Genomic DNA, 55,392 nt, shown 5'->3' with positions numbered 1-55,392 from the left:
TCGAGATCGCCCATGCCGTCGTCGTAGACCGGGCCGTCGGAGGGCGCGCTGGCGCCGGCCGCCTTCGGCGCCGGCGGCTCCTCGCCCTTGGCGAGGGCGACGAGGCCCTTCAGCTCGTCGATCAGGCCGGCATTGCGCTCGGCGTCGGCCGAGCCGCCGTCACGGGCGACCGTGACGAGGTCGGCCAGCGCGTCGGCCGAGCGCAGCATGATCTTGAGGACTTTTTCCGAGGAATCGAGACGGCCCGAGCGCATTTCGTCGAGGGTCGTCTCGAAGACGTGGGCGAAGTGGACGAGATCGTCCAGGCTGAACGCGCCGGCACCGCCCTTGATCGAGTGAACGGCGCGGAAGACGGCGTTGACGGTGTCGGAATCCGCTTCCCCGTTCTCGATCGCCAGAAGTCCCGCCTCGAGGTCCGCCAACTGCTCGGCGCATTCCTCGAAGAAGGTTGCCCGGATTTCGGCCATTGCGTCCATGGTCTGTCTCTTTCCACCCTCGGTCCGGCCTCAGCGCGCCGGTGAAATGCCTTGCAGTTGCGGCCGAATGCGGCGCCGCCTCAGGCGGCGACCCTGTTGATCGCGTCGACCAGCTTGGTCGGGTCGAAGGGCTTGACGATCCAGCCCGTGGCGCCGGCGAGCCGGGCGCGCTGCTTCTTCTCCGCGTCGCTCTCGGTCGTCAGGACGAGGATCGGGATGGCGCGGCGCGCGGAATTGGCCCGGACCGCCTCGATGAACTGGAAGCCATCCTTCCTCGGCATGTTGATGTCGGTGATGATCACGTCGGGCTCGATGTCCATGCTCTCGAGGACCTCGATGCCGTGCTGGCCATCCTCCGCCTGGACGACCGTGAAGCCCGAAGAGGCCAGCGTGACCTTGAGCATCTCGCGCATGGTGCGCGAGTCGTCGATGGTGAGAATGGTGCGTTTCATTGTGCGACTTCCTTTTCGAGAATGGCCTGAGGCGTGAGACCGAGGACCTGAAGGCCGGAGGTGAAAGAATCGGACGGCTCCGCGATGCTGAAGGCCGCCATGTCGTCCTTCCAGGTGGCGGCGGCGGCGATCAGGATCTGGACGCACTGGGTGCCGAGGCGCTCGACCTTCGAGGCATCGAGGACGATGTTCTGGCCGCGCAGCGACATCAGCTTCTCGGTCAACGGCGTCGCGGCCTTGAGATCGAGGATCTCGGGCAGCGTGTAGACCGCGCCTTCGACGGCGGTCGTCTTGGGTGACTTGCGGGGCATCAGAGCTTCTCCGGGATTGCGACGGAAACGGCACCGCGGCGGCGCGGGGCGGGGCGCGACGCGTCTCTCGGCGCGCGGCGGAAGGCGGCACGCGCCGCGCGCCTCGCCAGCGCCTCGGGAGCCCCGCGGGACGCCGCGGACGAGGAGGCCTTCGCGGTGCATGATTTCGTATTCTTCACGGCCATCGACTGCGACTCGAGCATTGCGCGCCCAGGAAGGGAAACTTTCGTCGGAAACTAGCCGCAACCTCCTAAGCAATTCTTTATCGGACCTGCAGCTGTCCGACCGGAACCGCCGCCGCGTGCCCGATCTGCGACGACATCACCTGTACTTACGAAACATTCCCCAAGTGTAGCCATGTTGTTTTCTAAAGCCCGCCGCACCGGCAAAGATCACCGTCCGGCGCGGCCGTCCCTTCCCGACGCACCCTTTCCACACAATGCCCGCCGGCCTGTGCGAGGCTTGTGCCGCGCCTCTTGAGGCAGGCCCGCGAATGGTGGAGAAGGGTCCGATGCGGGTGGCGACGGGAGGCGCGAGGCAGCGATGTCACAGACGGCAGCAAAACGGCCGGTGGTCTTCGTCTTCGGCTCGGTCAACGTCGATCTCGTCTGCCGCGTCGCGACCATCCCGCGGCCGGGAGAGACCGTGCTCTCCGCCCGCTACGAACAGCTCTTCGGCGGCAAGGGCGCCAACCAGGCCGTCGCGGCGGCGCGGGCCGGCGGCGCGGCGGTGTGCCTTGCCGGCGCGGTCGGCGACGACGAACTCGGCGAACGGTCGCGGGCCGCCCTTTCCGGCGAGGGCATCGACGTCGGCAGCCTCGCCACCACCGGCGAGCGCACAGGCTGCGCCTTCATCACCATCGACGCCGACGGCGAGAACGCCATCACCGTGGCGAGCGGCGCCAATCTCGAAGCGCGCGCCGATGCCGCCGATCCGGCACTGTTTCGCGAAGACGCCGTCCTCGTCCTGCAGATGGAGGTTCCGCTCGCCGAGAGCCTCGCGGCCGCCGAAAGGATGCGGGCGGCGGGCGGCCGGGTCGTGGTCAACCTCGCCCCCGTGCCCGCCGGGCTGCGCCGCGAGGATCTGCGGCGGCTTCTCGCCGCCTGCAGCGTGCTCGTCGTCAACGAGACCGAACTTGCCGCCGCAGCGGCGCTGGCCGGGCTCTCCGGCGAGACGCCGGCGGCCCTCGCCGGTGCGCTCGGCGCGGGATACGCGCTGGCGGTGATCGCGACGCTCGGCGGCGACGGCGTCCTTCTCGCCGACGCGCCGGGCACGATCGAGACGTTGCCGGCGCTCGCCGTCGACGTGGTGGACACGACGGGGGCCGGCGACACCTTCGTCGGCGTCTTCGCCAGCGGTCTCGCCGCCGGGCTCGCGCTGCCGCAGGCGGCGCGGCGGGCGGTGGCCGCGGCGTCCCTCGCCTGCCGCAAGGTCGGCGCGCAGACCGCCATGCCCTTCGCCGCCGAGATCGACGCGGCGCTCTCCGCGCCGTGACGGACGGTCCGCCGCGGGCGATCGCCCATCTCCGCCTCGCGCTCAGCCCGGACTGGAGCATCGGCCCCGGCAAGGCCCGGCTGCTCGAGGCGATCGAGGCGACCGGCTCCATCGCCGCCGCCGGGCGCCGCCTGAAGATGAGCTACAAGCGCGCCTGGAACCTCGTCGAGGAGCTGAATGCCGGCTTTCGCGAACCGCTGGTCACCTCGACGCGGGGCGGCAGCACCGGCGGCGGCGCCGGCCTGACGCCTGCCGGCCGCAGCGTGCTCGACGGTTACCGGCGGATCGAGGCGCAGGCCGAGGCCGCCGTCGCCGCGGAGGTCGCGGCGCTGCGGGCGCTGCTCGCGCCGAAGAACGGGGGGCCGGCCGGCCAGTCCGTCGCCGATGAAGGCGAAAGCGATGGCGAAGGCCGCGGGAGCGACGAAGTCTGACGGCGGCGCCTTGACTCTCGCGCCATGGCGATATGTTCTGCGAAACATATCGGAGATCATCAATGACACGCCTTCTATCCGCCGCGCTTTTCGCCACCACCGTCCTCGCCGCCTCGCAGGCGGCCGCCGCCGAGACGACCGTCGTCGCCGTCGCGGCGAACTTCACCGAACCCGCCAAGGAGATCGCCACGGCGTTCCACGAGGCGACCGGCGACACGGCCAAGCTCAGCTTCGGCTCGACCGGGGCGCTCTACACCCAGATCGGCCAGGGCGCGCCGTTCGAAGTGTTCCTGGCGGCCGACGACGAGCGGCCGCGCCGGGCGGTCGACGAGGGTCTCGCGGTGAAGGGCAGCGGCTTCACCTACGCCGTCGGGACGCTCGTCCTCTACAGCACCGATCCGAAGCTCGTCGGCGGGCCCGACGCGCTGAAGACCGGCGACTTCGACAAGATCGCCATCGCCAATCCGAAGACCGCGCCCTACGGCACGGCGGCCGTCGAGACGATGAAGAAGCTCGGCGTCTACGACGATCTCGCCGACAAGATCGTCCAGGGCAACAGCATCGCCCAGACATTCCAGTTCGTCTCGACCGGCAATGCCGAGCTCGGCTTCGTGGCGCTTTCCCAGGTGGTGGGCGACGAGGCGGGTTCGCGCTGGGTCGTCCCGGCCGCCGACCACACGGCGATCCGCCAGGACGCGGTGCTCCTGAAGACCGGCGCGTCGAACGAAGCGGCGAAGGAATTTCTCGACTTCCTGAAGGGGCCGCAGGCAAAGAAGATCATCGAGAAATACGGCTACGGCATCGGCCAGTGACCGCGAGGCGCCGGACTTGATCGACACGCGCGACATCTTCGGCGCCCTGGCGCTGACGCTGGAACTGGCGAGCGTCACGACCCTCCTTCTGCTCCTGCTCGGCACGCCGCTCGCCTGGTGGCTGGCGCGCTCGCGCTCGTGGCGTTCCGACGTCGTCGGAACGCTCGTCGCCCTGCCGCTGGTGATGCCGCCGACGGTCCTCGGCTTCTATCTTCTGATCGCCCTCGGCCCCTCCGGGCTCGGCGGCCTGTTCGGGCTGCGCTCCCTCGCCTTTTCCTTCCCGGGCCTGGTGATCGGCTCCGTCATCTACTCCATGCCTTTCGTGGTCCAGCCGGTGCGCAGCGCCTTCGAGGCGGTGGGCGACCGCCCGCTGGAGGTGGCGGCGACGCTGCGGGCCGGCCCGCTCGACCGGTTCTTCACCGTCGCCGTACCGCTCGCGCGCTCCGGCTTCCTCACCGGCGCCGTGCTCGGCTTCGCCCACACCGTCGGAGAGTTCGGCGTCGTGCTGATGATCGGCGGCAACGTTCCGGGCAAGACCCGGGTCCTGTCCATCGCGATCTTCGACTATGTCGAACAGCTGCGCTTCGCCGACGCCCACATCGTCGCCGGCGGCATGCTGGTCTTCTCGTTTCTGGTCATTCTGGCGATGTCGCGGATCGGCCGGCGGCTCGGCGAGATCGCCCCGTGAGCCGGCGGGAAGCGCCACCCGGCGCGGAGGCGCCGGGGCTCGACGTCCGGCTGGCGGGACGGCGCGGCGGCTTTGCCCTCGACGCCGCGTTCACCGCACCGGCCCGCGGCGTCACCGCGCTGTTCGGCCCCTCCGGTTCGGGCAAGACTTCGCTGCTTCGATCGATCGCCGGGCTGGTGCGGCTCGCCGGCCGCGTCGTCGCGGGCGGCGAGGTTTGGCAGGAGGGCGAGCGCTTCGTCCCGCCGCATCGGCGGGCGGTCGGCTACGTCTTCCAGGAAGCCAGCCTGTTTGCGCATCTTACCGTCGAGGCCAATCTGGTCTACGGCGCGCGGCGGACCGAAGGCGGCGTCGACGCCGGGCTGCGGCGGGAGGTGGTCGCGCTCCTGTCGCTGGCGCCGCTGCTCTCGCGCTCGACCGCAGATCTCTCCGGCGGCGAAAGACAGCGTGTCGCGATCGGCCGGGCGATCCTGTCGCGCCCGCGGCTGATGCTGATGGACGAGCCGCTGTCCGGCCTCGACCATCTGGCGAAAAACGAGATCCTGCCGTTTCTCGAGCGGCTCGGCTCCTCCCTCGACCTGCCAATCCTCTATGTCAGCCACGATCTCGCCGAGATCGAGCGCCTCGCCGACCGCATCGTCGTCGTCGAGGACGGCCGCATCCGGGCCGCGGGCGGGCTCAACGCGGCGCTCACCGACGTCGGGCTCGGCTTCGTGCGCGATCCGCGCGCCGCCGCCGTCCTGCCCGCGCGGGTTACGGCCTATGCCGCGGAGGACGGCCTGTCGGAGCTCGACCTCTGCGGCCAGAGCCTGTTCGTCGAGGGCATCGGCGCCGCCGAGATCGGCATCGAGCGGCGGGTCCGCATCGCCGCGAGCGACGTCAGCCTCGCCCGCGCGCCGCTCGGCCCGTCGACGATCCTCAATGCGCTGCGGGTCGAGATCGTCGCCATCGAGCCGGGCACCGGCGCCGCCGATCTCGCCATCCTGCTCGCCCTCGAAGGCGCGGCGGACTTCACCTTCGTCGCCAAGGTCACCCGCCGCTCGGCCGGGCGGCTGGAGCTTGCCGTCGGCGATCGGCTGTTCGCCCAGATCAAGTCGGTGTCGCTCGCAACCTCGCCGATGCCGCGATCACGATGAGGACATCGAGGCTTCATTGAAGCCGCAAAGCCGGATATCCGGGAGGGCACCAGACGCCACGCCGAAAGGTCTGCCATGACGGCCCTCGACGCCCGCCCCTTGCCGCAGGTCGTCCGCCATCGCCCGGCGCTGCGGGCGCTGCACTGGCTGGTCGCGCTGCTCGTTCTTCTCGTCTGGCCCGTCGGCTTCGTCATCGGCTTCGTCAAGGACGAGGCGAAGACCGGCTTCTACTTCGTCCATGAATCCTTCGGCTTTCTCATCCTCTGGGTGATGCTGGCGCGCCTCGCGCTGCGGCTGGTCTTCCCGCCGCCGGCGGAGCCGGCGATGCCGCTCTGGCAGAAGCGGCTGGCGGCATCGGTGCACTGGCTGCTCTATGCCGCGCTGATCCTGCAGCCGGTCTTCGGCTTCCTCGCGACCAACGCCTTCGGCTTTCCGCTCGACTGGTTCGGCCTCGTCACCGTCTGGAGCCCGCTCGGCAAGTCCGACGTCGCGCCGGTCCTGATGCGCGTCCACGTCTTCCTCGGCTGGTCGATCGTCGTCCTGTTCTGCCTGCATCTCGCCGGCGTCCTCCACCACCATCTGCTGCGGCGCGACGACACGCTCTACCGGATGCTCTGATACGGTTTCCGGCAGATCACTTCGTGATGCCGGAAACAAAGACGCTCATTCGCCGCGCGGGCTCGATACGAGCCCGATCGGAGCCGCCGGGTCGCGCCGGGCGCCGCCCGGTCCTCAGGATGCGCCGGCGCCGCTTCCAGCCGGCAATGCCAGAAGGTCGAGATGGCCGACGACGGTCTCGGCCGCGCCCGCGGCTTCGAGCCGGAACCGTCGCCAGGCCTCGATCCCGGCCGGGTCGAGGACCCCGAGTTCATCGACCGCCGAAGCCATGCCCGCGACATGGGCGGCCGAAAGCTGCGCGTCGCCGGGGCCGAGCCGCCAGGGGCTGTCGGCGAGTTCGACCGCATGGCCCCTCGCTGTCATCGCCGCGCCGAGCCGGCGTGCCGCGGCGGGCCCGAGCGAGGCGCCGCGCCCGAGCCCCTTCGGCCGCAACTGGTGCCGGTTGAAGCCGGCGACGACGATCCCGTCGAGCGGATGGCTCGGCGAAAAGGAGGTCGACCCGTCATAGCTCAGCGCGGCATAGAGCCCCGCCCCAAAGGCCGCCACCCTCTCCGCCAGGGCCTCGACGAAGTCGGCCGAGGCGAGGTCGAACAGCGCCGAGGCGGTGACGAGCCGGGAGCCGTCGAGCGGCACCGCGGCGAGATCGGACAGATCGGCCCGCACCGTTTCCGCCAGAAGGCCGAGATCCTCCGCCCGCGCCGCCGCAACAGCGAGCAGCGCCGGATCGGCGTCGACGAGACGCCAGCGACAGGCCTTCGCCACGTCCGGCAGTGCCGCCGCAAAGGCCGCGAGCGTCGCCCCCGTTCCGCAGCCGAGATCGACGGCGACGACCTTCCCCTCCCCGGCAGGTTCGGCCAGGAAGCCGGCCGCCCGCCGCAGCAGGCCGGCGTCGCGCGCCCGCTTGTCGGCCGGCGCCCGCAGGTCGAGCCAGGAGGCGGCAAATCCGCTCATCGGCCGAGCCCCCCGAGCGCCGCGGCGACGCGGCGGCCGGTCTCGTCCCAGCCCGGCAGGGCCTGCCCCGCGGCGAATGCCGCCTCGCCGGCGCGTCGGCGGGCATCTTCGTCGACGAGCAGCGTCCGAAGACCATCGGCGAGCGCTGCGGCGTCACCCGGCGAAAAGCGTCGGCCGGCCGCTTCCGGCACGAGGTCGCGCGGCGCGCCATCGGCACAGAAGACCACCGGCAGGCCGTGGGCCAGCGCCTCGGCGAAGACCATGCCGTAGCCTTCGTAGCGGCTGGCGAGCACGAAGACGTCAGCCGCCGGATATTCGCCGGCGACGTCCGCAAGCGCTCCGACGAGTTCGACGCGGCCGGAAAGGCCGCATGCCGCAACCTGGCGCTCGAGCGCCGCAGCGGTCTGCGGATCGGCGGTCTTCGAGCCGACGATGCGGCAGCGCCAGTCGAGATCGGCGATCGTCGCGAGCGCCGCGACGAGCGTCGCGTGGTCCTTGCGGGGGATGAGGGTTCCGATCGAAAGGAGCAGCGGCACGCCGGCAGACCCCTTGGGACCGGCAGGCCATTCTTTCGGCATCGCCGGCTTGTCGGTGCCGGGCGGCGCGACCGTCAGGCGGTCGGCCGGAACGCCGAAGCGTTGCCGCAGCGTTTCGCCCGTGGCGGCACTGGTGACGACGACCGAGGCGGCGCATCGGAGCGCGGCGCGCTCGGAGGCTTCGAGCGCGGCGGCGAGCGTCGCGGACAGGCCGGTCTCGAGGCAGAGCGGATGATGGACGAGCGCCGCAAGGCGCAGGCGGCCGTGCTCTTCTTCGGCGATTTCGGGTATCGCGCCGAAGGCGAGCCCATCGACGAGCACGTGGCTGCCGTCTGCCAATGCGGCAAAGGCCGCCGCCGTCTCGGCCCGCTCCGCCGGGCTCGGCCGCGGAAAGCCGGCGGGCAGCCTCAGATGGTCGACCGTCAGGCCGAGCCGCCTCAGCTCGCCCATCAGCCGCCTGTCGTAGCCATAGCCGCCGCTCGGCGTCTCGATGTCGCCGGGGATGGCGAAGACGAGCCGGCCTCGGCTCACAGATCGCCCTCGTACCAGGCGCGCGCGACGTGCGATTCCTCCAGCGTCACCCGCATGCGCCGGACCCGTTGGCCGCCCTCGCCGAGCGCCCCTTCGGCGATGCGGTCCGCCAGCCGGTCGAACAGGTGGCGCGCCAGGAACTCGGTGGTCGTGATTTTGCCGGAGAACGCCTCCATCGCGTCGAGATTGCCGTAGTTCAGCGGCTCGAGCACCTCCTTCAGGAGCGTGGCCGCGCGGCCGATGTCGACGGCGAGCCCGTCGGCGTCGAGCGCCTCGACGAAGAACGCCGCATCGACGACGAAGGTCGCGCCGTGCATGCCCTGGGCCGGGCCGAAGACCGGTCTCGGCAGGCTGTGGGCGATCATCATGTGGTCCCGGACCTCGACGGCATACATCGGCGCCGCTCCTTCTTCATCGCGTCTCGCGGCCGGCTTTCTCGTCCGGCCGTCAGTCGTAGCGGATGCGGTGGCACAGCGTCGCCGGATCCGCCAGAATGTCGACATAGCGCGCCGAAAGGTCCGCAAAGGCCGTCTCGCCGGAAAACAAGACGTCGAGCCGCGGATCGGCGAGAAGCCGCAGCGCCGCCTCCAGCCGGCGGCGGTTGCTCCAGCGCGTCGCCCGGCCGGGCGGAACGCTGCCGACCTGCGAGCCGACGATCGACAGGCGCTGGCTGTGGAAGGCGCCGCCGAGCGGGATCGTCGGCAGCGCCGCCCCGTACCAGCTCGCCTCGACGATCCGCGCCTCGAAGCCGGCCGCGGCGATGGCGCTCGCCAGCCCCTCCTCGCTCGCCGAGGTATGGACGACGACGTCGCAGTCGGCGGGGAGGTCCGTCGGCGCCGCGAACTGCGCGCCCAGCGCCGCGACGATCCCGCCGCGGGAGGGATTGACGTCGACGACGAAGGTCTCCGTCCCCGGGATCGCGGCGGCGATATAGGCGACGAGCAGCCCCACCACCCCGCCGCCGACGACGGCGACGCGGTCGCCGGGCAGGATGCCGGCGTCCCAGACGACGTTGAGCGCCGTCTCCATGTTGGCGGCGAGCACCGCGCGATGTTTCGCGACCCCCTCCGGGATCGGCACCGCCGCGTCGGCCGGCACGACGAAAAGGTCCTGGTGGGGATGCAGGCAGAACACCCACCGGCCCCGACTGTCGTCGGCGCCGGACTCCGCGCCGCCGCCCCTGCCCCCTTCCACGATCTCGCCGACCGTGCCGTAGCCGTACTTCACCGGAAACGGGAACGCCCCTTCCTGGAAGGGCGCCCGCATTCTCTGCCACTCGCTCTCCGGCACCGAGCCCGACGCGACGAGCGATTCCGTGCCGCGACTGATCGCACCGTGGCGCGCCCGTACGAGGACCTCGCCGGCACCCGGCTCCGGCAGGCGTTCCTCGCGAAGCGCCGCGCGCCCCTCCCCGACGAGCCAGAGCGCCCGCCCGGCCTTATCCGGCTCATCATCCGTCAAGACGTCTCTCGCTGCCATTCGCGCCGCCCGTTGCAAGGATCGCCGCGGCACGCCGCCCCGGCGTTCCGCGCCGACACCACAGCTAGATCAGCAACCGGTTCTGTCATGGCGCGCCTTCCGCCAAAGAGACGGCGCAGCGCGCCTGGATCGCCTTTCGCGACGCCGAATGCGACCGGCTCTGCAACCCGCACCATCGACGGCCGTACCATCGACGGCACCATGCGCTTTGGTATTCGCCGTCTGCCGGAACCGGCCGACCGCCGAGCGCGTGATCGCGCCGCGGGACGACGCCGGGGGAGAGGGCGAGGACGAGGGCAACTGAGCCGGCCGGTCCGGGCCGGGCGAGAAGCGGCCGCAGCTCAGCCGAACAGCGGGCTCTGCCAGACATAGACGGCGAGAACCGGCAGCGCGACGATCGGGATCGCCATCTGCAGCGGCCGGAGCGAGGCGAAGAACAGCGGCGCCTCGCCGTTCTTCGCGGCCAGCGGGTCGAGGATCGCGAGGCTGACATAGCCGGTCAATTCCAGAGCCGCCGCCGTCAGCGTATAGGCCCAGACCGTCTCGACGACCGCGGCAAAGCCGAGGAAGAAGATCCACAGCATGGTGGCGAGCTGGCCGGGCGTCGGCCCGCCCGGCTGGCGGAAGCTGACGCCCCGCCGCACCCCGGCGAGGAAGGTGAGGATCGCCGCGGCCCAGAGCAGCGTGAGATTGACGGTCAGGAAGGCCTGCGCCTCGCTGCCGATCCACAGATAGACGGCACCGGCCGCGATCGGCAGCATCGCGGCGAAGGCGAAGAGCGCCCCGATCGGCGGCGGCGCGGCCGCCTCGGTGGCGGTGATCGTCCGCCCGTCTGTGTCACTGGCCATGCCTCGTCCCTTCCCTCCTGCGCCGGTCGGACGGCAGCCCGCCGCTTCGAAGCCTGTTTCGCACCCGCGGGCGCCCGCGTTTCACCTTGGAAGGCCGCAAGCGGCCACCGACGGGCCGTCGGCCGCCGCCTGCCTCAGCGTTCGAGATATGGGCCGAGGATCGCCCGCGTCTGCCTCTCGGCGCGCTGAAGCAGTTCGTAGGCTTCGAACTTCGCCGCGTGATAGGCGGCGAGCGCCCCGCCCGCCGGCGCCACGACCTCGCCCGACCGGCACATGGCGGCGGCTGCGGCGCGAAGGTCCGGATGCGCCTTCGCCGCCACCGCCCCGACCATCGCGCTGCCGAGGAGCACCGGTTCGCGGGTCTCGGGCCGTGCCACCGACAGCCCGGTCGCGTCGGCGAGGAGGCGCCGCAGCAGCGGCGAGCGGGCGGCGCCGCCGGAAGCGACGATCGCGCCGAGGCTCAGCCCCTTCGCCCGGTTGGCCTCGACGATCTGGCGGGTGCCGTAGCAAAGGCCGCAGAGCGTCGCGACGAAGAGCCTGACGAGGTTCTCCTCGCTGGAGGCGAGCGTCAGGCCGGCGACGGCGCCGCGGGCGTGCGGGTCGGCCTCCGGCGAGCGGTTGCCGAGGAATTCCGGCACGACGGTGAGTTCCGCCCCGAGGAAGGCGGCCGCCTCCGGCGATCCGGCCATCGCCAGGGCTCGAGCCTCGAGATGGTCGGGAACCGACAGGCCGGCCGCTTCGGCGGCGCGCGCGGCGGCCGGATAGGCCGGATGGAGGGCGATCAGATAGTCGAGGGCCGCGCCATAGGCCGACTGGCCGCCTTCCAGCAGCCAGAGGCCGGGGATCATCGCCCCGTAATAGGGGCCCCAGACGCCGTCGACGAATGAGGGCTCCGGCGTCAGCGTCATGGTGCAGGAGGAGGTGCCCATGATGAAGGCGAGTTCGCGGGTCGGATCGCCGGCGCCGCCGCCGGGAAGATCGCCGCCGACGGTGCCGACGCCGCCGGCATGGGCGTCGATCAGCGAGGCCCCGACCGGCGTTCCCGGCGACAGGCCGAGTTCCTCGGCCGCGGCCTCGGTGAGCCCCGCCCCGAGCGGCACGCCGATGTCGACCACATCGGTGCCGATCCGCGCGAAGCCCTCGTCCGCGAGCTCCTCAAGGCCGATCTGACGGAAATAATCGGCGTCGAAGCGGCGCTCATGGGCGAGATAGGTCCATTTGCAGGTCAGCGTGCAGACCGACCGGGCGAGACTTCCGGTGGCGCGGAAGGACAGGAAGTCGGCGAGGTCGAAGAAGTGCCCGGCGCGCCGGAAGGTGTCCGGCAGCCGCTCCTTCAGCCACATCAGCTTCGGCGTCTCCATCTCGGGCGAGATCCGCCCGCCGACATAGCGCAGCACCTTGTGGCCGGTGGCGTTGATCCGCGCGGTCTGGTCGAGGGCCCGGTGGTCCATCCAGACGATGACGTTGCGGGCGTCGTCGCCGCTGCGGCTGACGGTCAGCGGCCGGGCGTCGCGATCGACCACCACCATCGAGCAGGTGGCGTCGAAGCCGAGCCCCTTGACGTCGCTCCCGGCAAGGCCCGCCGCGGCGACGGCTTCGCGCACGCTGTCGCAGATCGCCCGCCAGATGTCGTCGGAGGACTGTTCGAAGACGTTCGGATCCTCGCGCCACAGGCGGATCGGGCGCTTGGCGGCGGAAAGCAGCCGTCCGGAGCGGTCGAACAGCCCGGCGCGCGCGCTGCCCGTCCCGACGTCGATGCCGAGATATGCCTCCGCCATGCCGCCTCCCGTCTCGTCTCCGGGTGCGACCTAGCCGGATTCTTCGCCTGATGGAAAGAGCCCCGGCTGCGGCGAGACGGCAAAGCACGGCAGACGGCGCCGGGGCGTCCGCCGCTTTTCAGGCCGACGGGGCGCCACGAGAGGCTGCCGCCGAATTCTCAAAGGCGCGTGATGTAGAACGTCGCGACCGTCGCGTCGGACGGGGTGTAGCTGTCGCAGGCGACGCGGTTTCCGGCGACGTCGAGCGTCACGGCGCCCTGGCCGAAACAGTGGTCGGCGAAGGACCGCGGGATGCCGAAGGCGGTCAGGACGTCGTAGAGCCGGCTGCGATAGGCCGGGCCGCTGTCGTCGCGATCGGCGATCTCGGCCCGGATCGCGAGTTCCCGGTTCATCGGGTCGAAGCGGGCGCGGATCGAATTGCGGTCCGAGCCGGGGGTCTCGGCGATGCGGCAGGAGGCGTCCCCGCCGTCGAGCCGACACGCCGCTTCGCCGGGCATCACGTCCTTCAGATAGGCCAGCCGCTCCGCGGCGCCTGCCGCGCCGTCCGCACCCTCCCAGGGAAAATCGCCGCGGCGATGCGCCGCCTCGCTCGGGGCGCGCGTGACGACGCACTCCCTGATGGTCCTGTCGATCGCCCCGTCCTCGTCGCGAATGTCGATCTTCGGCTCGCCCCAGCCGCGCAGCGCGAGCGTCGATCCGTCACCGATGTCGCCGAGAAGACCGCCGTCCATCGGCCAGAAGACGACGCGCTTTTCCCGCAGATACTCGCCGTCGTCGACCGAAAGCGACGTCGCCGCCCCGTCGATGGCGATGTCGAAGCGCCGCTGCTTGCGCATCTCGTCCGCATCGAGGGGCGAGAACTGCGGCGTCCAGATGCCGAAGCGCGGCCCCTCGCCGCGCTGGCAGGACACCGCGACGCAGGTTTCCCCGCCCGCGGCGCAGGCATAGGCGGCGCGCCAGTCGCCCTCTTCCGTTTCGCGCCATTCGGCATTGGCGGGCTGGAGGGAAAGCAGCGCCAAGAACAGGCCAAAGGCGGAAGCTGTCGAAAATCGCATGGCGCTCGGCCCCAGTTGGTGGTTGCCCACAGGTAACCGGAAACTCTTGAGCCGGGCTTGCATTGCAGAAGATTTGTGACGCTCGCAGTGAGTATTGGTTCTGTAACTTCCGTTTCGACGCCATGTCTTGGACGAGCCGAAAAATCGAGCCGACCGGCTTTATCGCGGGAAGCCCCCGACGCCGCCTCGCGTGCCACCATTCGGGCCGACGACCCGATAGCCACCGACACAGCCGCGGGGGCCGCACGCGCGGGCGCCGCGAACCGTGCCGCCGTTGGGTCCCGTCACGGTGCCGGCGCCGCCACATGCGCGCGGACCGCAGCCCCTGGTTCCCGCGGCGCTGCCGCCATAGGCGCCGCTGACCGTGCCGCTACAGCCATGGAGACCACAGTTCCGGTTCACGCTGGCTCCTGGCGGCGGAGCGTAATATGCGGGGCCGCGGTAATACCAGGGATAGCTCGTATAGTACCGGTTCCAGTAGGCCGTATTGAAGGACACGACCGGCAACCCCACCCGCGGCCCGACGACCACCGTCGTGCCGGCGACGATGGTGGTCAGATAGTGCGCAGAAACCCAGCCGCGGGCGCCCAGATAACCCGTATCGCACCAGGAATAGTCGGCAAGGCAGCCATAGGTGACGACGCGTCCGCCAGCCGGCACGACCCGGACCGCCGGATAGCCTGTGCCAGGGCCGGCGCGCATGTTGACGTCGGCCGTGGCAACGGCCGAGCTGGCAGCAAGGGCGCCGCCCGGCGCCAGAACGGCCGCGAAAAGCAGAACCGCAGCGCGCAACATTTTCCGCATGAAAACTCTCCCGAACTGGTCGAAGGCCCGGATCGCCAAGCACGGGCACCGGCGGGCGCCGTTGGCCTCGACCTCCGCACGGCCACAGGTTTAACCGGCCTCTGTCGTCGGGATTTGGCTACGCGGTCTCCAAACGTCGGGATTCGTCACTGCGTGTAACGCGGCCGCCAAGGTCCGCGGGCTTCGGCGAGCCGCCTAACGACACGCATCGCGGCGCGCCCTCAAGACTTGCCGAGATAGACCCGCAACGTCTCCGCCGTGCCCTTCTCGGCCAGCATCGCCAGCCATCTGGCGAAAGGCTCAGCGAAGCGCGGCTCGTCCTTCAGCGAGCCGTAGACGTCGGTCATCGCCAGCCAGGCGGAGGGGTCGGTCTCGGCGGCCTTCGCCCGCTCGACGAGCTTGTCCCAGTTCGGATCGTTCGGCTCGATCGCAGTGCCGCCGTCGCTCGTGCCGCGGCAGTAGCGGCACCAGAGCGCCGATTCCAGCGCGAGACCCTCCGGCGCGCGGCCGGCTTTCAGATTGTCGAGGATCGAGGGGACGATGAACTTCGGCTGGCGGTTCGAGCCGTCGAGGCAGAGCCGGCGCACCGTGTCGCCGATCTTCGGATTGGCGAAGCGGCGCTTGATCAGGGAGAAATAGTCGCCGAGGTCGGTATCCGGGACGGGCGGCACGACGGGGATGATCTCGTCGCGCTCGACCTTGTCGAGGAATCGCGCGACGAGGTCGGTCTCCATCGCCTCGTGGACGAAGTGGACGTCCATCAGCCCGGCCGGATAGGCGATGATCGCATGGCCGCCGTTGAGGATGCGGATCTTCATCGCCTCGTAGGGGGAAACATCGGGAACGAACTGGACGCCCACCTTCTCCAGCGCCGGGCGGCCGGCCGGGAAGTCGTCCTCGAGCACCCACTGCTTGAATTCCTCGCAATAGACCGGCCAGGCGTCCTCGATGCCGAAGGTCTCGCGGCAGTGGTCGATCTCCCGCTGGCTGGTCGCCGGGGTGATGCGGTCGACCATGCCGTTCGGAAAGGCGACGTTCGCGTCGATCCAGTCGGCGAAGGCCGGGTCGGAGAGCCGCATCGTGCCGACGACCGCCGACCGGCAGACCTTGCCGTTGTGCGGGATGTTGTCGCAGGACATGACGGTGAAGGGCGCGAGGCCCCGCTCGGACCGGCGCCTCAGCCCGGCACCGATCAGACCGAAGACGGTCTTCGGCTGGTCGGGGCTGGCGCCGTCGGCGGCGATCGCCGGATGCGAGGGATCGAAGACGCCGTCGGAATCGACGAAATAGCCGCCCTCGGTCACCGTCAGCGAGACGATCCTGATCGCCGGATCGGCGAGCCTCTCGATGATCGCCTCGGCGTCGCCGACGGCCAGCATGTCGACCATCGGCCCGGTGACGCGGGCCGAGGTGCGGGCGTTGTCCTGCTCGACGACGGTGGTCAGGTAGTCCTGGGAGGCGAGCTTGTCACGCATCGCCTGGTCGGAGGGCATGACGCCGGCCCCGACGATGGCGAAGTCGTGTCCCTCGCCGGTCTCGAACAGGTCGTCGAGATAGACCGCCTGGTGGGCGCGGTGGAAGTTGCCGACGCCGAAATGCAGGATGCCCGCGGCAAGCCGCGACCGGTCGTAGCGAGGCACCGCCGCCGTCGCCGCGATCTCGGAAAGGGTCCGTTCGGAAAGCCTCACGCTCATGGCAGGTCTCCTGAAGCTCATCAAATCATCGCGCGCCGGCCCGGGCCGTCGCGTGTCTCTCCCGGCCGCGGACGTCGCTCCGGCGCCGCCGGCGCGGCGGGACGCAGACCGCACGCGCCGCGAGCCGCCGCGTCGCCGGACCGTCGCGGCTCACCGCAAGGCGAGCCCCTTGCCGTCGAAGCGGTGGATCTTGTCTTCCTGCGGCGTCAGATAGACCGTGTCGCCGGAATGCACCGGGAACTCGCCGTCGGCGCGCACCGTCACCGGCTCCTCGTGGACCGGCGATTCGACGTGGAGGAAGGTGTCGGAGCCGAGATGTTCGGACACCTTCACCGTCCCCGTCCAGCGCCCTTCCGAAGTCGAGAGCCGCAGATGCTCGGGCCGGATGCCGATCGTGTCGGCCTTGTACTTGCCCGCCTCGGCCCCGTTGATCAGGTTCATCCGCGGCGAGCCGATGAAGCCGGCGACGAAGAGGTTGCGCGGGCTGGAATAGAGCTCCAGCGGCGAGCCGACCTGCTCGATGTTGCCGGCCCTGAGGACGACGATCTTGTCGGCCATGGTCATCGCCTCGACCTGGTCGTGGGTGACGTAGATCATCGTTGTCTTCAGCCGCTGGTGCAGCTCGGAGATCTCGAGCCGCATGCCGACGCGCAAGGCGGCGTCGAGGTTCGACAAGGGCTCGTCGAAGAGGAAGGCCTTCGGTTCGCGGACGATCGCCCGGCCGATGGCGACGCGCTGGCGCTGGCCGCCGGAGAGCTGCCCCGGCCGCCGGTCGATATAGGCGTCGAGATTGAGCGTCTTCGCCGCATAGTCGACGCGCCGGTCGATCTCGGCCTTGTCCATGTTCGCCATCTTCAGCGGGAAGGCGATGTTCTTCCTGACGCTCATATGCGGATAGAGCGCGTAGGACTGGAACACCATGGCGAGGCCGCGCTTGGCCGGCGGCAGCTCGGTCGCATCGGTGCCGTCGATGGTGATCTTGCCGGAGGTGACGTCCTCCAGCCCGGCGATCAGCCGAAGCAGCGTGGACTTGCCGCAGCCCGACGGGCCGACGAAGACGACGAACTCGCCGTCCTCGATCTGCAGGTCCAGTTCGGGGATGATGACGACGTCGCCGAAGGCCTTGCGGACCTTTTCGAGGTGGATCTGACCCATGGATGAGGCTCCTACTTGACGGCGCCGAAGGTGAGGCCGCGCACCAGCTGCTTCTGCGAGAACCAGCCGACGATCAGGATCGGCGCGATGGCGAGCATCGAAGCGGCCGAGAGCTTGGCGTAGAAATTGCCCTGCGGGCTCGAGAAGGACGCGATGAACTGCGTCAGCGGCGCCGCGTTCGAGGTCGTCAGGTTCAGCGACCAGAAGGCCTCGTTCCAGGAAAGGATCACGTTGAGGAGGATCGTCGAGGCGATGCCCGGCACCGCCATCGGCGCCAGCACCTGGGTGATCTCCTTGCCGAGGCTCGCCCCGTCCATGCGCGCCGCCTCGAGGATCTCGCCGGGGATCTCCTTGAAGTAGGTGTAGAGCATCCAGACGATGATCGGCAGGTTGATGAGGAACAGGACGACGATCAGCCCGAGCCGCGAATCCAGAAGGCCGAAGCGCACGAACAGGAGGTAGATCGGGATGTAGACGCCGACCGCCGGAAGCATCTTGGTCGACAGCATCCACAACAGCACGTCCTTGGTCCGCTTGGTCGGCGAGAACGCCATCGCCCAGGCCGCCGGGATCGCGACGATCAGCCCGAGCGCCGTCGATCCGAGCGACAGATAGATCGAATTCAGCATGAAGTGGAAGTAGTTCGACTGGCTCTGGATCGTCTCGTAGTTCTCCAGCGTCCAGTCGAAGTTCAGGAACACCGGCGGGATCGAGATCGCCTGCAGCTCGGTCTTGAAGGATGTAAGAAAGGTCCAGAGGATCGGGAAGAAGATCAGGAGCCCGACGAACCAGGCGAGGATCGTCGTGACGATCTTCTTCTGCGTGGTGACGCGACGTGCCATGTGAAAGCCTCCTCAGGCGTCCAGGTTCTTGCCGATCAGGCGAACGAGGAAGATCGCGACGATGTTGGCGAGGATGACCGCGACGATGCCGCCGGCCGAGGCCGCGCCGATGTCGCCGTAGGAGGTCGCCTGCTGGGCGACGAGATAGGTGATGTTGGTCGACTGGGAGCCCGGCCCGCCCTGGGTGGTCACCAGGATCTCGGCGTAGATCGACAGAAGGAAGATCGTCTGGATCAGGATCACCACGGTGATCGCCCGGCTCATATGCGGCAGGGTGATGTACCAGAAGATCGACAGCGCCCCTGCCCCGTCCATCTCCGCCGCCTCCTTCTGGTCCTCCGACAGCGACTGCAGCGCGGTCAGCAGGATGAGCGTGGCGAAGGGCAGCCACTGCCAGGCGACGATGATGATGATCGACAAAAGCGGGACGTTGGTCATCCAGTCGACCGGCGGGATGCCGACCGAGGACAGGAGCTGGCCGATGACGCCGTAGACCGGGTTCATCATCATGTTCTTCCAGACCAGCGCCGCGACCGTCGGCATGACGAAGAACGGCGCGATGACGAGAAGCCGGACGATGTTGACGCCGTAGAAGTCCTGGTCGAGCAGCAGCGCCACCAGGATGCCGCCGATGACGGTGATCGCAAGGACGCCGATCACCAGGATCAGCGTGTTGGCGAGGGCGGCGAGAAAGGTCGGATCGTTGAGGAAGTAGGTGTAGTTTCCGAAGCCGATGAAGGGCGTCGAGATCGGATTGTAGAGCGTGTAGTTCAGCGTCGAGAAATACAGCGTCATCGCAAGAGGCACCGCCATCCAGACGAGGAGGACGATCACCGCCGGCGCCATCATCGCGCGCGCCGCGCTCTTGGTATGCAAGGTCGCCATGACACTGCCCGTTCTGCCGCCGCCCGGCGGCATCAAGAGGTCGCGAAAGAGCGGCCGATCGCAAGGAACGGCCCTGTCTCGATGGTCTTCGCTTCGAGGACCCTTGCCTCGATCCCGGCCGGTACCGGCCGGCAGTCGCGACCGGAACCGGATGCCGGTCGTCGCGGCGGGTCTGGGAGGATGGCGATGTCGGGAACGAATTCGGGGGCCGCCGGCCGGCGGGCATCTCGAAAATTCGGCCTTCCTCCCTCGGCCCTTCTCGGCCGGGCGGCTCGTTGATCGGCCGCCCGTACCGGATCTTAAGCGCGCGCCGGGCGCGTCACCCTCACTTATTCGGGTAGCCGGCGCGGCTCATCTCGCGCTCGGCGATCGCCTGGCTCTGCTTCAGCGCCTGGTCGACCGTCGCCGAACCGGAGAGCGCCGCCGCCATCTGCTGGCCGACCGCCGTGCCGATGCCCTGGAACTCGGGGATCGCCGCGAACTGCAGGCCGTAATAGGGCTTGTCGTCCGTCGGCGACGGATCGGCATGCTTGATGGCGTTCAGCGTCGCGTCGGCAAAGGGCGCCGCCTCGGTGTATTTCGAGTTCTCGTAGAGCGAGGTGCGGGTGCCGGGAGGCACGTTCGCCCAGCCTTCCTTGTCGGCCACGAGTTCGAGATACTTCTTCGACGTCGCCCAGGAGATGAAGGTCTGGGCAGCTTCCGCCTTCTGCGAGGAAGACGGGATCGCCAGCGACCACGCCCACAGCCAGTTGAAGCCGTCGTTCGGGCAGTTCTCGATGCCGCAGGGCGCCGGCGCGAAGCCGACCTTGTCCGGCACCTGGCTCTGCTTCGGGTCGGTCACGAAGGATGCGGCGACGGAAGCGTCCATCCACATGCCGCACTTGCCCTGGCCGAACAGCGAGAGATTCTCGTTGAAGCCGTTGGAGGCGGCGCCCGGAGGGCCGTATTTCTGCATCAGGTCGACATAGAGGGAGACGGCCTTCTTCCAGCCCTCGCTCTCGAACTGCGGCTTCCAGTCGGCGTCGAAGTAGTTGGCGCCGAACTCGCGGGCCATGTTGCCGAGGAAGGCCATGTTCTCGCCCCAGCCCGGCTTGCCGCGCAGGCAGATGCCGTAGACCCCGGCGTCCTTGTCGGTGATCTTTTCAGCCGCCTCGGCGATGAAGTCCCAGGTCGGCTTCTCGGGCATCGTCAGCCCGGCCTTCTCGAACAGGTCCTTGCGGTAGAGCGTCAAAACGCTCTCGGCGTAGAACGGCGCCGCGTAGAGCTTGTCGTCGTTGGACAGCGCCGAGCGGATCGCCGGGATGAGGTCGTCGATGGCGTAGTCGTCGCCGAGATTGTCGAGCGGCTTCAGCCAGTCCTGCTTCGCCCAGATCGGAACCTCGTAGGTGCCGATCGTCATGATGTCGAACTGGCCGCCGCCGGTGGCGATGTCGGTGGTGACGCGCTGGCGCAGGATGTTCTCCTCCAGCGTCACCCAGTTGATCTTGATGTCCGGATGGTCCTTCTCGAACTCGGGCGTCAGGCCCTGCATGCGGATCATGTCGGAGTTGTTGACGGTGCCGATCGTCAGCGTCGTCTGCGCGTGAGCGGACGTCGCCCCGACAGCGAGGAGCGCCGCGGCGCCCGCCGTCAGCATCGAGAATCTCATGTGAAGCCTCCCAGCTCGGTATGAGCAAATATTCATTTGCGGGGCAAAAATTCACCGTCGCGGCCGCGATGTCAACTGAATTCAATCCCGCAGTGCAGCACCCTGCCTCCCGATCGAACGCGCTCCCGAGCATTCGCCGGGCAGAGCCAAGGACGATACTAGCGCACGGCGAGGCCGCATGCAGCCCCCGCTGCAACTCGCGCCGCCCGCCGCAGGCTGGGCGCGGCAAGCCGTCGCGCCCCAAAGCCGGAGGGACGGTTCACCCGGACGGTGCGGCTATTTGACGGGCAGCGCGGACCGCCGACTTCGCGAAGGACGGACGAGCCGGCGCGGCACGTGCCGTCTCAGCTTTCGAGCAGCCGGTCGGCCGTCGCCTCGTCGGTGATCAGCCCGCTGACCAGCCGGCCGGCGGCGGCGGCGCGAATCGCCGGCGTCTTCACCGGTCCCATGGCGACGGCGATCACCTCGCCGTTTTTCGTCGAGGGGATCGGCGCGCTCGCCACCCGCTCGTTGAAGCGGCAGTCGATCACCTTGCCGGTGTCGTCGAACACCCAGCCGACGATCTCCCCGACGGCGCCGAGACGGCCGAGCTCCTCGCGCTCGGCGGCGGTGATGAAGCCGTCCTTCACCAGCGGGGCGTTTTCCGACATCTCGCCGACGCCGACGAAGGTGACCTCGGCCTTGGCCGCGAGCTGCAGGGTGCGTTCCACCACCTTCTGGCGGTGCAGGAGCTCCCGCTCCTCCGGCGTCGAGACGATCACCGGCAGCGGCATCGGGTAATGCGGCGCCTTCACCTGGTCGGCCATCGAATAGATGACGTTGTAGACCGAGGCGGAACCGTCCGGGGCGATATTGCCGGTGAGCGAGACGATGCGGTGCCGGGGCGCCGACATCGGCGGCAGATGCTCGACGGCGGCCCGCAGCGTGCGCCCGGTGCCGACCGCGAGGATCGTCGGCGCCTCGCGCTTCAGCACCCGCTCCATCTCCGCGGCGCAGGCCTCGGCGATGCCGAGGGTCGTCGATGCGGAGGCCGGATCGGAGGGCACCACCTCGCAGAAGTTGAGGCCGAAACGCGCCCGCAGCGCCTCGGCACGTTCGAGGCAGGCGGCGATCGGGTGGTCGATGCGCACCCTGACGAGGCCGGCCGAGACGGAATGCGAGACGAGCCGCTGGGCGGTCTGGCGCGAGATGCCGAGCGTCGCGGCGATCTGGTCCTGGGTGTTGCCGGCGACGTAGTAGAGCCAGCCGGCGCGCGCCGCCTCGTCCAGCCTCGTCGTCTCCTCGTCGCGCGTTCTGCCCATTGCCTGCCGGTCCTCCAAACCGGGCCTGTTTAATGTCAGATGCCGGCGGCTGGCAAACCCGGGCCGCCGCAAATGCAGGCCCGGCACGGCGTGCCGCGGGATCGGCGGCGGCGGCTGCCGCCCGCGCCCGGATCTGCCGCCCGCAGCGTCAACCGGGCGCATCAGATTGCCCACTTCCTGGGCAGACTGCGGGAAAACGCGTAGGCGACTTGATTTTCCCGCCGATGGCTTTCTCTTTAATTGCGAGCGTGACGGAGGGTGCCAGTGAAATCATTCGACGAGATGCTGATTTCGGACGACGCGGTCCGCGAGCCTTATGCGCGGTTCCACGAGTGGTTCCTGCAGCAGGACACCACGAGCCTCGGCGACAAGGCCGGCGAAGCCGAGGCGTTCTTCCGCCGGACCGGCATCACCTTCAACGTCTACGGCCAGGAAGAGGCGGCCGAACGGCTGATTCCCTTCGACCTCGTGCCGCGGATCATGGCCAAGGCCGAGTGGGACCGCCTCGCAGAGGGCATCGAGCAGCGGGTGATCGCCCTCAACGCCTTCCTCGACGACCTCTACCACGACCAGGAAATCATCAAGGCCGGCAAGATCCCCGAGCGGCTGATCGCCGGCAACGAGGCGTTTCTCGAGGAAATGCGCGGGTTTCGGCCGCCCGGCGGCGTCTACACCCACATCATCGGCACCGACATCGTGCGCTGCGGCGAGAACGAGTTCTACGTGCTCGAGGACAATGCCCGCACCCCTTCCGGCGTCTCCTACATGATCGAGAACCGGGAGACGATGATGCAGATGTTTCCCGAGCTGTTCGCGCAGAACCGCGTGCGGCCGGTGGAGACCTATCCGCATCACCTGCGCCGCTCGCTCGCCGCGGTGGCGCCGCCGGCCTGCGACGGAACGCCGACCATCGCCGTCCTCACCCCCGGCATCTACAACTCGGCCTTCTTCGAGCACGCCTTCCTCGCCGACCAGATGGGCGTCGAACTGGTCGAGGGCTCCGACGTCGCGGAGATCGACGGGCGCATCCAGATGCGCACCACCGAGGGCTACAAGCCGATCGACGTGATCTATCGCCGCGTCGACGACGCCTTCCTCGACCCGAAGGTGTTCAACCCGTCGTCGATGCTGGGCATCCCCGGCATCATGGACGTCTACAGGAACGGCGGCATCACCATCGCCAACGCGCCGGGCACGGGAATCTCCGACGACAAGGCGATCTATTCCTACATGCCGGAGATCGTCGAGTTCTACACCGGGGCGCCGGCCAAGCTGCAGAACGTCCCGACTTGGCGCTGCGCCGAGGACGACAGCCTGAAATACGTGCTCGAGCATTTGGAGGAACTGGTGGTGAAGGAGGTGCACGGCTCCGGCGGCTACGGCATGCTGGTCGGCCCCACCTCGACGCGCGAGGAGCGCGAGATCTTCGCCGAAAAGCTGAAGAAGAAGCCGACCAACTACATCGCCCAGCCGACGCTGGCGCTCTCGACCGTGCCGATCCTCGTCGACGGCGGGCTTGCCCCGCGCCACGTCGATCTCAGACCCTTCGTCCTCGTCTCCGACAAGGTGCGCATCATTCCCGGCGGCCTGACCCGCGTCGCCCTCAAGGAGGGCTCGCTGGTGGTCAATTCCAGCCAGGGCGGCGGCACCAAGGACACCTGGGTTTTGAGGGACTGAGCGATGGCACTTCTCGGACGCACCGCAAACGGCCTGTTCTGGATGTTCCGCTACATCGAACGCGCCGAAAACACCGCCCGTCTGCTCGACGCGGGCCAGCGCATCTCGCTGACCAACCTCTCGGCCGAGCCCGACGAATGGCAGTCGGTCCTCGTCTCGGCGGGCGTCGAGGCGGCCTACAGCGCCAAATACGACGGCTTCGACCCGGCGACGGTGATCGACTTCATGCTCTGCGACCGCGACAATCCGTCGAGCGTGCGCTCGTCGCTGGAGACGGCGCGCACCAACGGGCGGATGGTGCGCACGGCGCTGACGCGCGAACTGTGGGAGGCGGTCAACGAGAGCTGGCTGGTGATCCAGCGCCGGCTCGCCCGCCCGGTGGCGGAGCCGGAACTCCCCGCCGTCATCGACCTCGTCAAGCGGCAGGGCGCGCTGATTCGCGGCACCTTCCAGACGACGATGCTGAGGAACGAGATCTTCGACTTCTCCAATCTCGGCGCCTTCATCGAGCGGGCGGACAACACCGCCCGCATCCTCGACGTGAAATACTGGCTGCTTCTGCCCGAACACAGCCAGGTCGGCTCGGCGCTCGACAATTTCCAGTGGCGCTCGATCCTGAGGTCGGTCTCGGCCCACCGCTCCTATGCCTGGGAGTACGACGGCGAATACCGGGCGGTGAACATCATCGACTTTCTGATGCTGAACCGCCGCATGCCGCGCTCGCTCGCCTATTGCTACACGGTGATCGAGGAGAGCCTGAAGTATCTCCACCGCAACTACGAGGTCCGACACCCCTGCTTCGAGACGGCGGCGGCGATCAACGAACGGCTGTCCGACTCGTCGGTCCGGCAGATCATCGACGGCGGTCTGCACGAATTCCTGGAGACATTCATCCGCGACAACAACCGCCTCGCCCAGGAAATCGGCCAGAACTTCCGCTTCTATCCGGGCGCCTGACCCGGCTGCCCCGCACTCGGACATTCTGACGGACGCCGGCGGAACCGGGTGCGGCCGGGCATGCCGGCCGTCCGGCGGCACGCCGCCGGGCCGCCACACCCAGCGCGCCTCGCACCTCCACGTCGCGAGCGATTGCGTGCAGCGCCGCAGCGCCGCTGCAACAGCGCCGGATTTGTTGTGGGTGCGGTGCAATCCGGATTGCCCGGCGCAAGCCACTGGGAGAATGATCGGAACCGATCGCGCTGGGGCGTCGGCGCAGGGGATGGTTGGGGGCGGCCGGATGACCTACTGTGTCGGGCTATTGGTGGAGCGGGGCCTGGTATTCATGTCCGACACGCGGACGAATGCCGGCGTCGACAACATTTCCGTCGTCTCCAAGATGAAGACCTGGGAGGTGCCGGGCGAGCGCTTCCTCTGCCTGTTGTCGGCCGGCAATCTCGCCACCACCCAGGCGACGGTGTCGCTGCTCGACGAGCGCCGGCTCGCACCGGCCGAGCGCCAGCCGAGCATTCTCTCGCAGCCCTCGATGTTCCAGACGGCGAAGCTGATCGGCGACACGGTGAAGGAAGTCATCGCCGGCAACGCGCAGGGCGGCCAGACCGCCGACGCGGTGTTCTCGGCGACCTTCATCTTCGGCGGCCAGATCAAGGGCGGCCGCCCGCGGCTCTTCATGATCTATCCGGAGGGCAACTTCATCGAGGCCGGCGCCGACAACCCGTTCTTCCAGATCGGCGAGCACAAATACGGCCGTCCGATCATCATCCGGACCTACGACCCGGCGATGTCGCTCGAGGAATGCGCCAAGCTGCTGCTCGTCTCCTTCGATTCGACCATCCGCTCCAACCTCTCGGTGGGCCTGCCGATCGACATGCAGTTCTACGAGGCGGACAGCTACGTCAAAGGCTATCGCCGCCGCTTCGACCAGCGCGACGAATATTACCAGACGGTCTCGGAAGGCTGGTCGGACGCGCTGAAGCAGGCGTTCGACGCCCTGCCCGCCTTCGAGCGCTGAGGCGAGGCGCCGCGAGCGCCTCGCGGCCGAAGCACGGCAGAGCCGCGGGAAGCCTCAGGCCGGGCGACGGCGAGCCGCCGGCGGCCCCCACCCCGCAGCTTCGGCGATGTCCCAAGACTCAGCGATAGACGTCGTCGCCCTGCGCGTAGGGGTTCTGCTGGCCACCCTGATAGGGCTGCGCCTGCAACTCGCTCATCGCCAGCTGCTCGGAGCCGTCGCGGTGGTAGATGTCGTCGCGGAACTGCACGACGTTCGGATCCGTCGCCCAGGCGCTGACATAGGTGAAGTAGACCGGCACCGGGCTGGTCAGGTCGATGTCCTGGCGCTCGCGCGCGGCGATCACCTGTTCGATGTGCTGGCGGTCCCAGCCCGGCGTGTCGCGGGCGAGCCAGACGATCAGGTCGCGGACGTTCTGGACGCGCACGCAGCCGGAGGAATCGAAGCGCATCAGGTTGGAGAACAGCCCCTGCTGCGGCGTGTCGTGCATGTAGACCGCATAAGGGTTCGGGAAGTTGATCTTCACCGAGGCCATCGCGTTGTTCTTGCCCGGATCCTGGCGGAAGAGATATTTGACGGCGTCGTCGGTGTTCCAGTCGATCGACTGCGGCGGGATCTCGTTGCCCTGGCCGTCATAGATGTGGATGTTCGACTTCTCGAGATAGGTCGGGTCCTTGCGCATCAGCGGAATGATGTCCTTGCGGACGATCGAGGCCGGCGCGTGCCAGTAGGGATTGAGGTCGAGCTTGGTGATCTTCGATTCCAGCAGCGGCGTCTGGCGGTCGATCTTGCCGACGATGGCGGTGTGCCGCTGCACGACCTGGCCGTTCTCCACCGCCTCCACCGAGGCGGCCGGAATGTTCACCATCACGAAGCGCTGGCCGAGATCCTTGGCCACCATCTCCTGGATCCGGCCGATATTGGTGGCGAGCTGGTTGAGACGCAGCTGCGCCGGCACGTTCATCGCCTTGAAGGTGTATTCGGCGACGACGCCGTCGGCGGGCAGGCCGTGCCGCGCCTGGAAGCGCTTGACCGCCGCGTCGACGTAGGAATCGAACACCTGCGAATCCCCCGCCGATGCGGAAAGGTCGCCGGCGACGGCGAGGCGCCGGCGCAGGACCGGCACGGCCGCCGACTCCGAGCCGATCCGCAGCTTCTGGTTCGCCGGCACTTCCGGCCAGCCGCCCGAGGCGACGATGCCCTGATAGGCGTTGACGGCGTTTTGGGTCGAGACGAGCGTATCGTTCGAAAACACCGGGGTGTTCGAGGCGACCTGCCGGACGTTCGAGCCGCGGGTGTCGAACTGGTCGTCCCAGTTGCCGCGCGACGGCGCGTTGAGGATGTCGCTCAGCGCGTTCTGGGCGAAGGCCGCCCCCGGCGCCATGCCGAGGCCCGCCGCCGCCGCGCCGAGCAGAAACCGCCTGCGGCTGGCCTGAAGACCGGTGTTGGCGCCCGATTTCGTCATCTTTCGTCCCCGCTTTTCGATGAACATCGCCGCCCTGGCCTGTGCGAGGCCTGCGAAACGTCGCGGCGATGGTGGTCGGGCTCCCGCCCTTGCCTCTGGAAGCCCGTCGGCCCGTTGCTGCCGGCCCGGACCGGCCCGATCCGCAAAGGCGCCGCGCCGGCGCTGCCGGCTGCCGCCCGGAATCCACCCCTCCCCTTCGGTTAATCCCGCCAATATGGCCAAAGCGTGAAGCGACGGCCGATCGTGCCGCGCCTGCGAACACGCCGGCGTGAGCCGCGCCCCGGTTCCGCGCGATCCGCCGCAGCCCGCCGGCGGGCATTTCCGGTATCCCTGCCGCGGCGATCGGCGCTATGGCTGTGGAAAGACGACCGGCGGAATGGAGGACCGATCATGCTGCACAGCGCCCGGGGACTGAACGGCTGCGTCAGCGCACCGCACACGGCGGCGGCGCTCGCGGGACAGGCGATCCTCGCCAGGGGCGGCACAGCGATCGAGGCGATGGTCGCGGCGGCGAGCACCATCGCCGTCGTCTATCCGCACATGAACGGCATCGGCGGCGACGGCTTCTGGATCGTCCACCGGCCGGGCGAAAGGCCGGTCGGCATCTTCGGCTGCGGCCGGGCGGCGGAACGCGCGACGCCGGAATGGTATGCGGCCCGCGGCCACCGCTCGCAAATGCCGACACGCGGCCCCGATGCCGCGCTCACCGTGCCGGGCACGATCGCTTCCTGGCAGCGCGCCCTCGACCTCGTCCCAGCTGAGCGGCGGCTCGCCCTTTCCGATCTCCTCGAGGCGGCGATCGGCCTTGCCCGCGACGGCATGGTGGTGACAGGCAACCAGGCCGACTGCACGCGGCAGAAGCTCGACGGGCTGAAGGACGTCGAAGGCTTCGCCGCGACCTTCCTGATCGACGGCCGGCCGCCGCGGGCCGGCGAGGTGCTGCGGCAGCCGGCACTGGCCCGCACCCTCGCCGGCCTCGCCGAAGACGGCCTCGACGGCTATTACCGCGGGCAACTCGCCGAGACCCATGCGGCCTTTCTCGAAGCGGCCGGCTCGCCGCTGCGGCTGGAGGACTTTCACGGCTTTGCGGCCGAGACGGTCGAGCCGCTCTCGGTCGAGATCTCGGCCGGCCGGCTGCACAACATGATCCCGCCGACGCAAGGTGTCTCCTCGCTGATGATCCTTGCCCTGTTCGACCGGCTCGGCGTCGCCGCCGGCGAGAGCTTCGAGCACCTGCACGGGCTGATCGAGGCGACCAAGCAGGCCTTCATCCTGCGCAACGCCGAACTCGGCGACCCGGACTTCATGGCGCGCCCGGCGCAGCAATGGCTCTCGGACGAAACCCTGGACCGGCTCGCCGCGCGGATCGACCGCCGCAGGGCGCTCGCCTGGCCGCATGCCGCCAAGCCCGGCGACACGATCTGGATGGGCGCCGCCGACCGAAAGGGCACGGTGGTCTCGTTCATCCAGAGCGTCTTCTGGGAGTTCGGCTCGGGGCTCACCTGTCCCGAGACCGGCGTCTTCTTCCAGAACCGCGGGGCCGGCTTCTCGCTGCAGCCGGGGCCGAACCAGCTCGGTCCGCGCCGCCGGCCGTTCCACACGCTGAACCCGGCGCTGGCCGAACTGAAGGACGGCCGCGTCATGGCCTACGGCACGATGGGTGGCGAGGGCCAGCCGCAGACCCAGGCCGCGATCTTCTCGCGCTACGCGCTCTACGGCCAGGGACTGCAGCAGGCGGTGACGGCGCCGCGCTGGCTGCTCGGCAAGACCTGGGGCGACGCGACGACGACGCTGAAGCTCGAGGACCGTTTCGACCCTGCGCTCGTCGCGGCGCTTCGAGCCGCCGGCCACGACACCGAGATCATCCCGGCCTTTTCCGACATGGCGGGCCATGCCGGCGCGGTGGTGCGCCATGCCGACGGCAGCCTCGAAGCCGCCAGCGACCCCCGCGCCGACGGCGCCGCGCTGGCCTTTTAGGGCCGGGCGTCCCGGGGCGCGGCAGGCACCCAACCGACCGCAGGAAACAGCGCCCGCCCCGCCGCCGGCCCGGGCCTTTCTCACCGCCCGGCCCGAGAACCGAGCGGACGGAGGAACGCCGGAGGCCAGCCTGCAAAAGCAGATGCGCAACGGCCCGCCTCCGGCGTTCCGGACGGAGTCTTTTCCGGGCCTTTCGGCCTCGAACATCCCGTCCGGCGCTCCGCTCTCACGGGAGCCGCACCAGTGATCCGCCCCCAGCCGACCGCCGCCCAGATCCGCTCATGCGCGAGATAGCTGGCAAAGCCGAGGAGGGTCGAGACCAGAGCGAGGGCGCCGCCCGTTTCGAACGAGCCGGTGAACAGGAAGCCGAGGAAGGTCATGACGGCAAAGCCGAGGATCTGCCATGACACGGCCTTCGCGAGACTTCTCTTGCGGGTTTCCATGGCTCGGACCTCTCCTCGTTTCCACCATCGTCTCGTTGGCGCCGCCGCCGTGCCGGCCCCGGCCGACCCGGCCTGGACGGGCGGTGCGGCGGGAGGCGAAACGCGCCGGACCATAACCACCGGCCGCAGCGGCGGCGATTCCGGAAATTCTCTTGGATCGGTTCATCTCTTTTGATAGAAGTCAGGAAACGTGACTTTTATCACCACCCTCGATGGACAAGCGCGAACGCTCCCGTCTCTTCCGCGACCGTCTCGCCGGCGCGATGCAGGCCGCCGGTATGACCAAGAGCGCGCTCGCCCGCGCGACCGGGGCCGACCGCTCGACCGTCTCGCTCGCCTTGTCGGCCGATGACGGCCGCCTGCCCAACGCCCAGTTCGCGGCCGAATGCGCCGGCGCCCTCGCGGTCTCCTCGGACTGGCTGCTCGGGCTGACCGACCGGCGCGAGCGCGGCGCCGAGGTGCTGCAGGCTGCGATGCGCATGGAGGCGGCGGCCAGGGCGCCGTCCGACGAATCGATCTTCCGCTGGCACGAGGAGGCGCGCGGCTACAAGATCCGCCACGTCCCGGCGACGCTGCCCGACATGCTGAAATCGGAAGCGGTGCTGCGTTTCGAATATGGCGACTTCGTCGGCCGCACCTCCGACCAGGCGATCGGCGACATGCGCGACCGGCTGGCCTATCTGCGGGCGCCCGACACCGACTACGAGATCGCCATGCCGCTCGACACGCTGGAGGGTTTCGCCGCGGGCGAGGGCTACTGGCGCGGCCTGCCGGCCGCCGAACGGCGCGGCCAGCTGCAGCGCCTCGCCACGCTGACCGACGAACTCTACCCGTCGCTGCGGCTCTATCTGTTCGACCGCAAGAAGGTCTATTCGGCGCCGGTGACGATCTTCGGCCCGCTGCAGGCGAGCGTCTATATCGGCCGCTTCTATCTGGTGTTTTCCGAGCGCCGGCAGGTGCTCGAGCTCACCCGGCATTTCGACGGGCTGGTGCGCGAGGCGGATTTCGAGGCCAAGCACACGCCGAACTTCATCGAGGCGATGAAAGTCGCGGACTGATCCCCCGGCGCTCGGGCTGCGCCGCCGGCGATGCCGACGCGCCCGGCAAAACCTCGCCCGGCTGGACGGCGGCCGGGCGGGCTGACCTGCTGCGAGGCGGCAAGGCGGCGAGAAAAGCCGAGCCCGCCGCAACGCCGGTCACAGCGTCAGCTTGAAGCCGAGATGTGACTGCTTGAAGCCGAGCTTCAGATAGAAGCGGTGGGTGTCGAGCCGGCCGGCGTCGGAGGTGAGCTGCACCATGCGGCAGCCGCGCGCGCGGCAGGTCTCGACCGCCCAGGCGATCATCTCGGCGCCGAGGCCCTGGCCCCTGAGATGCGAGGCGATGCGGACCGCCTCGATCTGGCCCCGCCAGGCGCCTTTGTGGCCGATTCCCGGCAGGAAGCTCAGCTGCAGCGTGCCGACCACCGCGCCGGACAGTTCGGCGACGGCGAGATACTGGCGCGGATCGGCGTCGACGGCCGCGAAGGCGGCTTCATAGGCGGGGTCGAGGGGCAGCGAAGGGTCGTCGCGGGCCTTGCCGCGGATGTCGTCGGCGAGCATCGCGACGATGACGGGCAGATCGGCGGGCGTCGCCCTGCGGATGTCGAGATGACGCAAGTGGGAACGGGCTCCCCGATGGTGGCCTCTGGTGGCCTCGTCCCATATCCCGATTCGGTCGCCGCGGCGACGGGTTCCGCCACCGCCGCGCATCGGAGCCTCGGCCGGCAGGCCTCCCGCCGGCGGCTCCCATACGGTTTCCGGCAGATCACTGCGTGATGCCGGAAACAACGACGCTCCTTCGCCGCGCGGGCTTGATCCGAGCCCCGCTCCGATCGAGCCGATCTCGTATCAGAGGCTCATCGCCAGGGGCCGGTCCGGCAGTCTGCGAGAGACGACGGGGTGCTCGCAATGGCCGTGCAGATAGGATGGATCGAAGTCGGCCTCCTCGGCGAGCATGTCGAAATCCCTGATCGTCAGCACACGCTGGCGCAGCGCGATCCGTCCGCGCGACCTGAGGTCCTGCAGCGAGCGGTTCACCTGCACCACGGAAAGGCCGGTGGCGTCGGCGAGCTGTTCCTGCGTCAGGGGAAAGGAGCAGGAATCCGTCCGGTTCAGATCGCGGTTGCAGACGAAAATCTCGCACAGGAGGTGGGCGATACGCTGGCTGGCGGGCCTGCGCCCGACATTCAGGACCCATTCGCTGGCGGCGGCAGTCGCGGCGATCGCGGTGGCGAGCACGAAGTTCCCGAGCCCCGGGTCCTCCCGCATCAGCGTCGCCAATTCGGCCTTCGAGGTAAGGGCGACCTCGCAGTCCGTGACGGCTTCGATCGAATGGTCGGGGAGCGCATGGACGAGCGAGGAGAGATTGCAGAACTGTCCCGCCGTGACGATGCCGACGATCTGGCGCGATCCGTCGAAGGTGGTCTTGGATCGGACGCCGATCCCGGCGACCATGAACAGGATGTGGCGTGCCGGCTCGCCTTGCCGCACGAAGCTCGCCTTGCGGCGATATTCGATGGTTTTGCCGAAGGCCGCCCGCAGGGGCGCGTGGACGGCGAAAAGAGAAGAGTCTCCCAGCTTCATCATGTCCCTGCTCCCTGGACAGCCATGGTCGCCATGGTGGCCATGATCTTCGTGCGACCTATGGGAGGACTGCCGCAAGTTCCAGCTTCGCACCTCGGATCGTCGGCTAACGAACACAGCCGCCGGGGCAGTGCGCAGATGCCGAAACCCCTGCAATCGTGGCGATTGCGGCCGGAACGTTGGCCAGCGAACAGTTGCCTCGCCTCTGGACGCCCGAGGTTCTGGCCCTACGTGAACTACATCGCGTGCTGATTTGACCGGGCGCACGCGGCTGCGAGTTGTCACGCTCCCGCCCCAATCACTGGAGGCGGGCGTGACCGGCGTTTCTCCGCAATCGATCAGAAACCGTTTGCTCCTGGCGTGCACGGACGAGGATCTCGCCGCCATCGCACCGGGCCTCGTCCGCATCGAACTCGCGCGTGGCGAAAATCTCGTCATGGCGATGCATCCGATCGACGCGATCTATTTTCCCGAAAGCTGCATCTGTTCCCTCGTCCTGACGAGCAAGGACGGCAGACAGGGCGAGATCGGCGTTTTCGGCAATGAGGGGATCAACGACGGTTCGCTCCTCGCGGGCATCGATCGCGTCCCGCACGAGAGCTTCATCCAGGTGCCCGGCATCTGCCTGAAGATGCCCGCCGAAAGGTTCCAGGCTCTCTGTCTGGAGCGGCCGGGCCTGTATCGCCTCGTCCAGCGCTGGACCCACATCATGGCGGTGCAGGTGGCGCAGACCGCGATGGTCAACGTCAACTACAACGTCGAAGAGCGTCTGGCCCGCTGGCTTTTGATGTGTCACGATCGCATCGACGGCGACGTGATCGAACTCACCCACGATTTCCTCGGCACGATGCTGTCGGTCCGCCGCTCGACCGTGACGCTGTCCACCCACATCCTCGAAGGCGCCGGGATCATCCGCGCACGCCGGGGGCGGATCACCATCCGCAACCGCGAAGCACTGATCGCGATCGCCGACGGCGCCTACGGCAATGCCGAAGCCGAATACGAGCGGCTGATCGGTTCGCCGCGTTCGGGCGCCGCCTGATTGCGATCGCTCCGGCCGGCCGGCCGAAGCCCTGGCCAGCGGGGCCGACGAAGAGCCTCGCTGGTCCTGCCGGATGCGATCCCGGGCCGGCGGCGCGGCGGCACCGAGGCCCGGATGGGATGACATCGACCATGTTCCGATTCCGACATCGGGTACCGTCTTGCGGAGACCGCCCGGCAAACGTCGGAATCGAAAGACCGCGAGCCACCGTTATGATCCTGGTGGATTTTGCGACTTCGACATTCGATCCGACGCCTCACCCGATCGGGACACACGTGTCGAATTCGATCCGCTAGTTCTGCACGGCCTGCACCGAGCCGCCGTCGACCCGCATGTTCGAGCCGTTGATGAAGGAGCCGCGTTCCGAGACGATCAGCGCGATCGCCGCTGCCACCTCGTCGACCCGGCCCCGGCGCTTCAGCGCGATGCCCGGCCGCTCCTCGTCGAGGAAGCTCTCGACGGCCTCGTCGAAGGAGACGCCGAGTTCCTTGGCGCGCTTTTCCATCATGCCGTCGGTCATCGCCGTCTCGATGAAGGCCGGCGAGACGGTGTTGCAGAGGATGCCGTGCTTGGCTTCCTCGTAGGAGAGATTCTTGACGAAGGCGGCGAGCGCCGCCTTGGCGGTGTTGTAGGTCGCCTCCTCCCAATAGGGCTGGACGGCGTTTTCGGAGGTGATGCAGACGAAGCGGCCCCAGCCCTTCTCGCGCATCGCCGGAAAGGTCGCCCGGGCGACGCGCACCGCCGACATGAAGTCGATCTGCCATGCCTCCAGATAGTCCTCGTCGGTCATGTCGAGCGGATCGCCCTTCGCCCCGGTGATGCCCGACGTATGGACGACGATGTCGATCGTGCCGAACTTTTCCCGGCCCTTGCGGGCCATGGTGTCGACGTCGGCCTGGCGGGTGACGTCGGCGGCGACGCACAGGACCTCGGTCGGCAGCGCGGCCGCGTCGCGTTCGAGCTCGTCGATCTTGAGGTCGGAGAGCACCAGCCGGCATCCCTCCTCGGCGAGGATCTTCGCCGTGGCAAAACCCATGCCGTCGGTTGCGCCGGTGATCAGCGCGACCTTGCCGCGGATCTGCAAATCCATGAAACGTCCCTTCGCAAGACTGGATGATTTGCGCTGACAACGGTGCGTCGCCGCTTAGGTTGCGAGGCCGGAGCACGATCCCGAAAAGCGGGATGCGGTTTCCGGAAGAGACCATGCGCACCCGAGAAGCGAGAGCGGGAGGATGGGTGAAGATCATCGCCTCCCTCTCTCGATCAACGAGGCAAGACGAGCATGCCCGACTATGATTTCCGCAGTCCGAGACTGTACCTTGAGGCCGAGCTGTCAGAGGACGGCGCCGTGCCGCTGGAGCCTGCGCAGGTCAACTATCTCCTGTCGGTCCTGCGCCTCGACGACGGCGCCACCGTCCTCGCCTTCAACGGCCGCGACGGCGAATGGCGCTGCCGCATCGAGCGGACGGGCAAGAAGAAGGCCGGCCTCGTCGCGACGGCGCGGCTGCGCGAACAGACGAAGGCGCCGACGCTCGCCTATCTCTTCGCGCCGCTGAAGCACGCGCGGCTCGACTACATGGTGCAGAAGGCGGTGGAGATGGGCGCCGGCATCCTGCAGCCGGTGATGACCCAGCACGTCCAGGCGAGCCGGGTGAATGTCGAGCGGATGCGCGCCAACGCCGTCGAGGCGGCCGAGCAGTGCGGCATCCTGACGATCCCCGACTGCCGCGAACCGCTGAAGTTCGACGCCGCCCTCGCCGAATATCGCGGGCGCGGGCCGATGGTCTTCTGCGACGAGCGGGAGGATGCCGAAAGCCCGGTCGCGACCCTTGCCGGCCTGCCAAAGGGTCCGCTGTCGCTGCTGATCGGCCCGGAGGGCGGATTTTCGGGCGAAGAGCGCGAGCGGCTCCTCGCCGAGCCTGACGTCACCGCGATCTCGCTCGGACCGAGGATCCTGCGCGCCGACACCGCCGCCGTCGCGGCGCTGGCGGTGGTGCAGGCGACGATCGGCGACTGGTAGGACGGCGGCGCCTTCGAAACCCTCCGGTTCCGCTGACCGCGCCGTCAACGCCAGCCGTCTTGCGCCGGACGGCGATTTTGGGCAGACCCGCCCTCGTGGAATGGCCGGTTCCGCGCGCCGGAGGGACGGCGCTTGCGCAACGAACGGAATGCGAAAAATGGCGCGCGATACGACCGATCTGACCCCTGTCTCGACGATCGACGATCTCGTCGGACATCTCGCCGGCGGCGAGAAGCCGGCCGAGGCCTTCCGCATCGGCACGGAACACGAGAAGTTCGGCTATTACGTCGAGGATCTCTCCCCCGTTCCGTACGAAGGGGAACGCGGCATCCGCGCCATCCTCGAAGGCATGCGCTCGCTCTCCGGCTGGGAGCCGATCGTCGACGACGGGCGGATCATCGGCCTTTACGGCGCCGCGGGCCAGGGCGCGATCTCGCTCGAGCCCGGCGGCCAGTTCGAGCTGTCGGGCGCGCCGCTCGAGACGATCCACGCCACCTGCCGCGAATCCAACGCCCATCTCGCCGAGGTGCGTGCCGTCGCCAAGGATCTCGGCATCGGCTTTCTCGGCATCGGCTCCTCGCCGCTCTGGACGCTCGCCGAAACCCCCATCATGCCGAAGTCGCGCTACGACATCATGCGGCGCTACATGCCGAAGGTCGGGACGCGCGGGCTCGACATGATGCTGCGCACGACGACGATCCAGGTCAATCTCGACTTCTCCGACGAGGCCGACATGCGCCGCAAGATGCGCGTCGGCATGAAGCTGCAGCCGGTCGCCTCGGCGCTGTTCGCCCATTCGCCCTTCACCGAAGGCGCGCCGAACGGCCTCGTCTCCTGGCGCTCGGAGGTCTGGAAGGACGTCGACAACCAGCGCTCGGGCCTTCTGCCCTTCGTCTTCGAGCCGGATTTCTCCTATCGCCACTATGTCGAATGGGCGCTCGACGTGCCGATGTATTTCGTCACCCGCAACGGGCGCTACCACGACGCCACCCACGTCACCTTCCGGCAGTTCATGGACGGCGCGCTGAAGGGCGAGATCGACGATCCCGAGCCGCAGATGGGCGACTGGACCAACCACCTGTCGACGCTGTTCCCGGACGTCAGGCTGAAGCGCTTCATCGAGATGCGCGGGGCCGACGGCGGCCCGTGGCGGCGGATCTGCGCTTTGCCCGCCTACTGGGTCGGCCTGCTCTATGACGGGGCGACGCTGGCTGACGTCGACGCGATGACCGCCGACTGGAGCTTTGAGGAAGTGAACGCCATGCGCTCGGCGGTGCCGCGCGACGGGTTCCGCACCCGGTTCCGGGACGGGACGGTCCTCGATCTCGCGCGCCGGACGGTGGAGCTGGCGCGGCAGGGCCTGAAGGCGCGCGGCCGGCTGAACGAGGAAGGCAACGACGAGAGCTTCTTCCTCGCGCCGCTCGAGGAGGTCGTCGCCCGCGGCACCACCTCGGCGGAGGAGCTGGTGCGGCTGTGGGAGGGGCAGTGGGAGCGCTCGATGCCCAGACTCTTCAAGCACCTGTCCTACTGAGGCCGGGCGCCGCAGGCCCCGAAATTCCCCTTTGCTTTCTGCGGCGATGCTGTAGCATCGGACCCTTGGCACGGGCACCCGAGCGGCAGGGCCGACCATGACGGACTTCTTCGACTGGCTCACGGCAAGCGATTCCGGCATCGGCGCGGACCGGCTCGCCGACGCCTTCAATCTCAGCCACGAGGAACTGCGCAAGACCATGACGGCGCTGGCGCCGGCCTTTGCCCTCGCGCTGCAGCGGGCGATGATCGTGCCCGGCGCCTGGAGCGAAATCTCCCGGCACTACAAGCCCTTCCTCAACACCGAGGCGTCGGACGTCGCCTTCGGCGGAGCGATGAGCCCGTTCGCCGGCGATCTCTCCCGCTCGCTCTTCGGGTCCCAGGAACTCGTCTCGGCGGTCGCCCGCCACGTCTCGGTGGCGAGTGGCGTCGCGCCCGACACCGTCGAGACGATGATGCGCAACATCTCGGTGATGACCATCGGCACGATGCTGCAGATGATGTTCGCCAATCTCACCCGCAGCCAGCCGAAGGAACTCGTCGAGGGCAACTATCCCGGCGCCATCGCCGAAATGCTGAGGCGCAGCGCCAATGCCGTCGAGGCGATGGGCCGGCCCTCCGACGAGGCGCGGCCGCGCAAGTCCGCGCCGCAGTTGCCCGGCTCTGACTATCTGAGCCGCCTGTTCGCCAACGCGCTGACCGGCACGCTGCCCTGGCTGCCGCCCGAAACCTCGTCCGCCCCCCGGCGCGAGGCCGCTTCCGGCCCGTCGCGGGAACGCAGCCTGCCCGAACTGCCGTTTCCGCCGTATCTGGCGCTGATGGAGGAATTCATGCGCGGCGAAAGGCGCGCGCCGACGTCGCCGCAGGAGACGCCGCCGCCTGCGGCCGGCAAGGCTCTTCCGGCCGGCGGGCCGCGCTCCGGCGCCGAGGGCGGCGACAAGCCGCAGACGCCGGGCAATGCCGCCGAGGGTCTCGCCGAGGCGGCGCTCGCCTTCCAGCGCGACTATGCCCGGCGCATGATGGAGGTTTTCGCGCCGGCGCCGCGCAACGGCGAGACGCGCGACTGAAGCATTCCGCATGTGACGGGGCCGCTCCCAAACCGCGCCCCAACGCAAACGGCCGGCCACCCAACGCAAACGGCCGGCCACCCTGCGGGATGACCGGCCGTTGCGAGCGTCGTGGAGGGCGGCCCGGCGTCGCGGGAGCGCCGGGACTTGGCGGGGGCGCTCAGCCTTCCAGGACGTCCCGTCGCCGGCGCGCGGCGATCAGCGCCAGCTTGTAGCTCGGATCCTCGCGCCAGTCGGCGCCGAGCGCGAAGGCGACGTCGTCGCGGCGAATGCCGATGTCGGCGAGGACATGGTCCGGCATGTCGGCGAGGGCCTGCACGCGGCGACGGTTGACCATGGTTTTGACGATCGCGCGGGCGGCGGTGGCGAAGAGGCGGGTCCCGGCCAGAAACCGGCTGGCCGAAGCGGGGGTGGGTCTCGCGGTGATCGTCATGGCTTGTCTCCTTTCGCAGCCACTGTCGCCGGAAAAAAGCGGGGGCGCCCTGCCGTCGCCGAAGCGATGGGCAGCGCCCTCCCCCGAATTGTTCCTGACATGATCACCATACGTCCGCGCGATTGATCACACCAACGAATGTTGATAATCTCTGACATCACATCCATTGATGAGACAGCCCATGGCCACCCCGCTCGATCTCGACCAGTTGCGCAGCTTCGTCGCCATCGTCGACGCCGGCAGCTTCACCAGGGCCGCCGAGGAGGTCTTCAAGACCCAGTCGGCGGTGTCGATGCAGATCCGGCGGCTGGAGGAACGGCTCGGCGTCGCGGTGTTCGAGCGCACCGGCCGGACGATCCAGGTCACCGACGCGGGCTCGCGCCTCCTCGTCTATGCCAGGCGGATGCTGAGCCTCAGCCAGGAGACGCTCTCCGCCTTCGATCCGGATGCCATGCAGGGCCAGGTGCGCATCGGCCTGCCGGACGACTATGCCGAGCGCTTCCTGCCCGAGATCCTCGCCCGCTTCAGCCGCTCGAACCCGCTGGTCGAGCTGCAGATCGCCTGCGAGCCCTCGTCGAACCTTGCCGAGCACGTCGACCGGGGCCGGCTCGACGTCGCCCTCGTCGCCGACTGCACGGTCGGGGCGGTGATGCCGGAGATCGTCCGCCGCGAACCGCTGCACTTCATGACCTCGGCCGCCCACGACGTGCACGAGGAGGCGGTGCTGCCGCTGGCGCTCGGGCGCCACAGCTGCTCCTGGCGGGCGGAGGGGCTGAAGGCGCTGGAGGCGGCGGGCCGGCGCCACAAGGTGCTGTTCTCGTCATGGTCGGCACAGATCGTCGCCTCGGCGGTGCTCGCGGGCCTCGCCGTGGGCGTCCTGCCGGAATGCGCCCTGCGGCCGGGAATGCGGGTTCTCGGCGAGCGCGACGGCTTCCCGCGGCTGCGGGACAACGAGATCGGCGTCATCCGGGCGCGCAGCGCCGACAGCCCGGTCGTCTCGGCGCTCGTCGACCACATCCGCGACAGCCTCGCCAACCTGCCGCCATCGGAGCTGAACGCCAAGCCGACGCATCTGCCGGGTACCCGGCTGGTGCGGCCGCATCGTCCCCGCCCCGGCCCCGCCGCGCCGGTCGCGCCGGTCGCGGCCGAGTGAAGCCCGCCGGAAAGCCGGGCGTATCGCATTCGCCGGCGCCCCGCCTCGCCGCGGCGAGACGGCATCGGCGGCGCTTCGGCACTACCGCTTCGTGCGGTCGAGGTTCTTCGGCTCGCCCCTGAGGCCGTTGAGCCGCGCCGAGCGCAGGTCGGCACCTGCAAAATCCGCACCGTCGACATTCGCGCCGTCGAAATCCGCGCCGGCGATCTCCGCCCGGGCGAGGTCGGCATTGGAGAGGTCTGCGCCGGAAAAATCGGCGAATTCTGCGGCCGCCCGCGAAAGATCGGCGTTGGAGAGATCGGCGCCGGTGAGATCGGCGGAATTCAGGACGCCGCGCATCAGCCCCATCGACTGATTGCGCATGTCGGCCGAAAGATCGGCCCCGGCGAGCTTGGCGTCGATCAGCCTGGCGCGCGTAAGATCGGCGACGAGGCGGGTCTTGGAAAGGTCCGCGCCGGTGAAGTTGGCATCCATCAGCTGCGACTGGAAGAGGTTGGCGCCGGTGAGATCGGCGCCGGAAAAATCCGCCTTCAGCCCCCAGACCTGGGCGAGCTTCGCCCCCGACAGATCGGCCCCGGAAAGGTCTGCGCCATTGAGCGTCGCCGCCGTCAGATCGGCACCGGCAAGGTCGAGGCCGGAGAGATCGAGACCGTTGAGCGCCTTGCGCGACAGGTCGACGGGCCGGCCATCCGTCGCCGCGGCGATCAGCGCCTCGACCTCGGCCCGGGTCATCTCGGCCCTGGTCATCTGCGGCGAGGTCATGTCGAGGCCGCGCATCGCCCCCTGCGCGAAGGCCGGACGCGGCGAGAGGCCGGCGGCGAATGCGGCGGCGGCAAAGGCCGCCGCGACGATGGTCCTGCGATGGTCTGCCGGCATGGTCGTCCTCCCTTCGCGGCGTCTTCTTCCGGCGGCGTCTTGCGCGCCGCTTCGCACCGGATTTGACCGCGGTGCGCCCCGGGGGGCCGGTTCCGGCATCTGACGCCACGCCCGGTCCGGCCGGGTCTCACATGTCAAATTCAGTCCACGAGGTCAAAGCGCGACGCCGTGAATTGCGGGCGACCGCCTGACACCGGGGCTGGGCAAGGCCATTGGCCTGATCTCCCTCCTTTCGGGGGAGATGCCGTTCCGCAGAGGGGGGGGTGCGGCGGGCACGGACCCGCCGGATGGTTGCGCCAAGACGCCCCCTCTGCGTTGCCCCCATCTCTCCCGCAAGGGGGAGATCCTGGGCGTCGCCGACGGCTCCAGGCTTTCGAGCGATTGCCCTGCGGCGTGAATGCCGGCGGCGACCCGGCAGGGGTTTCTCCACCCACGGCGAGGCCCGCGCGAACCGAGTCTTGCCCCGAAGGTGCCGGGACTCCACACTCGCCGCCATGAGCCGCCTTTCCGAATCGAGCCCCGCCAGCAACGTCGCCGAATACACCGTGTCGGAAATCTCCGGGGCGCTGAAGCGCACCGTCGAGGACAGCTTCGGTCACGTGCGGATCCGGGGCGAGGTCTCCGGCTATCGCGGGCCGCATTCGTCGGGCCACGCCTATTTCTGCCTGAAGGACGACCGGGCGCGGATCGACGCGGTGATCTGGCGCACCGCCTTCGCCAAGCTCGCCTTCCGGCCCGAGGAGGGGCTGGAGGTGATCGCCACGGGGCGCCTGACCACCTATCCGAACTCGTCGAAATACCAGGTGGTGATCGAGACGATCGAACCCGCCGGCGCGGGCGCGCTGATGGCGCTCCTCAACGAGCGGCGGCTGAAGCTCGAGGCGGAGGGGCTGTTTTTACCCGAGCGCAAGCGCCGCCTGCCGTTCCTGCCGCGGGTCATCGGCGTCGTCACCTCGCCGACGGGCGCCGTGATCCGCGACATCGCCCACCGCGTCGCCGACCGCTTTCCGGTGCATCTCCTGGTCTGGCCGGTGAGGGTGCAGGGCGAAACCTCCGGCGCCGAGGTCGCCGCGGCGATCGAAGGCTTCAACGCCATCCAGTCGGGCGGCAGGCTGCCGCGGCCGGACGTCCTCATCGTTGCCAGAGGCGGCGGCAGCCTCGAAGACCTGTGGGGCTTCAACGACGAGGCCGTGGTGCGGGCCGCGGCCGCCTCGCAGATCCCGCTGATCTCGGCGGTCGGCCACGAGACCGACTGGACGCTGATCGACCATGCCGCGGACATCCGCGCCCCGACGCCGACCGGCGCGGCCGAGATGGCGGTGCCGGTCCGGGCCGAGCTCCTGGCGACGCTGGCGAGCCACAACGCCCGTCTTTCCGGCGCGGTCAGCCGCCGGCTCGACCAGGAGAAGAAGGGGCTCGCCGCCCTCGCCCGCGCCCTGCCCGGCCTCGACGCGCTGCTGGCGCTGCCGCGCCGCCGGCTCGACGATGCGACCAGCGGCCTTGCCTCGAACCTTCGCCACGTCGTCGCCGAGAAGCGCCGGCACTTCGCCGCCGCCTCCGCCCGGCTGGTCCCCGCGACGCTGGAGGCCGCGCTGCGCGACCATCGGGCGACGCTGCGCCACAGCGCCGTCGGCGCCGATCACGGCATGCGCCTGAGGCTCGAATCGGCGCGGCGCCGCCTCGACCGGGCGGCCGCCGACCTCAAGCCGCATATGCTGAAGGCCCGCAGCGAAGCCGCCCGGCTCGCCCTGATGCAGCTCTCCGAGCGACTCGAACGGGCCGAGGCGCAGGGCCGGCAGCAGCGCCGCCAGCGAATCGACGCCGCCTGGCGGCTCGCCGGCAGCCTGTCGCCGCTGAACGTCCTCGAACGCGGCTATGTGATCGTGCGAAACGACGCCGGCGCCGCGGTGACCGAGCCGGCGGACCTTTCGGCCGGCATGGCGGTGTCGCTGGAATTCGCGCGCCGACAGACGCGCCGCGCCGTGATCACCGACGGCACGGCCGCGGCGGGCACGGGGCAGGCCGTGGACGAGCCGGCATCGCCGCAGCCGGCCGCCGCGAGGCCCCGCCGGCCGCGCAGCAAGAAGGTGGCGGAAGGCCAAGGCTCGCTGTTTTAGAAATGCTCCCGGAACGTCGGAAGCGGCTTTCGGAAAGGATCATGCTCGAAGCGCCGAGCCGTTGCTCGACTTCGACGACACCGCGCCGCGCCGCGCCGGCGTCACGCCGTGATCCCGAGCTTGCCGAGCATCGCCTTGGTGATCGACTGGCGCCAGGCGGGCCGTTCGAAGGCCTCGCCCCTGTCGATGCGTTCGAGGACGCCGGCCATGGTGAAGGCGCTCGCCGATTCCAGAGCGTCGAGCTCTTCCCAGGAAAGCGGCACCGCCACCCGGGCGCCCGGGCGGGCACGGACCGAATAGTCGGCGATCGACGTCGCCGCGTGGTCGTTGCGGAAATAGTCGATGAAGATCTTGCCCTTGCGCTTGGCCTTCGACATCGTCGCGACATAGGCGCGCGGCACGTCGCGGACCATCGCTTCGGCGAACCCTTCGGCAAACGCCTTGATCTCCGGAAATTCGCGCCGGCGGCTGAGCGGCACCACGACATGCAGCCCCTTGCCGCCGGTCGCCTTGACGAAGCTGTCGAGGCCGAGCGCCGACAACCGGTTGCCGAGGTCCCGCGCGGCCAGTTTGACCGCCTCGAAGGGAACCCCCTCGTCCGGGTCGAGATCGAAGACCAGCCGGTCCGGAACGTCGACCCTGTCGACCGTCGAGGCCCAGGGATGGAGTTCGATCCCGCCCATCTGCACGAGTTCGATCAGTCCCTTTGCGTCCTCGACGTAGAAATAGTCGGTGGTCTTGCCGGCATGGGTGACGTCGACGGGCTTCACCTCCGCGCCCCAGCCCTTGCCGACCGAGCGCTGGAAGAAGCATTCCTCGCCGATGCCGCCGGGACAGCGCAGCAGCGACACCGCATGGCCGGAAATGTCGGCGAGGACGAGCTTGGCGACCTTGCCGTAATAGTCGGCGAGATCGCCCTTGGTCGGCCCGTTCTCGTCGTCGAAGACCGGGCGGTCCGGATGGGTGATCTCGACGCCGCAGACGCGGATCGGCTTGCCGGACCGCCTGGACTTCCGGCCGTCGGATCCGGACGCGGCATCCGCCTTCGAATCGGACTTCGCCTCTGCCGCCGCCGCTCTCTTTTCCCGGCTGCGGGATCTGCCGGAAGCCGCGCGCGCCTTGCCGGCGCCTGCGCCGTCGCCGGCATCGGCCGCCTCTGCCTTGTCCTCCGGCGCCTCGCGCACGACGTCGCCCGCCGGCTTGTCCTCGCGCAGCCCCTTGAAGGACGGGTGGCGGATCTTTCCCTCGCCGGTCCATTCGGTGAAGGCGACCTCGGCGAGGAGTTTCGGGGTCACCCAGGTGGCGGCGCGCTTTTCCGCCGCCGACAGCCCGTCCACCGGCGCGGTCTTCCGCGTCATTTTGTCGAGGCGTTCCCGCAGCTCCGACCCCGAGGCGTCGGTGAAGCCGGTGCCGCATTTGCCCGCATAGGCGAGGCCGTCCTTGCCGAAATAGCCGAGATGCAGGGCGCCGATCGCCCGCGCGCCGCCGGCCGCCTTGGTGAAGCCGATGATGACGAATTCCTGGCGCTTGATGCATTTCGACTTCAGCCAGCTTTTCGTCCGCCCGGCGCGATAGGGCGCATCGGCCTTCTTCGAGACGACGCCTTCGAGCCCCATCGAGCAGGAGCGGGCGATCATCTGCTCGCCCTTGCCCTCGATGTGGTCGGAATAGCGCAGGATCTTCTTCTCGCCCGCCGCCTGCCCGTCGAGCAACGCCTTCAGCCGCGCCTTGCGCGTCGTCAGCGGCGCCTTCGTCAGATCCTCGCCGTCCAGATGCAGGCAGTCGAAGAGCATCGCGACGATCGGCTTCTTCTCCTTCGAGTCGGTTTCGCCGGAGAGCGCATTCTGCAGCTTCTGGAAATCCGAGCGGCCGTGTCCGTCGAGGACGACGGCCTCCATGTCGAAGACGGCATCGGCAACGCCGAGCTTCCCGAAGGCCCTGGCGAGGCGGTCGAACTTTTTCGTCCAGTCGTGGCCGTTGCGGGTGACGAGCCGCACCGACCCGTCGCTGAGGAGCCCGATCAGGCGATAGCCGTCGAACTTGATCTCGTGCAGCCAGTCGGCGCGTGCCGGCGGCGCATCGACGAGGGTCGCGAGTTGCGGCTTGCCGTAGCGTGCCGCGAGATCGTCGAGGGAGGCGGCCCCGGAGCCGCCCGCGCCCTTGCCCTTGCCGTTGCGCGCCGAAGCCGGCTTCGCCTGCGGGTTGAGGCCGTCCGACGGCCCGTCGGCCGCTTCGCGGCGCAGGTCCTCGGCCTTCTTTTCGGCCTCGGAGGCGCCGGACTTCCGGCCGCCCTTCTTGCGGGTGTTCTCGCTGGACCAGCGGTTGCCGTCCTCGCCGCCCTCCTCCTCGGCGATCTCCGCCATGGTGCGGCCGGTGGCGACGCTGGTCTTCTCGCCGGCGAGGAACGCTTCGCCGTCCTCGTCCGGGCGGGCGAGCTCGTCCTTTTCCTTGATCAGCAGCCAGTTCTCGCGCTTTTCCTTCTTGCGCGGCTTCATCCGGACCAGCACCCAACGGCCCTTCAGCCGCTTGCCGGAAAGCTCGAACTTCAGTTCGCCCCGTTCCAGCCCCTCCGCGACGTCGCCGAGCGGCTTCCAGCTTCCGGTGTCCCAGAGCATGACGGTGCCGCCGCCATATTCGCCCTTGGGGATCGTGCCTTCGAAGGAGCCGTAGTCGAGCGGGTGGTCCTCGGTGCGCACCGCGAGCCGCTTGTCGGACGGGTCGTAGCTCGGCCCGCGGGTCACCGCCCAGGAGAGCAGCACGCCGTCATGTTCGAGGCGGAAATCGTAGTGGAGCCGGGTCGCATCGTGCTTCTGGATGAGATAGGCATCGCCCGCCTTGCGGCCGGCCTTGCCGCGCGGCTCGCGGGTCTTCTCGAAGTCGCGTTTCTCGTTGTAGGTGTCGAGCGAGGCAGAGGCCATGGCTCATGCTGCCCTGGAGCTTTTCGAGCGGCCACCCGATTTCTTGGCCGTGGTCGCCTTGGATTTCGCCCCGTCGCTCGGCGACGACGTTTTCGACGCGGACGACTTCGACTGGGATTTGGACGCCGAGTTGGAAGGCGCGGAAGACTTGGCAGCGGACGAGGATTTCGAGCGTGACCCGGAGGATTTGGCGGTCGGAGCCGTCTTGCCGCCGGAAGCGCGCTTCCGCCCCTTGCCGCCGGTCTCGCCCCCCGACTGTTCGAGGCTGCGGCGGAGCGCATCCATGATGTCGATGACATTGCCGGAATCTTCTTCCGGCGCCTCCTCCGCCTGCGGCTCCTTGCCGGCGATCTTCGCCTTGATGATCTCCATCAGGCCTTCCTGATAGGTGTTCTTGAAGGCCTTCGGATCGAACGGCTTCGACTTCTTCTCGATCAGGAGCTGGGCGAGTTCCAGCTGCTCGTCGTCGATCTCGGCGCCGTCGCCCACCGCGTCGAAGAACTTCCTGGCGTCCCGGACCTCCTGGGCATAACGCAGCGTCTCCAGGATGAGCCCGTCGCCGCAGGGCTTGATCGCGGCGATGCGCTCCTTGCCGGAGATCACGATCCGCCCGAGCGCCACCTTCTTCGCCTTCCTCAGCGCCTGGCGGATGGTGACATAGGCATCGGTCACGCCGTCTTCGTCCGGCGCGACGTAATAGGGCCGGTCGTAGTAGATCGGATCGATCTCGCTGGCATCGGTGAACTGCGTCAGCTCGATGACGTGGTTGCTCTCGGCCTTGAGGGCTTCGAGCTCCTCGTCGTCGATCGGGACGAAGCGCCCCTTCTCGTATTCGTAGCCCTTGACGATGTCGTCGCTGTCGACGACCTCCTCGTCCTTTTCCGACACCTTGTGGTAGCGGATCCGCTCGCCGGTGTTCTTGTCGTACTGATGCAGCTGGATGGTCCTCGCCGGGCTCGTCGCCGCAAAGAGGCGAACCGGAAAGGAGACGAGCGAAAGCCGGATATGACCGGTCCAGTAGGCGCGCGGAGTGCTCATGACTCGCGCAACGGGAATCGCGGCGCCTCGGTTCGGCCCGGGCGAAAAGAATCTCGTCGCCCGGCAAAGCTACGGCCGACGCGCTATTTTTGGGCGGCCGTCGCCGTGCCGCCGAGTTCGGAGACCTTGCCCCTGTAGCGCGGCTTGTCGGAGCCGCAGGCAAAGCGACGCGCCACTTCGTCGGCGACCGCCCGCGCCAGCACGTTGGCATCGGCATTGGCGCTCGCATCGACATAGCCGACCGGGCAGCTCGCCCTGCCTTCGCCGGCGATGGTGTGGACGGCGAGGACGTCGGTGATCTTGCCCGAGCCGTCGCCGGGATCGAGGTGGAAGCGCAGGATCGCGGCGAAGGGCTTGCCGCCGGACAGCCGCCACTCGATCGTCTCGCCCGGCTCGTTGAAGGGCGAGAAGGAGCTGAAGTCGTCGTTCTTTTCGCCGAAGTCGACGTCGACCCTGAGGTCACCTTCCGACACGAAGACCGGGATTCCCTTATAGCCGGCGCATTCGAGATCGACGCCGCCGCCGTCCTCGTATTCCTGCAGCACGGTGCAGCCGTCGAGATCGAGCTTGGTATAGGCGCTGTCGGTGCCGGCCGCTGCGGCAGGCGATCCGGCGAGGCCGCCGCCCGCCGCCAGAAGCAGGGCGGCCGCCGCCCCCCGCCACGAGACCGCGCCGCCACGCCCGGCCTTCGTTGCCGCGTGCTTGCCCGAAGTCCTGCCGATGCGCGTCATGCGTCCTCCCCGATCGCGGCTTCCGTCCTGTCCGGCCCGATTCCGAGCCGGCCGAGAATGTCGGCGAGCCTATCACGGGAAACCGCGAGGCGCAGCGTCTTCTGCCGCTGCGTCAGGCCGGCGACCACGGCGACCGCGGATTTCGGCAGCCCGCAGGTCTTGGCGACGAGCGCCACGACCGCCGCGTTGGCCTTGCCGTCCTCCGGCACCGCCCGCACGCGGACGAGGAGACGCGTGCGGCCTTCCGCATCGGCGACGCGGCCGTCGACCATGTCCTTCGCCGAACGGGGCGTGACGCGCACGAAAAGGAGGAGGCCGTCGCCGTCGAACCGGTAAGACGTCTCGTCCAAAGCGCAGTCCGGGGCGGGATGCATGGCGGGCGTCACCCGTGCCGGATGCTCAGAGCCCGGCCCGGTAGATGGCGGGATTGACGTATTCGGCAATCAGGATCTGCAGGAACATGATGGCGAACAGCACCACCAGCGGCGACAGGTCGATGCCGCCGAGATCCGGCAGGAAGCGGCGGATGCGGCGGTAGACCGGCTCGGTCATCTGCCAGAGGAAGCGGCCGACGGAATCGACGAAGGGATTGCCGGGATTGACGATGTTGAAGGCGTAGAGCCAGGAGAGCACGGCCGAGGCGATGACGATCCACCAATAGAGATTGAGCGCCTGATAGATGACGTAGGTGACTGCCAGCATCGATCCCCTGCCCCTTTTTGCGTCACCGCCGATGTAGACATCGCGTCAGGGCGGCGCAAGCCGCGCGGGCCCGCAGCGTTAACGCGGCGTGGCAGGCGGTTGCTGTGACACGGGGGGCGTCGCTGGGGCCGGCCTCCGCGCCCGCGGCTCCATCCCGGCGGCCGGCCGGCGGCGGGGTGCCGCGGGAGGAACCACATGGCGCATGCCGCCGCCGCCGAATTCCCGTAAAGGCCGCGTTGCCAGCCGTTGACAGAAACCCGCCTCCCGCACTACAAGCCGCTTCGCATCGGTGGACGGGGCTGTAGCTCAGCTGGGAGAGCGCGTCGTTCGCAATGACGAGGTCAGGGGTTCGATCCCCCTCAGCTCCACCAATGCCCCCGTGACGGCCCGGTGTTTCTCAAAGACCCTTCGCACCTTGGCGCAGCTCATCGGCGCACACCCGTGGTACACATGCAGTCACGCCGCGTGAAAGCGGCGGGGCGGGGAAAAAGGAACTGCTTCCGGCATTCGGCACCGTCTCGTGGAGACCGCGCAGCAAATGTCGGAATCGCAAGACCCCCAGACAAGTTTATGATCCTGTTGGATTTTTTCGAATTTGACATTCGATATGGCGCCTCGCCCGACCGGGACCGAAAATGGCGAATTCGCTCCCCTAGCGACTATTCCTCTTCCGCCACGCCTCGAAGGTTGAAAGGTGCTCGTCGAGGGTGCGGGGATAGAGGCCGATGATCGTCTCGCCTGCCTTCACCCGGTCGACCACGAAGTCCTCATAGGCGGTCATCTCGACGGCTTCGTCGGCGACCTCCCCGGCCAGATGCGCCGGAATGACGATGACGCAGTCGTCGTCGCCGACGACGATGTCGCCGGGGAAGACCGGCGCGTCGCCGCAGCCGATCGGGCCGTTGATCTCGATCGCCTCGTGCAGCGTCAGGTTGGTCGGGCTGGACGGCCGGGCGTGATAGGCGGGAATGGCGAGCTCGCCGATGGTCGCGGCGTCGCGGAAGCCGCCGTCGGTGACGATGCCGGCGCCGCCGCGCATCATCAGCCGGGTGACGAGGATGTCGCCGGCCGAGGCGGCCCGGGCATCCTTGCGGCTGTCGATGACCATCACGTGGCCCTCGGGACAGGTTTCGATGGCGACCCGCTGCGGGTGCTGCGGATTGCGGAATTCGGCGAGCTGGTTGCGGTCCTCGCGCGCCGGCATGTAGCGCAGCGTGAAGGCCGGCCCCACCATGTTGCGCCGCTTCGGCGCCACGGGGTGGACGCCCTGGATCACCTGGTTGCGCAGGCCGCGCTTGAAGAGCGCGGTGGCGAGCGTCGCGACGGAGACGCCGGAGAGCTTTTCGCGAAGGTCGTGGTCCATGCTCTGGTCCTTGCCTTGAAGTCGGATCGGGCAGCGGGCGCCGGTCAGAGGAGGCCGTTGCCGGCGAGGAACTGGCGCATCGCCGCCTGCTGCGTCTCGGTGAGCGGCCAGGCCGAGGGCGGCCGCGTCGGGCCGCAGTCGAGGCCGAGCGCCTGAAGCGCCGCCTTCACGCCGGTGACGTTGGTGCCGTTCAGCTCCTCGGCGCGGATGTCCTCGAAGGCGCGCATGCCGGCGATGAGCGCGCCGGCCTTGCCGTAGTTTCCGGCGTCGAGCGCCGCATGGATCGCCACCGACCGCTCCGGCCAGACATTGATCAGGCCCGAGGTGAAGCCCCGCGCCCCGACGGCATAGAGCGGCGGCGCCCACACTTCGGCGAGGCCGCAGACCCAGGTGATGTCGTGGCCGCAGGCCTCGATGGCGCGGGCGAGATTCATCGGGTTGGGCGTCGCCCATTTGACGCCCTTGACGCCGGGCAGCGCGCAGAGCGCGGCGATGCCGCGCGTTCCGATCGCGTCGTTGCGCAGATAGAGCATGATCGGCAGGCCGCCCGCGGCGTCGCTCACCGCCTTGACGTAATCGACGATGCCGCGCGGCGCGACGAAGGGATCGGGCGGCTGGTGGATCATCAGCGCCGCCGCGCCGGCATCGGCCGAAGCACGGGCGAGCCGGCAGGCGTCGCGCACGCCGCGGCCGATGCCGGCCAGCACCGGCCGCCTCCCGTCGACGAGGCCGACCACTTCGCGGACCATGGTAGAGGCCTCGTCCGTCGTCAGCGCGTAGAACTCGCCGGTGTTGCCGTTCACCACCGGCATGTGGACGCCGGCAGCGACCGCCCGGTCGACGATCGGAGACAGGCGCTCGGGGGCGATGTCGCCCGCCGCGTCGTAGGGGGTGACGAGGATGCCGGAAATGCCGGCGAGGGCGGCGTCGAGATCGTGGGCCATCGAAAAGGTCTCCCGTTCCGTCTCAGAAGATGTCGGGTTCGCCGGCGGCACGGCCGAAGCCGCGCTCCAGGAAGTCGAAGTCGCAGCCCTTGTCGGCCTGGGTGACGTGGCGCGAGAACATGTAGCCCCATCCCCGCTCGTAACGCGGCTGCGGCGGCGTCCAGGCGGCCCGGCGCCGTTCGAGCTCGGCCGCGTCGACGAGCATGTCGAGCCGGCGGTTCGGCAGGTCCAGCCGCACCTTGTCGCCGGTCCTGAGCAGCGCCAGCGGCCCGCCGACATAGCTTTCCGGCGCGACGTGGAGGACGCAGGCGCCGTAGGACGTGCCGGACATCCGCGCGTCGGAGATCCGCAGCATGTCGCGATGGCCCTTCCTGATCAGCGCCTTGGGGATCGGCAGCATGCCCCATTCGGGAAAGCCCGGGCCGCCGAGCGGCCCGGCATTGCGCAGCACCATGACGTGGTCCGGCGTGACGTCCAGGTTTTCGTCCTCTACCGCCTTCTTCATCTCCGGATAGCTGTCGAAGACCAGCGCCGGACCCTCGTGCACGTGGAACTTCGGGTCGCAGGCGGCGGGCTTGATGACGGCGCCGTCCGGGCAGAGATTGCCGCGCAGGAGCGCCAGCGAGCCCTCGGCATAGACCGGGTTCGACAGCGGCCGGATGACGTCGTCGTCATAGACCCGGGCGCCTTCCAGATTGTCGCCGAGGGTCTTTCCCGTCACCGTCAGGGCGGAGGTGTCGAGCATTGCCTCCATCTGCTTCATCAGCGCCCGGAGGCCCCCGGCGTAGAAGAAGTCCTCCATCAGATAGTCCTTGCCGGCCGGCCGCACGTTGGCGATCAGCGGCGTGGTGCGGCCGAGCGCGTCGAGATGGTCGAGCGTCAGGTCGACGCCGGCGCGCCGCGCCATGGCGATCAGGTGGACGACGGCGTTGGTCGAGCAGCCGGTCGCCATGGCGACCTTGGCGGCGTTCTGCACCGCCGCCTCGGTGATGATCGCCTCCGGCCTCAGATCCTCCCAGACCATGTCGACGATGCGCCGGCCGCATTCGGCCGCCATGCGCTGGTGGCCGGAATCGGCCGCCGGGATCGACGAGGCGCCGGGCAGCGTCAGGCCGAGCGCGTCGGTGATCGCCGTCATGGTGGAGGCGGTCCCCATGGTCATGCAGGTGCCGACCGAGCGGGCGATGCCGCCCTGGATGCCGAGCCACTCCTCGTCGGTGACGTTGCCGGCGCGCCGCTCGTCCCAGTATTTCCAGGCGTCTGAGCCCGAGCCGAGGACGCGCCCGGCATAATGGCCGCGCAGCATCGGTCCGGCCGGCAGGAAGATCATCGGCACGCCGGCGGTGATCGCACCCATCACGAGGCCGGGGGTCGTCTTGTCGCAGCCGCCGAGCAGCACCACGCCGTCGAGCGGATGCGAGCGGATGATCTCCTCGGTCTCCATCGCCAGGAGGTTGCGATAGAGCATCGAGGTCGGCTTGGTGAAGCTCTCGTCCACCGACAGCGCCGGCATCTCGACGGGAAAGCCGCCGGCGGCGAGCACGCCGCGGCGGACGTTCTCGACCCGCTCGGGAAAATGCCCGTGGCAGGAATTCAGCTCCGACCAGGTCGAGAGGATGCCGACGATCGGCCTGCCGAGGAATTCCTCCTCGGAATAGCCGAGTTGCATCATCCGCGACCGGTGGCCGAAACTGCGCAGGTCGTCCGGCGCGAACCAGCGCGCGGAACGGAGCTCCGCCGCCGTGATCCTTCGCTCTTGCTGCCGCATGCGGCCTCCCATTCCGAAATTTTCCGTCATGTATGCGCTATCATTCTTTTCTGTCAATTGCACCCGAGGACGGCCTGGTAAGTGAATCATTCGGCTTTCATGGCGCCGTGTTGACAGCAGCATCTCGTCCATGTCAGGCATTGTATGCGCATTCATTGCAGCCGCAGGGCCCGGGAGGAAAGGGCGGCGGCCGCACGGCGGCGTGCCGCCATCGTCAAAGGAGGAGTTTCATGACGTTCACCCGCAGGTTCATCGTCGCGGCGCTCGGCGCGGCCGCCTTCGCCTCGGCGCCGTTTACGGCCGTCGCCGCCGAACTGCCCGGAAACGTGCGCCTGGTCATCGGCTCGAATTCCACCGGCGGCGACACCTACCAGGCCGCCTCGATGGTCGCCGACGCGCTGTCGAAGCAGCTCGGCATCAACATCAAGGTCGACGCGGTCGGCCCCAACGAGGCGTTCAAGGCGGTCGGCCGCGACGCGCGCGGCACCACCATCATGCTGCACCACGACCAGTCCTATCTCGGCAATCTCTACGGCCAGCGCGGCTACGAGGACATCTTCGATGCCTACAGGATCGGGCCGACGGTCGCGATCAATCCGGGCAACGCCTACCTCGTGAAGAAGGGCAGCAAGTACGAGACCATCGACGACGTCCTGAAGGCGGCGGAGAACGGCACCAAGGTGCGCGTCGCCATCCAGCCCGGCGGCGTCTCCGAGATCGGCTTTTCGGCGATGAAGAACGCCGCCCGGCTCGCCAAGCCCGGCTCGGACGAAAATCTCGTGGCGGTCAACACCGGCAGCCAGGCCAGCAAGAACCAGGCCCTGTGGGACGACCTCGCCGACGTGATCAACGGCTCGATCCAGGCCAACGAGCAGTTCGCGCAGCTGCCGGCCGACGATCAGAAGGCCATGCAGTTCGTCTGGATCACCGCGAGCCCGGATGCGCTGAAACAGGCGCCCGAGGCCGGCATGGGCAAGCTCAGCCGCGACGACATGCTCAAATATGCCGCGCCGAACGTCGCCGTTCCGCTGAAGGACGGCGAGAACTTCGACTTCGACAAGGAATTCTTCTTCATCTACAACAAGAAGATGGATGACGGCATCGTCAAGCAGATCGACGATGCCCTGGCCGCCGTCTACGAGGACGGCAAGCTCCCGGCGGAGCTCAAGAAGGCCTTCTTCATCCCGGACTTCCGACCCTCGGATGCCGCCCGGACGCATCTGACGAAGAAGAACGACACCTACAGCCAGGTGATCGCCGACATCCGCAGCACGCGCGCCTCGAAGTGAGCCTTACCGGCTGATCCCAGAGCCCTTGCGGGTCCGGCCGCGCGACCGCCGGACCCTTCATCACGGATGCCGAGGAACATGGGCGATCTCACGCACGTCACCGTCGACTTCTCCAGGTCGCATCTGATCTTTCCGGAGGTCATCGGCACCATCCTCGTCATCCTCGCGGTGGCGATTCTGATCCGCGACCGGCGGCGGGCGATGGGATCCGGGCGCTACTGGCGGGAAATCTTTGCCCGCATGGACAAGCTGCGCTTCTTCGGAACGCTGCTCCTGACGGTCGTCTATTTCTCGGCCATGGAGCCGGTCGGCTACCGGTTTCCCAATCTCGGGCTCGGCTTCCTGTTCTGCTCGATCCCCTACCTCTTCGCCGTCGGCTTTCTCTATCTGCACCACCGCACCTTTCGCGCCGCCCTGCCGGTCGCGGCCATGGCGCTCGTCGCGCCGACGCTCGTCTGGTGGCTGTTCGGCAGCGTCTTCCTGCTCACCCTGCCCTGATCGAAGGCGCGATCCGCATGGACATCCTCAGCATCGTCACACCGCTGTTCGTCGGCCTGATCGTCGCCGGCACGGTCATCGGCATCGTCTTCGGCGCCGTGCCGGGCATGACCGCGACCATGGCGGTCGCGGTCTGCCTGCCGCTCACCTATTCGCTGGGGCTGGACAACGGTCTGGCGCTGCTGCTCGGCCTCTATGTCGGCGGAATCTCCGGCGGCCTCGTGCCGGCGATCCTCCTCGGCATTCCCGGCACGCCCTCCTCGATCACCACCTGCTTCGACGGCTATCCGATGTGCCAGAAGGGCGAGGGCGAGGCGGCGCTCCGGCTCGGCATCGTCTCCTCGCTGGTCGGCGGGCTGATCAGCCTTCTCGTGCTCTACCTGTTCGCCCCGCCGCTCGCCGACTTCGCGATCGAGTTTTCCTATGTCGAGAAGTTCCTGATCATCCTCTTTGCCCTGACGGTGATGGCGGCACTCAGCAAGGACATGCTGATCGGCATCTTCTCCGGCTTTCTCGGCATCCTGGTCAGCCTGATCGGCACCTATTCGGTCGATGTCGGGGGCAACGGCGAATACCGGCTGATCCCGCCCGGCATGGAGAACCTCCTCGACTCTGGCTTCTCGCTGCTGCCGGTGCTGATCGGCCTGTTCGGCCTCGCCGCGATCCTCGACGATGCGGAGAACGGCATCCCGGCGGGCCAGAAGGCTTCCGACGTGAAGGTCGGCGCGGCCTCGGCCTTCTCCTTCTCGATGTTCGCCGGCCAGACGGTCAATCTGATCCGCTCGTCGCTGATCGGGACCTTCGTCGGAATCCTGCCCGGCGTGGGCGGCTCCGCCGCCTCGATCCTCGCCTATTCGAACGCCAAGACCTTCTCCAAGCACCCGGAGACCTTCGGCAAGGGCGAGCCGGCGGGCATCATCGCATCGGAATCCGGCAACAACGGCCTCACCGGCGGCGCCCTGGTGCCGCTGCTGTCGCTCGGCATCCCGGGCGACTCGACGACGGCGCTGCTGATCGGCGCCTTCACGCTGCAGGGCGTGCAGGTCGGCCCGCTGTTCATCGGCAACAATCCGACGACCTGGAGCGCGATGATCATCGCCATGCTGATCGCCAACGTCGTGATGTTCGCGGTGATGTATCTCGCGATCCGCCACGTCGCGCGCATCGTCACCGTGCCGAAGCAGATCCTCTTCCCGATCATCCTGATGATGTGCGTCGTCGGGGCCTACACGATCAATTACGGCATCATGTTCGACGTCTGGACGCTGCTGATCTTCGGCGTCTTCGGCTGGCTGGCCGTCAAGCTGCGCCTCGAGATCGCGCCCTTCGTCATCGGCTTTATCCTCGGACCGAATGCCGAGGTGTATTTCGTCAAGAGCCTGGAGTCGTTCGGCGACCTGACCATCTTTTTCACCAAGAGCTGGATCGCCGCCGTGCTATGGGTCCTGATCGTCGGATCGATCGCCGGCTCGGTCTTCCTGTCGCGCCGCAACGCCGCCGCCGACGCGGCGGCCGAGGCCGAGGCCGAGATGGAGGATGCGGCGACGTCCTAGTGGATCGGATTTGACATTTGAGTGCCGATCGGGTGCACCGCCACGGCAGATGTCAAAATCGAAAAATCCACCATGGACATCGACCCGGCTGGTGGTCTTTCGAATCCGGCATTGGCAAGTCGGTTCCCGAGCGTGAAACCGAACGGCGAAGTCGGACCACGCGTCTGAAGGATGGAAGAATGGACCGCGACGGCGCGGCAGATGGGACCAGCGTCGGGGCCGGGCCGCGCGCCAGGCGGCCGCGCCCGGCCGGCGGCGTCACCATGGAGGATGTCGGGC

At 68.7% G+C, this 55,392-nt stretch carries 54 protein-coding genes and 1 tRNA gene (2 of these 55 running past the window's edge); 23 read left to right on the top strand and 32 right to left on the bottom strand.

Going from position 1 to position 55,392, the window contains the following annotated elements:
* The 3 genes from J1C47_RS05350 to J1C47_RS05340 form a co-directional block, all read right to left on the bottom strand.
* Positions 1–476, bottom strand: the 5' portion of a protein-coding gene (locus tag J1C47_RS05350; protein ID WP_207349681.1) for a chemotaxis protein CheA. 1,801 nt of this gene lie to the left of the window's left edge; only the first 476 of its 2,277 coding nucleotides appear in the window; its start codon is at positions 474–476; the stop codon falls past the left edge of the window.
* An 80-nt stretch (positions 477–556) separates the two neighbouring features.
* Positions 557–928, bottom strand: coding sequence for a response regulator (locus tag J1C47_RS05345; RefSeq protein WP_207349680.1), 372 nt, complete (start codon positions 926–928; stop codon positions 557–559).
* The gene (locus J1C47_RS05340) at positions 925–1,239 is read right to left on the bottom strand and encodes an STAS domain-containing protein (RefSeq protein ID WP_207349679.1); all 315 of its coding nucleotides are present in this window, start codon (positions 1,237–1,239) and stop codon (positions 925–927) included. The genes J1C47_RS05345 and J1C47_RS05340 overlap by 4 nt, the downstream gene beginning before the upstream one ends.
* A 543-nt stretch (positions 1,240–1,782) precedes the next feature.
* On the opposite strand from J1C47_RS05340, the gene J1C47_RS05335 reads away from it, so the two are divergent.
* From J1C47_RS05335 to J1C47_RS05310, 6 genes are all read left to right on the top strand, one after another.
* Positions 1,783–2,733 (top strand): PfkB family carbohydrate kinase, encoded by a 951-nt coding sequence (locus J1C47_RS05335; RefSeq protein ID WP_210382244.1) that lies wholly within the window; start codon positions 1,783–1,785, stop codon positions 2,731–2,733.
* Positions 2,730–3,164: a winged helix-turn-helix domain-containing protein gene (locus J1C47_RS05330; RefSeq protein ID WP_342591936.1), complete on the top strand. Its 435-nt coding sequence runs from the start codon at positions 2,730–2,732 to the stop codon at positions 3,162–3,164. The genes J1C47_RS05335 and J1C47_RS05330 overlap by 4 nt, the downstream gene beginning before the upstream one ends.
* 62 nt (positions 3,165–3,226) lie before the next feature.
* Positions 3,227–3,976 (top strand): molybdate ABC transporter substrate-binding protein, encoded by a 750-nt coding sequence (modA, locus tag J1C47_RS05325; RefSeq protein ID WP_207349678.1) that lies wholly within the window; start codon positions 3,227–3,229, stop codon positions 3,974–3,976.
* Positions 3,977–3,992: 16 nt separating this feature from the next.
* Positions 3,993–4,664, top strand: coding sequence for a molybdate ABC transporter permease subunit (gene modB, locus J1C47_RS05320; RefSeq protein ID WP_207349677.1), 672 nt, complete (start codon positions 3,993–3,995; stop codon positions 4,662–4,664).
* Positions 4,661–5,797 (top strand): molybdenum ABC transporter ATP-binding protein, encoded by a 1,137-nt coding sequence (modC, locus tag J1C47_RS05315; RefSeq protein WP_207349676.1) that lies wholly within the window; start codon positions 4,661–4,663, stop codon positions 5,795–5,797. The genes modB and modC overlap by 4 nt, the downstream gene beginning before the upstream one ends.
* 75 nt (positions 5,798–5,872) lie before the next feature.
* Positions 5,873–6,415 (top strand): cytochrome b, encoded by a 543-nt coding sequence (locus tag J1C47_RS05310; RefSeq protein ID WP_207349675.1) that lies wholly within the window; start codon positions 5,873–5,875, stop codon positions 6,413–6,415.
* Positions 6,416–6,529: 114 nt separating this feature from the next.
* On the opposite strand, the gene J1C47_RS05305 is transcribed toward J1C47_RS05310, so the two are convergent.
* Genes J1C47_RS05305 through J1C47_RS05290 form a run of 4 tightly spaced genes read right to left on the bottom strand, consistent with a single transcriptional unit; the run spans position 6,530 to position 9,894 of the window.
* Positions 6,530–7,366: a methyltransferase domain-containing protein gene (locus J1C47_RS05305; RefSeq protein ID WP_207349674.1), complete on the bottom strand. Its 837-nt coding sequence runs from the start codon at positions 7,364–7,366 to the stop codon at positions 6,530–6,532.
* Positions 7,363–8,433: a glycosyltransferase family 4 protein gene (locus J1C47_RS05300; RefSeq protein ID WP_342591935.1), complete on the bottom strand. Its 1,071-nt coding sequence runs from the start codon at positions 8,431–8,433 to the stop codon at positions 7,363–7,365. Before J1C47_RS05300 ends, J1C47_RS05305 begins: the two co-directional genes overlap by 4 nt.
* On the bottom strand, positions 8,430–8,828 hold the full coding sequence (locus tag J1C47_RS05295) for a 6-pyruvoyl trahydropterin synthase family protein (RefSeq protein WP_207349673.1): 399 nt from the start codon (positions 8,826–8,828) through the stop codon (positions 8,430–8,432). Before J1C47_RS05295 ends, J1C47_RS05300 begins: the two co-directional genes overlap by 4 nt.
* 52 nt (positions 8,829–8,880) lie before the next feature.
* Positions 8,881–9,894, bottom strand: a complete 1,014-nt coding sequence (locus J1C47_RS05290; protein ID WP_245396368.1) for a zinc-dependent alcohol dehydrogenase — start codon at positions 9,892–9,894, stop codon at positions 8,881–8,883.
* Positions 9,895–9,980: 86 nt separating this feature from the next.
* Here J1C47_RS05290 and J1C47_RS24200 point away from each other — a divergent pair, with 86 nt between their 5' ends.
* Positions 9,981–10,166 carry a lysozyme inhibitor LprI family protein gene (locus J1C47_RS24200; protein ID WP_207349802.1) on the top strand — a complete coding sequence of 62 codons (186 nt, stop codon included), beginning with the start codon at positions 9,981–9,983 and terminating at the stop codon, positions 10,164–10,166.
* A gap of 87 nt (positions 10,167–10,253) precedes the next feature.
* On the opposite strand, the gene J1C47_RS05280 is transcribed toward J1C47_RS24200, so the two are convergent.
* From J1C47_RS05280 to J1C47_RS05235, 10 genes are all read right to left on the bottom strand, one after another.
* Positions 10,254–10,760, bottom strand: a complete 507-nt coding sequence (locus J1C47_RS05280; protein WP_207349671.1) for a DUF3429 domain-containing protein — start codon at positions 10,758–10,760, stop codon at positions 10,254–10,256.
* A 134-nt stretch (positions 10,761–10,894) separates the two neighbouring features.
* Complete coding sequence (locus J1C47_RS05275) at positions 10,895–12,538, bottom strand: FGGY-family carbohydrate kinase (protein WP_207349670.1); 1,644 nt, start codon at positions 12,536–12,538, stop codon at positions 10,895–10,897.
* Positions 12,539–12,696: 158 nt separating this feature from the next.
* Positions 12,697–13,593 (bottom strand): hypothetical protein, encoded by an 897-nt coding sequence (locus J1C47_RS05270; protein ID WP_207349669.1) that lies wholly within the window; start codon positions 13,591–13,593, stop codon positions 12,697–12,699.
* 159 nt (positions 13,594–13,752) lie between these two features.
* Positions 13,753–14,397 carry an SH3 domain-containing protein gene (locus J1C47_RS05265; protein WP_207349668.1) on the bottom strand — a complete coding sequence of 215 codons (645 nt, stop codon included), beginning with the start codon at positions 14,395–14,397 and terminating at the stop codon, positions 13,753–13,755.
* A 221-nt stretch (positions 14,398–14,618) separates the two neighbouring features.
* Positions 14,619–16,091 (bottom strand): mannitol dehydrogenase family protein, encoded by a 1,473-nt coding sequence (locus J1C47_RS05260; protein ID WP_207349667.1) that lies wholly within the window; start codon positions 16,089–16,091, stop codon positions 14,619–14,621.
* Between the two features lie 150 nt (positions 16,092–16,241).
* Positions 16,242–17,246 (bottom strand): ABC transporter ATP-binding protein, encoded by a 1,005-nt coding sequence (locus J1C47_RS05255; RefSeq protein ID WP_207349666.1) that lies wholly within the window; start codon positions 17,244–17,246, stop codon positions 16,242–16,244.
* Positions 17,247–17,257: 11 nt separating this feature from the next.
* Positions 17,258–18,088, bottom strand: a complete 831-nt coding sequence (locus J1C47_RS05250) for a carbohydrate ABC transporter permease (protein ID WP_207349665.1) — start codon at positions 18,086–18,088, stop codon at positions 17,258–17,260.
* A 12-nt stretch (positions 18,089–18,100) separates the two neighbouring features.
* Positions 18,101–18,973 carry a carbohydrate ABC transporter permease gene (locus J1C47_RS05245; protein WP_207349664.1) on the bottom strand — a complete coding sequence of 291 codons (873 nt, stop codon included), beginning with the start codon at positions 18,971–18,973 and terminating at the stop codon, positions 18,101–18,103.
* Positions 18,974–19,298: 325 nt separating this feature from the next.
* Positions 19,299–20,621, bottom strand: coding sequence for an ABC transporter substrate-binding protein (locus J1C47_RS05240; protein ID WP_207349663.1), 1,323 nt, complete (start codon positions 20,619–20,621; stop codon positions 19,299–19,301).
* A 344-nt stretch (positions 20,622–20,965) separates the two neighbouring features.
* Positions 20,966–21,922 carry a sugar-binding transcriptional regulator gene (locus J1C47_RS05235; RefSeq protein ID WP_207349662.1) on the bottom strand — a complete coding sequence of 319 codons (957 nt, stop codon included), beginning with the start codon at positions 21,920–21,922 and terminating at the stop codon, positions 20,966–20,968.
* 282 nt (positions 21,923–22,204) lie between these two features.
* Between J1C47_RS05235 and J1C47_RS05230 the strand changes: the two genes are divergently transcribed.
* From J1C47_RS05230 to J1C47_RS05220, 3 genes are all read left to right on the top strand, one after another.
* A complete protein-coding gene (locus tag J1C47_RS05230) occupies positions 22,205–23,599 on the top strand; it encodes a circularly permuted type 2 ATP-grasp protein (protein ID WP_207349801.1) in 1,395 nt (464 codons plus the stop codon).
* A gap of 3 nt (positions 23,600–23,602) precedes the next feature.
* The gene (locus J1C47_RS05225) at positions 23,603–24,556 is read left to right on the top strand and encodes an alpha-E domain-containing protein (RefSeq protein WP_207349661.1); all 954 of its coding nucleotides are present in this window, start codon (positions 23,603–23,605) and stop codon (positions 24,554–24,556) included.
* 280 nt (positions 24,557–24,836) lie between these two features.
* On the top strand, positions 24,837–25,568 hold the full coding sequence (locus J1C47_RS05220; RefSeq protein ID WP_207349660.1) for a proteasome-type protease: 732 nt from the start codon (positions 24,837–24,839) through the stop codon (positions 25,566–25,568).
* Positions 25,569–25,686: 118 nt separating this feature from the next.
* Here J1C47_RS05220 and J1C47_RS05215 read toward each other — a convergent pair whose 3' ends face one another.
* Positions 25,687–27,030, bottom strand: a complete 1,344-nt coding sequence (locus tag J1C47_RS05215; RefSeq protein ID WP_207349659.1) for a L,D-transpeptidase family protein — start codon at positions 27,028–27,030, stop codon at positions 25,687–25,689.
* Between the two features lie 390 nt (positions 27,031–27,420).
* Between J1C47_RS05215 and J1C47_RS05210 the strand changes: the two genes are divergently transcribed.
* Entirely contained in the window at positions 27,421–29,007 is a 1,587-nt protein-coding gene (locus J1C47_RS05210; RefSeq protein WP_207349658.1) for a gamma-glutamyltransferase family protein, read from the top strand.
* 80 nt (positions 29,008–29,087) lie between these two features.
* On the opposite strand, the gene J1C47_RS05205 is transcribed toward J1C47_RS05210, so the two are convergent.
* Entirely contained in the window at positions 29,088–29,450 is a 363-nt protein-coding gene (locus tag J1C47_RS05205) for a DUF2061 domain-containing protein (protein WP_207349657.1), read from the bottom strand.
* A 212-nt stretch (positions 29,451–29,662) separates the two neighbouring features.
* Here J1C47_RS05205 and J1C47_RS05200 point away from each other — a divergent pair, with 212 nt between their 5' ends.
* Positions 29,663–30,508 (top strand): helix-turn-helix domain-containing protein, encoded by an 846-nt coding sequence (locus J1C47_RS05200; RefSeq protein ID WP_207349656.1) that lies wholly within the window; start codon positions 29,663–29,665, stop codon positions 30,506–30,508.
* A 138-nt stretch (positions 30,509–30,646) separates the two neighbouring features.
* Here the strand turns inward: J1C47_RS05200 and J1C47_RS05195 are convergent, their stop codons facing one another.
* On the bottom strand, positions 30,647–31,105 hold the full coding sequence (locus tag J1C47_RS05195; RefSeq protein ID WP_425354538.1) for a GNAT family N-acetyltransferase: 459 nt from the start codon (positions 31,103–31,105) through the stop codon (positions 30,647–30,649).
* Between the two features lie 231 nt (positions 31,106–31,336).
* Positions 31,337–32,074, bottom strand: coding sequence for a Crp/Fnr family transcriptional regulator (locus J1C47_RS05190; RefSeq protein ID WP_207349654.1), 738 nt, complete (start codon positions 32,072–32,074; stop codon positions 31,337–31,339).
* A gap of 346 nt (positions 32,075–32,420) precedes the next feature.
* On the opposite strand from J1C47_RS05190, the gene J1C47_RS05185 reads away from it, so the two are divergent.
* Complete coding sequence (locus J1C47_RS05185) at positions 32,421–33,113, top strand: Crp/Fnr family transcriptional regulator (protein WP_245396367.1); 693 nt, start codon at positions 32,421–32,423, stop codon at positions 33,111–33,113.
* 292 nt (positions 33,114–33,405) lie between these two features.
* On the opposite strand, the gene J1C47_RS05180 is transcribed toward J1C47_RS05185, so the two are convergent.
* Positions 33,406–34,203: an SDR family NAD(P)-dependent oxidoreductase gene (locus J1C47_RS05180; protein WP_207349652.1), complete on the bottom strand. Its 798-nt coding sequence runs from the start codon at positions 34,201–34,203 to the stop codon at positions 33,406–33,408.
* Positions 34,204–34,395: 192 nt separating this feature from the next.
* Here J1C47_RS05180 and J1C47_RS05175 point away from each other — a divergent pair, with 192 nt between their 5' ends.
* From J1C47_RS05175 to J1C47_RS05165, 3 genes are all read left to right on the top strand, one after another.
* The gene (locus J1C47_RS05175; protein ID WP_207349651.1) at positions 34,396–35,133 is read left to right on the top strand and encodes a 16S rRNA (uracil(1498)-N(3))-methyltransferase; all 738 of its coding nucleotides are present in this window, start codon (positions 34,396–34,398) and stop codon (positions 35,131–35,133) included.
* 157 nt (positions 35,134–35,290) lie between these two features.
* A complete protein-coding gene (locus tag J1C47_RS05170; protein WP_207349650.1) occupies positions 35,291–36,664 on the top strand; it encodes a glutamate--cysteine ligase in 1,374 nt (457 codons plus the stop codon).
* A 97-nt stretch (positions 36,665–36,761) separates the two neighbouring features.
* On the top strand, positions 36,762–37,730 hold the full coding sequence (locus J1C47_RS05165; RefSeq protein ID WP_207349649.1) for a hypothetical protein: 969 nt from the start codon (positions 36,762–36,764) through the stop codon (positions 37,728–37,730).
* A gap of 160 nt (positions 37,731–37,890) precedes the next feature.
* Here the strand turns inward: J1C47_RS05165 and J1C47_RS05160 are convergent, their stop codons facing one another.
* The gene (locus J1C47_RS05160; protein WP_207349648.1) at positions 37,891–38,163 is read right to left on the bottom strand and encodes a YjiS-like domain-containing protein; all 273 of its coding nucleotides are present in this window, start codon (positions 38,161–38,163) and stop codon (positions 37,891–37,893) included.
* 181 nt (positions 38,164–38,344) lie between these two features.
* Here J1C47_RS05160 and J1C47_RS05155 point away from each other — a divergent pair, with 181 nt between their 5' ends.
* Complete coding sequence (locus tag J1C47_RS05155) at positions 38,345–39,316, top strand: LysR family transcriptional regulator (RefSeq protein WP_207349647.1); 972 nt, start codon at positions 38,345–38,347, stop codon at positions 39,314–39,316.
* An 81-nt stretch (positions 39,317–39,397) separates the two neighbouring features.
* On the opposite strand, the gene J1C47_RS05150 is transcribed toward J1C47_RS05155, so the two are convergent.
* On the bottom strand, positions 39,398–40,192 hold the full coding sequence (locus J1C47_RS05150) for a pentapeptide repeat-containing protein (protein ID WP_207349646.1): 795 nt from the start codon (positions 40,190–40,192) through the stop codon (positions 39,398–39,400).
* Positions 40,193–40,686: 494 nt separating this feature from the next.
* Here J1C47_RS05150 and xseA point away from each other — a divergent pair, with 494 nt between their 5' ends.
* On the top strand, positions 40,687–42,309 hold the full coding sequence (gene xseA, locus J1C47_RS05145) for an exodeoxyribonuclease VII large subunit (RefSeq protein WP_207349645.1): 1,623 nt from the start codon (positions 40,687–40,689) through the stop codon (positions 42,307–42,309).
* A 101-nt stretch (positions 42,310–42,410) separates the two neighbouring features.
* On the opposite strand, the gene ligD is transcribed toward xseA, so the two are convergent.
* From ligD to J1C47_RS05120, 5 genes are all read right to left on the bottom strand, one after another.
* Positions 42,411–45,227 carry a DNA ligase D gene (gene ligD / locus J1C47_RS05140; RefSeq protein WP_207349644.1) on the bottom strand — a complete coding sequence of 939 codons (2,817 nt, stop codon included), beginning with the start codon at positions 45,225–45,227 and terminating at the stop codon, positions 42,411–42,413.
* Positions 45,228–45,230: 3 nt separating this feature from the next.
* Complete coding sequence (ku, locus tag J1C47_RS05135) at positions 45,231–46,265, bottom strand: non-homologous end joining protein Ku (RefSeq protein WP_207349643.1); 1,035 nt, start codon at positions 46,263–46,265, stop codon at positions 45,231–45,233.
* Positions 46,266–46,348: 83 nt separating this feature from the next.
* Positions 46,349–46,996, bottom strand: a complete 648-nt coding sequence (locus tag J1C47_RS05130; protein ID WP_207349642.1) for a hypothetical protein — start codon at positions 46,994–46,996, stop codon at positions 46,349–46,351.
* Entirely contained in the window at positions 46,993–47,346 is a 354-nt protein-coding gene (locus tag J1C47_RS05125) for a DUF167 family protein (RefSeq protein WP_281065469.1), read from the bottom strand. The genes J1C47_RS05130 and J1C47_RS05125 overlap by 4 nt, the downstream gene beginning before the upstream one ends.
* Positions 47,347–47,395: 49 nt before the next feature.
* On the bottom strand, positions 47,396–47,698 hold the full coding sequence (locus J1C47_RS05120) for a YggT family protein (RefSeq protein WP_207349640.1): 303 nt from the start codon (positions 47,696–47,698) through the stop codon (positions 47,396–47,398).
* Positions 47,699–47,993: 295 nt separating this feature from the next.
* On the opposite strand from J1C47_RS05120, the gene J1C47_RS05115 reads away from it, so the two are divergent.
* A tRNA-Ala gene (locus J1C47_RS05115) sits at positions 47,994–48,069 on the top strand.
* Between the two features lie 281 nt (positions 48,070–48,350).
* Here the strand turns inward: J1C47_RS05115 and J1C47_RS05110 are convergent.
* From J1C47_RS05110 to araD, 3 genes are read right to left on the bottom strand one after another with little or no spacing between them, the layout of a single operon-like run.
* Complete coding sequence (locus J1C47_RS05110; protein WP_207349639.1) at positions 48,351–49,061, bottom strand: ribonuclease activity regulator RraA; 711 nt, start codon at positions 49,059–49,061, stop codon at positions 48,351–48,353.
* A 44-nt stretch (positions 49,062–49,105) separates the two neighbouring features.
* A complete protein-coding gene (locus J1C47_RS05105; protein WP_207349638.1) occupies positions 49,106–50,005 on the bottom strand; it encodes a dihydrodipicolinate synthase family protein in 900 nt (299 codons plus the stop codon).
* A 22-nt stretch (positions 50,006–50,027) separates the two neighbouring features.
* Entirely contained in the window at positions 50,028–51,752 is a 1,725-nt protein-coding gene (araD, locus tag J1C47_RS05100; protein WP_207349800.1) for an L-arabinonate dehydratase, read from the bottom strand.
* 251 nt (positions 51,753–52,003) lie between these two features.
* Between araD and J1C47_RS05095 the strand changes: the two genes are divergently transcribed.
* The 4 genes from J1C47_RS05095 to J1C47_RS05080 form a co-directional block, all read left to right on the top strand.
* Positions 52,004–53,062, top strand: a complete 1,059-nt coding sequence (locus tag J1C47_RS05095; protein ID WP_210382242.1) for a type 2 periplasmic-binding domain-containing protein — start codon at positions 52,004–52,006, stop codon at positions 53,060–53,062.
* Positions 53,063–53,140: 78 nt separating this feature from the next.
* Positions 53,141–53,560 (top strand): tripartite tricarboxylate transporter TctB family protein, encoded by a 420-nt coding sequence (locus J1C47_RS05090; RefSeq protein WP_207349637.1) that lies wholly within the window; start codon positions 53,141–53,143, stop codon positions 53,558–53,560.
* Positions 53,561–53,577: 17 nt separating this feature from the next.
* Positions 53,578–55,113, top strand: coding sequence for a tripartite tricarboxylate transporter permease (locus tag J1C47_RS05085; protein ID WP_207349636.1), 1,536 nt, complete (start codon positions 53,578–53,580; stop codon positions 55,111–55,113).
* Between the two features lie 179 nt (positions 55,114–55,292).
* A protein-coding gene (locus J1C47_RS05080) for a LacI family DNA-binding transcriptional regulator (RefSeq protein WP_245396366.1) crosses the window boundary here: on the top strand, positions 55,293–55,392 show its start. 962 nt of this gene lie beyond the right edge of the window; 100 of the gene's 1,062 nt are visible here — the first part of the coding sequence; its start codon is at positions 55,293–55,295; its stop codon lies beyond the right edge, outside the window.

The sequence above is a fragment of the Jiella sonneratiae genome, from assembly GCF_017353515.1.
In the GTDB taxonomy this organism is placed as follows: domain Bacteria; phylum Pseudomonadota; class Alphaproteobacteria; order Rhizobiales; family Rhizobiaceae; genus Jiella; species Jiella sonneratiae.
Note: the sequence above shows the minus strand (reverse complement) of the source record. Positions and strands in the feature narration are given on the sequence as shown.

Excerpts from the sequence above, each read along its gene's own strand:
- J1C47_RS05165 (WP_207349649.1), top strand. The coding sequence starts at position 36,762 with ATGACGGACTTCTTCGACTGGCTCACGGCAAGCGATTCCGGCATCGGC.
- J1C47_RS05180 (WP_207349652.1), bottom strand. The coding sequence starts at position 34,203 with ATGGATTTGCAGATCCGCGGCAAGGTCGCGCTGATCACCGGCGCAACC.
- J1C47_RS05270 (WP_207349669.1), bottom strand. The coding sequence starts at position 13,593 with ATGCGATTTTCGACAGCTTCCGCCTTTGGCCTGTTCTTGGCGCTGCTT.
- J1C47_RS05105 (WP_207349638.1), bottom strand. The coding sequence starts at position 50,005 with ATGGCCCACGATCTCGACGCCGCCCTCGCCGGCATTTCCGGCATCCTC.
- J1C47_RS05255 (WP_207349666.1), bottom strand. The coding sequence starts at position 17,246 with ATGGGTCAGATCCACCTCGAAAAGGTCCGCAAGGCCTTCGGCGACGTC.
- J1C47_RS05210 (WP_207349658.1), top strand. The coding sequence starts at position 27,421 with ATGCTGCACAGCGCCCGGGGACTGAACGGCTGCGTCAGCGCACCGCAC.
- J1C47_RS05215 (WP_207349659.1), bottom strand. The coding sequence starts at position 27,030 with ATGACGAAATCGGGCGCCAACACCGGTCTTCAGGCCAGCCGCAGGCGG.
- J1C47_RS05110 (WP_207349639.1), bottom strand. The coding sequence starts at position 49,061 with ATGGACCACGACCTTCGCGAAAAGCTCTCCGGCGTCTCCGTCGCGACG.
- J1C47_RS05130 (WP_207349642.1), bottom strand. The coding sequence starts at position 46,996 with ATGACGCGCATCGGCAGGACTTCGGGCAAGCACGCGGCAACGAAGGCC.
- J1C47_RS05095 (WP_210382242.1), top strand. The coding sequence starts at position 52,004 with ATGACGTTCACCCGCAGGTTCATCGTCGCGGCGCTCGGCGCGGCCGCC.
- J1C47_RS05310 (WP_207349675.1), top strand. The coding sequence starts at position 5,873 with ATGACGGCCCTCGACGCCCGCCCCTTGCCGCAGGTCGTCCGCCATCGC.
- J1C47_RS05120 (WP_207349640.1), bottom strand. The coding sequence starts at position 47,698 with ATGCTGGCAGTCACCTACGTCATCTATCAGGCGCTCAATCTCTATTGG.
- J1C47_RS05295 (WP_207349673.1), bottom strand. The coding sequence starts at position 8,828 with ATGTATGCCGTCGAGGTCCGGGACCACATGATGATCGCCCACAGCCTG.
- ligD (WP_207349644.1), bottom strand. The coding sequence starts at position 45,227 with ATGGCCTCTGCCTCGCTCGACACCTACAACGAGAAACGCGACTTCGAG.
- J1C47_RS05245 (WP_207349664.1), bottom strand. The coding sequence starts at position 18,973 with ATGGCGACCTTGCATACCAAGAGCGCGGCGCGCGCGATGATGGCGCCG.
- J1C47_RS05190 (WP_207349654.1), bottom strand. The coding sequence starts at position 32,074 with ATGATGAAGCTGGGAGACTCTTCTCTTTTCGCCGTCCACGCGCCCCTG.
- J1C47_RS05235 (WP_207349662.1), bottom strand. The coding sequence starts at position 21,922 with ATGGGCAGAACGCGCGACGAGGAGACGACGAGGCTGGACGAGGCGGCG.
- ku (WP_207349643.1), bottom strand. The coding sequence starts at position 46,265 with ATGAGCACTCCGCGCGCCTACTGGACCGGTCATATCCGGCTTTCGCTC.
- J1C47_RS05305 (WP_207349674.1), bottom strand. The coding sequence starts at position 7,366 with ATGAGCGGATTTGCCGCCTCCTGGCTCGACCTGCGGGCGCCGGCCGAC.
- J1C47_RS05085 (WP_207349636.1), top strand. The coding sequence starts at position 53,578 with ATGGACATCCTCAGCATCGTCACACCGCTGTTCGTCGGCCTGATCGTC.
- J1C47_RS05280 (WP_207349671.1), bottom strand. The coding sequence starts at position 10,760 with ATGGCCAGTGACACAGACGGGCGGACGATCACCGCCACCGAGGCGGCC.
- modA (WP_207349678.1), top strand. The coding sequence starts at position 3,227 with ATGACACGCCTTCTATCCGCCGCGCTTTTCGCCACCACCGTCCTCGCC.
- J1C47_RS05345 (WP_207349680.1), bottom strand. The coding sequence starts at position 928 with ATGAAACGCACCATTCTCACCATCGACGACTCGCGCACCATGCGCGAG.
- J1C47_RS05240 (WP_207349663.1), bottom strand. The coding sequence starts at position 20,621 with ATGAGATTCTCGATGCTGACGGCGGGCGCCGCGGCGCTCCTCGCTGTC.
- J1C47_RS05155 (WP_207349647.1), top strand. The coding sequence starts at position 38,345 with ATGGCCACCCCGCTCGATCTCGACCAGTTGCGCAGCTTCGTCGCCATC.
- J1C47_RS05335 (WP_210382244.1), top strand. The coding sequence starts at position 1,783 with ATGTCACAGACGGCAGCAAAACGGCCGGTGGTCTTCGTCTTCGGCTCG.
- J1C47_RS05200 (WP_207349656.1), top strand. The coding sequence starts at position 29,663 with ATGGACAAGCGCGAACGCTCCCGTCTCTTCCGCGACCGTCTCGCCGGC.
- J1C47_RS05340 (WP_207349679.1), bottom strand. The coding sequence starts at position 1,239 with ATGCCCCGCAAGTCACCCAAGACGACCGCCGTCGAAGGCGCGGTCTAC.
- J1C47_RS05230 (WP_207349801.1), top strand. The coding sequence starts at position 22,205 with ATGCTGATTTCGGACGACGCGGTCCGCGAGCCTTATGCGCGGTTCCAC.
- J1C47_RS05160 (WP_207349648.1), bottom strand. The coding sequence starts at position 38,163 with ATGACGATCACCGCGAGACCCACCCCCGCTTCGGCCAGCCGGTTTCTG.
- J1C47_RS05275 (WP_207349670.1), bottom strand. The coding sequence starts at position 12,538 with ATGGCGGAGGCATATCTCGGCATCGACGTCGGGACGGGCAGCGCGCGC.
- J1C47_RS05170 (WP_207349650.1), top strand. The coding sequence starts at position 35,291 with ATGGCGCGCGATACGACCGATCTGACCCCTGTCTCGACGATCGACGAT.
- J1C47_RS05205 (WP_207349657.1), bottom strand. The coding sequence starts at position 29,450 with ATGGAAACCCGCAAGAGAAGTCTCGCGAAGGCCGTGTCATGGCAGATC.
- J1C47_RS05225 (WP_207349661.1), top strand. The coding sequence starts at position 23,603 with ATGGCACTTCTCGGACGCACCGCAAACGGCCTGTTCTGGATGTTCCGC.
- J1C47_RS05220 (WP_207349660.1), top strand. The coding sequence starts at position 24,837 with ATGACCTACTGTGTCGGGCTATTGGTGGAGCGGGGCCTGGTATTCATG.
- J1C47_RS05265 (WP_207349668.1), bottom strand. The coding sequence starts at position 14,397 with ATGCGGAAAATGTTGCGCGCTGCGGTTCTGCTTTTCGCGGCCGTTCTG.
- J1C47_RS05260 (WP_207349667.1), bottom strand. The coding sequence starts at position 16,091 with ATGAGCGTGAGGCTTTCCGAACGGACCCTTTCCGAGATCGCGGCGACG.
- xseA (WP_207349645.1), top strand. The coding sequence starts at position 40,687 with ATGAGCCGCCTTTCCGAATCGAGCCCCGCCAGCAACGTCGCCGAATAC.
- J1C47_RS05175 (WP_207349651.1), top strand. The coding sequence starts at position 34,396 with ATGCCCGACTATGATTTCCGCAGTCCGAGACTGTACCTTGAGGCCGAG.
- J1C47_RS05150 (WP_207349646.1), bottom strand. The coding sequence starts at position 40,192 with ATGCCGGCAGACCATCGCAGGACCATCGTCGCGGCGGCCTTTGCCGCC.
- J1C47_RS05250 (WP_207349665.1), bottom strand. The coding sequence starts at position 18,088 with ATGGCACGTCGCGTCACCACGCAGAAGAAGATCGTCACGACGATCCTC.
- J1C47_RS05090 (WP_207349637.1), top strand. The coding sequence starts at position 53,141 with ATGGGCGATCTCACGCACGTCACCGTCGACTTCTCCAGGTCGCATCTG.